Annotated in this window: 45 protein-coding genes and 1 tRNA gene; 15 read left to right on the top strand and 31 right to left on the bottom strand. The window is 44.1% G+C overall.

Going from position 1 to position 50,166, the window contains the following annotated elements; genetic code table 11:
• Nucleotides 1-133: 133 nt before the first annotated feature.
• Nucleotides 134-721: an outer membrane beta-barrel protein gene (locus tag R8O11_RS20750; protein WP_017820436.1), complete on the bottom strand. Its 588-nt coding sequence runs from the start codon at nt 719-721 to the stop codon at nt 134-136.
• Nucleotides 722-1,141: 420 nt separating this feature from the next.
• On the opposite strand from R8O11_RS20750, the gene ebgR reads away from it, so the two are divergent.
• Nucleotides 1,142-2,128 carry a transcriptional regulator EbgR gene (gene ebgR, locus R8O11_RS20745; RefSeq protein ID WP_025768213.1) on the top strand — a complete coding sequence of 329 codons (987 nt, stop codon included), beginning with the start codon at nt 1,142-1,144 and terminating at the stop codon, nt 2,126-2,128.
• 170 nt (nt 2,129-2,298) lie between these two features.
• Here the strand turns inward: ebgR and R8O11_RS20740 are convergent, their stop codons facing one another.
• A complete protein-coding gene (locus tag R8O11_RS20740) occupies nt 2,299-3,216 on the bottom strand; it encodes a LysR family transcriptional regulator (protein ID WP_375224442.1) in 918 nt (305 codons plus the stop codon).
• 112 nt (nt 3,217-3,328) lie between these two features.
• Between R8O11_RS20740 and chrA the strand changes: the two genes are divergently transcribed.
• Nucleotides 3,329-4,468: a chromate efflux transporter gene (chrA, locus tag R8O11_RS20735; RefSeq protein WP_005380170.1), complete on the top strand. Its 1,140-nt coding sequence runs from the start codon at nt 3,329-3,331 to the stop codon at nt 4,466-4,468.
• Nucleotides 4,469-4,591: 123 nt separating this feature from the next.
• On the opposite strand, the gene R8O11_RS20730 is transcribed toward chrA, so the two are convergent.
• On the bottom strand, nt 4,592-5,236 hold the full coding sequence (locus R8O11_RS20730) for a helix-turn-helix transcriptional regulator (RefSeq protein ID WP_005380169.1): 645 nt from the start codon (nt 5,234-5,236) through the stop codon (nt 4,592-4,594).
• A gap of 568 nt (nt 5,237-5,804) precedes the next feature.
• On the opposite strand from R8O11_RS20730, the gene R8O11_RS20725 reads away from it, so the two are divergent.
• Genes R8O11_RS20725 through R8O11_RS20710 form a run of 4 tightly spaced genes read left to right on the top strand, consistent with a single transcriptional unit; the run spans nt 5,805 to nt 8,382 of the window.
• Nucleotides 5,805-6,734: a hypothetical protein gene (locus R8O11_RS20725; RefSeq protein WP_005391691.1), complete on the top strand. Its 930-nt coding sequence runs from the start codon at nt 5,805-5,807 to the stop codon at nt 6,732-6,734.
• A gap of 20 nt (nt 6,735-6,754) precedes the next feature.
• The gene (locus R8O11_RS20720) at nt 6,755-7,078 is read left to right on the top strand and encodes a hypothetical protein (protein ID WP_005380167.1); all 324 of its coding nucleotides are present in this window, start codon (nt 6,755-6,757) and stop codon (nt 7,076-7,078) included.
• 5 nt (nt 7,079-7,083) lie between these two features.
• Nucleotides 7,084-7,761, top strand: a complete 678-nt coding sequence (locus R8O11_RS20715) for a C39 family peptidase (RefSeq protein WP_005380165.1) — start codon at nt 7,084-7,086, stop codon at nt 7,759-7,761.
• Nucleotides 7,762-7,815: 54 nt separating this feature from the next.
• A complete protein-coding gene (locus tag R8O11_RS20710; protein ID WP_005380163.1) occupies nt 7,816-8,382 on the top strand; it encodes a hypothetical protein in 567 nt (188 codons plus the stop codon).
• A 224-nt stretch (nt 8,383-8,606) separates the two neighbouring features.
• Here R8O11_RS20710 and R8O11_RS20705 read toward each other — a convergent pair whose 3' ends face one another.
• Nucleotides 8,607-9,602, bottom strand: a complete 996-nt coding sequence (locus R8O11_RS20705; protein WP_005380160.1) for a transporter — start codon at nt 9,600-9,602, stop codon at nt 8,607-8,609.
• 477 nt (nt 9,603-10,079) lie between these two features.
• Between R8O11_RS20705 and R8O11_RS20700 the strand changes: the two genes are divergently transcribed.
• Nucleotides 10,080-11,771 carry an AMP-binding protein gene (locus R8O11_RS20700; protein ID WP_031779037.1) on the top strand — a complete coding sequence of 564 codons (1,692 nt, stop codon included), beginning with the start codon at nt 10,080-10,082 and terminating at the stop codon, nt 11,769-11,771.
• Between the two features lie 68 nt (nt 11,772-11,839).
• Here the strand turns inward: R8O11_RS20700 and R8O11_RS20695 are convergent, their stop codons facing one another.
• Complete coding sequence (locus R8O11_RS20695; protein ID WP_224721253.1) at nt 11,840-12,040, bottom strand: DUF1127 domain-containing protein; 201 nt, start codon at nt 12,038-12,040, stop codon at nt 11,840-11,842.
• 106 nt (nt 12,041-12,146) lie between these two features.
• Between R8O11_RS20695 and R8O11_RS20690 the strand changes: the two genes are divergently transcribed.
• The gene (locus R8O11_RS20690) at nt 12,147-13,094 is read left to right on the top strand and encodes a LysR substrate-binding domain-containing protein (protein WP_017820432.1); all 948 of its coding nucleotides are present in this window, start codon (nt 12,147-12,149) and stop codon (nt 13,092-13,094) included.
• A 118-nt stretch (nt 13,095-13,212) separates the two neighbouring features.
• On the opposite strand, the gene fusA is transcribed toward R8O11_RS20690, so the two are convergent.
• Nucleotides 13,213-15,303 carry an elongation factor G gene (gene fusA / locus R8O11_RS20685; protein WP_005386444.1) on the bottom strand — a complete coding sequence of 697 codons (2,091 nt, stop codon included), beginning with the start codon at nt 15,301-15,303 and terminating at the stop codon, nt 13,213-13,215.
• 215 nt (nt 15,304-15,518) lie between these two features.
• Nucleotides 15,519-16,898, bottom strand: coding sequence for a DNA repair protein RadA (radA, locus tag R8O11_RS20680; protein ID WP_005386443.1), 1,380 nt, complete (start codon nt 16,896-16,898; stop codon nt 15,519-15,521).
• Between the two features lie 136 nt (nt 16,899-17,034).
• Between radA and R8O11_RS20675 the strand changes: the two genes are divergently transcribed.
• Entirely contained in the window at nt 17,035-19,383 is a 2,349-nt protein-coding gene (locus R8O11_RS20675) for a PilZ domain-containing protein (protein WP_005380143.1), read from the top strand.
• A 63-nt stretch (nt 19,384-19,446) separates the two neighbouring features.
• Here R8O11_RS20675 and serB read toward each other — a convergent pair whose 3' ends face one another.
• Nucleotides 19,447-20,427: a phosphoserine phosphatase gene (gene serB, locus R8O11_RS20670; protein WP_005380142.1), complete on the bottom strand. Its 981-nt coding sequence runs from the start codon at nt 20,425-20,427 to the stop codon at nt 19,447-19,449.
• A 91-nt stretch (nt 20,428-20,518) separates the two neighbouring features.
• Between serB and R8O11_RS20665 the strand changes: the two genes are divergently transcribed.
• Nucleotides 20,519-21,124: a YtjB family periplasmic protein gene (locus R8O11_RS20665; RefSeq protein WP_005391677.1), complete on the top strand. Its 606-nt coding sequence runs from the start codon at nt 20,519-20,521 to the stop codon at nt 21,122-21,124.
• A 95-nt stretch (nt 21,125-21,219) separates the two neighbouring features.
• Here the strand turns inward: R8O11_RS20665 and deoD are convergent, their stop codons facing one another.
• The 4 genes from deoD to deoC form a co-directional block, all read right to left on the bottom strand.
• A complete protein-coding gene (gene deoD, locus R8O11_RS20660) occupies nt 21,220-21,939 on the bottom strand; it encodes a purine-nucleoside phosphorylase (RefSeq protein WP_005380140.1) in 720 nt (239 codons plus the stop codon).
• A 143-nt stretch (nt 21,940-22,082) separates the two neighbouring features.
• Entirely contained in the window at nt 22,083-23,303 is a 1,221-nt protein-coding gene (locus R8O11_RS20655) for a phosphopentomutase (RefSeq protein WP_017820430.1), read from the bottom strand.
• A 68-nt stretch (nt 23,304-23,371) separates the two neighbouring features.
• Entirely contained in the window at nt 23,372-24,700 is a 1,329-nt protein-coding gene (gene deoA, locus R8O11_RS20650) for a thymidine phosphorylase (protein WP_005380134.1), read from the bottom strand.
• 97 nt (nt 24,701-24,797) lie between these two features.
• A complete protein-coding gene (gene deoC / locus R8O11_RS20645) occupies nt 24,798-25,574 on the bottom strand; it encodes a deoxyribose-phosphate aldolase (protein ID WP_005380133.1) in 777 nt (258 codons plus the stop codon).
• Between the two features lie 90 nt (nt 25,575-25,664).
• On the opposite strand from deoC, the gene R8O11_RS20640 reads away from it, so the two are divergent.
• Nucleotides 25,665-25,799, top strand: a complete 135-nt coding sequence (locus R8O11_RS20640; RefSeq protein WP_005391675.1) for a hypothetical protein — start codon at nt 25,665-25,667, stop codon at nt 25,797-25,799.
• A 358-nt stretch (nt 25,800-26,157) separates the two neighbouring features.
• On the opposite strand, the gene R8O11_RS20635 is transcribed toward R8O11_RS20640, so the two are convergent.
• The 6 genes from R8O11_RS20635 to R8O11_RS20610 all read right to left on the bottom strand — a co-directional run bounded on the left by R8O11_RS20635 (nt 26,158) and on the right by R8O11_RS20610 (nt 31,439).
• On the bottom strand, nt 26,158-27,441 hold the full coding sequence (locus R8O11_RS20635; RefSeq protein WP_005380131.1) for a NupC/NupG family nucleoside CNT transporter: 1,284 nt from the start codon (nt 27,439-27,441) through the stop codon (nt 26,158-26,160).
• 204 nt (nt 27,442-27,645) lie between these two features.
• Nucleotides 27,646-28,419 carry a TatD family hydrolase gene (locus tag R8O11_RS20630; RefSeq protein ID WP_005380129.1) on the bottom strand — a complete coding sequence of 258 codons (774 nt, stop codon included), beginning with the start codon at nt 28,417-28,419 and terminating at the stop codon, nt 27,646-27,648.
• On the bottom strand, nt 28,406-28,603 hold the full coding sequence (locus R8O11_RS20625; protein WP_064376469.1) for a DUF5363 family protein: 198 nt from the start codon (nt 28,601-28,603) through the stop codon (nt 28,406-28,408). Before R8O11_RS20625 ends, R8O11_RS20630 begins: the two co-directional genes overlap by 14 nt.
• A gap of 94 nt (nt 28,604-28,697) precedes the next feature.
• Entirely contained in the window at nt 28,698-30,287 is a 1,590-nt protein-coding gene (gene prfC, locus R8O11_RS20620) for a peptide chain release factor 3 (protein WP_005380123.1), read from the bottom strand.
• A 285-nt stretch (nt 30,288-30,572) separates the two neighbouring features.
• Nucleotides 30,573-31,028 carry a ribosomal protein S18-alanine N-acetyltransferase gene (gene rimI / locus R8O11_RS20615; protein WP_005380122.1) on the bottom strand — a complete coding sequence of 152 codons (456 nt, stop codon included), beginning with the start codon at nt 31,026-31,028 and terminating at the stop codon, nt 30,573-30,575.
• A 12-nt stretch (nt 31,029-31,040) separates the two neighbouring features.
• Nucleotides 31,041-31,439, bottom strand: a complete 399-nt coding sequence (locus R8O11_RS20610) for a DNA polymerase III subunit psi (protein WP_064376540.1) — start codon at nt 31,437-31,439, stop codon at nt 31,041-31,043.
• A 159-nt stretch (nt 31,440-31,598) separates the two neighbouring features.
• On the opposite strand from R8O11_RS20610, the gene R8O11_RS20605 reads away from it, so the two are divergent.
• Nucleotides 31,599-32,045 (top strand): hypothetical protein, encoded by a 447-nt coding sequence (locus R8O11_RS20605; RefSeq protein WP_064376539.1) that lies wholly within the window; start codon nt 31,599-31,601, stop codon nt 32,043-32,045.
• Nucleotides 32,046-32,107: 62 nt separating this feature from the next.
• Here R8O11_RS20605 and R8O11_RS20600 read toward each other — a convergent pair whose 3' ends face one another.
• Complete coding sequence (locus R8O11_RS20600) at nt 32,108-32,611, bottom strand: GNAT family N-acetyltransferase (protein WP_005380119.1); 504 nt, start codon at nt 32,609-32,611, stop codon at nt 32,108-32,110.
• A complete protein-coding gene (ubiT, locus tag R8O11_RS20595; protein WP_005394645.1) occupies nt 32,595-33,122 on the bottom strand; it encodes a ubiquinone anaerobic biosynthesis accessory factor UbiT in 528 nt (175 codons plus the stop codon). The genes R8O11_RS20600 and ubiT overlap by 17 nt, the downstream gene beginning before the upstream one ends.
• Before the next feature lie 363 nt (nt 33,123-33,485).
• Between ubiT and R8O11_RS20590 the strand changes: the two genes are divergently transcribed.
• The 3 genes from R8O11_RS20590 (at nt 33,486) to R8O11_RS20580 (ending at nt 37,571) form a co-directional block, all read left to right on the top strand.
• Entirely contained in the window at nt 33,486-35,525 is a 2,040-nt protein-coding gene (locus R8O11_RS20590) for a bifunctional diguanylate cyclase/phosphodiesterase (protein WP_248393840.1), read from the top strand.
• 133 nt (nt 35,526-35,658) lie between these two features.
• The gene (gene ubiU / locus R8O11_RS20585) at nt 35,659-36,672 is read left to right on the top strand and encodes a ubiquinone anaerobic biosynthesis protein UbiU (RefSeq protein ID WP_005380110.1); all 1,014 of its coding nucleotides are present in this window, start codon (nt 35,659-35,661) and stop codon (nt 36,670-36,672) included.
• 20 nt (nt 36,673-36,692) lie between these two features.
• Nucleotides 36,693-37,571, top strand: coding sequence for a U32 family peptidase (locus tag R8O11_RS20580; RefSeq protein ID WP_005380107.1), 879 nt, complete (start codon nt 36,693-36,695; stop codon nt 37,569-37,571).
• Between the two features lie 53 nt (nt 37,572-37,624).
• On the opposite strand, the gene R8O11_RS20575 is transcribed toward R8O11_RS20580, so the two are convergent.
• The 11 genes from R8O11_RS20575 to R8O11_RS20525 all read right to left on the bottom strand — a co-directional run bounded on the left by R8O11_RS20575 (nt 37,625) and on the right by R8O11_RS20525 (nt 50,034).
• Entirely contained in the window at nt 37,625-38,971 is a 1,347-nt protein-coding gene (locus R8O11_RS20575) for an MATE family efflux transporter (protein ID WP_318194400.1), read from the bottom strand.
• Between the two features lie 124 nt (nt 38,972-39,095).
• A complete protein-coding gene (locus tag R8O11_RS20570; RefSeq protein ID WP_005380103.1) occupies nt 39,096-39,518 on the bottom strand; it encodes a MarR family winged helix-turn-helix transcriptional regulator in 423 nt (140 codons plus the stop codon).
• 99 nt (nt 39,519-39,617) lie between these two features.
• Nucleotides 39,618-40,538, bottom strand: a complete 921-nt coding sequence (gene nlpI / locus R8O11_RS20565) for a lipoprotein NlpI (protein ID WP_005380101.1) — start codon at nt 40,536-40,538, stop codon at nt 39,618-39,620.
• 178 nt (nt 40,539-40,716) lie between these two features.
• Entirely contained in the window at nt 40,717-42,852 is a 2,136-nt protein-coding gene (gene pnp, locus R8O11_RS20560; protein ID WP_005380098.1) for a polyribonucleotide nucleotidyltransferase, read from the bottom strand.
• Nucleotides 42,853-43,144: 292 nt separating this feature from the next.
• The gene (gene rpsO, locus R8O11_RS20555) at nt 43,145-43,414 is read right to left on the bottom strand and encodes a 30S ribosomal protein S15 (protein ID WP_005380094.1); all 270 of its coding nucleotides are present in this window, start codon (nt 43,412-43,414) and stop codon (nt 43,145-43,147) included.
• A 141-nt stretch (nt 43,415-43,555) separates the two neighbouring features.
• Complete coding sequence (truB, locus tag R8O11_RS20550) at nt 43,556-44,509, bottom strand: tRNA pseudouridine(55) synthase TruB (RefSeq protein ID WP_017820421.1); 954 nt, start codon at nt 44,507-44,509, stop codon at nt 43,556-43,558.
• Nucleotides 44,509-44,904, bottom strand: a complete 396-nt coding sequence (gene rbfA / locus R8O11_RS20545; RefSeq protein WP_005380087.1) for a 30S ribosome-binding factor RbfA — start codon at nt 44,902-44,904, stop codon at nt 44,509-44,511. Before rbfA ends, truB begins: the two co-directional genes overlap by 1 nt.
• Before the next feature lie 114 nt (nt 44,905-45,018).
• The gene (infB, locus tag R8O11_RS20540; protein ID WP_005380086.1) at nt 45,019-47,730 is read right to left on the bottom strand and encodes a translation initiation factor IF-2; all 2,712 of its coding nucleotides are present in this window, start codon (nt 47,728-47,730) and stop codon (nt 45,019-45,021) included.
• A 22-nt stretch (nt 47,731-47,752) separates the two neighbouring features.
• Complete coding sequence (gene nusA / locus R8O11_RS20535) at nt 47,753-49,240, bottom strand: transcription termination factor NusA (RefSeq protein WP_005380084.1); 1,488 nt, start codon at nt 49,238-49,240, stop codon at nt 47,753-47,755.
• A 36-nt stretch (nt 49,241-49,276) separates the two neighbouring features.
• Nucleotides 49,277-49,732 carry a ribosome maturation factor RimP gene (gene rimP, locus R8O11_RS20530; RefSeq protein ID WP_005386424.1) on the bottom strand — a complete coding sequence of 152 codons (456 nt, stop codon included), beginning with the start codon at nt 49,730-49,732 and terminating at the stop codon, nt 49,277-49,279.
• A gap of 225 nt (nt 49,733-49,957) precedes the next feature.
• Nucleotides 49,958-50,034: transfer RNA gene (locus tag R8O11_RS20525), tRNA-Met, on the bottom strand.
• Nucleotides 50,035-50,166: the final 132 nt, after the last annotated feature.

Here is a 50,166-nt window from a genome sequence, read left to right as displayed (position 1 = left end):
TTAGCATGAGTAGTTTTACAGGCAAAGCCGAAACGGATGATAACCACCTACTGAAGTAGGTGGTTTAGGGCTGAAAAATAAAAAAAGGAGCCTAACGGCTCCTTTTTAGTATCTATGTTTTGCTTACGCGAGCTTAAAACTTGTAATCAACACCAACGTACAGGCTGTCAAAATCAAAATCTTCGCTGCCACCGTTTTCGGCATCAATACTTACCGAAGAAGCACGGTAGCCACCAGATACAACCAAACCTGAAGCGAACTCATAACCAGCCTCAACACCGTAGTTAAAGCCTACATCACGACCATCATCGGTAACAGTGCTAGATGATTTCACTTCATAAGAAACACTCATTACACCAAGGCCAGCAATCGCACCAACATAGAAGCCTGTACCTGCAAATTGGTATTTAGGCTTCGCATTGAAATTGAACGCAGAAGCATCAACACTAAATTTAACCGGCCACCCCATGTAAGAAAATGTTTCTTCAAAGTCGCCAAAGTATATGTACTCACCTTCAAAAGCTAGTTTGAAGTTTTCTGAATATTGAAGCTCTTTACCTACAGCAAGGCTAAGACCTGTCGCAGAAAGATCTTTTGACAAGCTTTTAACTTTAAGATCTGAATTTACCAAATCAGCACCAACATACCAGTTACCTTTTGCTTGAACTGATGCTGAAGCAACCACTGCACCTAAAGCCAATAATGGCAATACTTTTTTCATTATAATTTCCTAATTTTTCATACTGTTAGACAGCTTTTAAAAGCGCGGAGATTATAAATAGAGTTGAATACTTTCCTATTGATTTGTTTATAAAATGAGACACAAAACATAAACATGAACAATAAAACGTTTGCTTGATTAAACTCTAAACAGCTCGAGTCCTATTAAGTACTAGAGTTACCACAAGTAGCAAGTTTCCAAACCAGTCGCGTTTTTCAGTATTTTTACAGCAATATAATCCTTACGTTTACGGCTTTATTTATTACTCAATAGAGTCTATTTCATGAAAACAATTTGGCTTGATATGATGATTTAAAGTGTTTAGGACTGTCTTACTAAAGGTTTGTGCATATCTAAGTAGCTGTTTAAAATAGTCAGATTATTGAGCTCACACTTGGGCAGTGCCAACGGGAAATTTACATGGCAAAGCTAAAAGATATCGCCATTGAAGCAGGCGTCTCACTTGCAACCGTATCGCGGGTTTTGAACAACGACCCAACGTTGAGCGTTAAAGAAGAAACCAAATACCGCATTTTGGAAATTGCAGAAAAACTGGAGTACCGCACCAGTAGCTCGAAGAAAGGCATCAAAGAAGCTAAGCAAAAACATCACTTTTTAGCCTTATATAACTACAAACAAGAAACAGAGGTGAATGACCCTTACTACTTATCAATTCGTCATGGGATTGAAACGCAATGCGACAAATTAGGTATTACGCTAACCAATTGCTATAACAGTGAAATTGATGTTGAAACGAAAAAGATAACAGGTGTCCTTTTAGTCGGAAATGTCGACCAAAAGGTAGTAGATAAATTACCTAAACGTCTAGCCGATAGCATTTGCTACATAAACTTTTCAGATCCAACCTGCCCTTATGATTGCGTTGATGTCGACCTTATTCGAATCAGTAGGCAAGTAGTTGATTTCTTTGTACAACGAGGCCACCGCCGCATCGGTTATATTGGCGGTCAAGACAAGCACGACGCAGCTGACACTCGTGAAAATGTGTTTTTGGACTATGGCTATCTAAAAGGCGTGGTCGCAGAACATGATATACACTATTGTGCCTGCTCTAGTTTGTCCGGTTATAACTTAGCGAAAGAGATGCTAGCCAAAGGTGACTTCCCGAAAGCAGTATTCATTGATTCAGACTCCATCGCGATTGGCATAGTACGTGCAATCCATGAATTTGGCTTAAAGATACCAGAGGATATTACGCTGATTAGTATGAATGATATTCCTACTGCTCGCTTTACCTTTCCGCCGTTGTCTACAATTCGTATTCACTCTGAGTTGATGGGAACTCAGGGAGTGAACTTACTAGTGGAAAAATACCGAGATGGACGCTTACTCCCTCTTCATGTATACGTTCAAACAGAGCTTAAACTACGTGGTACAACTCAATGATACCTTTTCCATTAATCTCTTTTATGAATTAAATCTGGAACATCCCCCCCTAACCCAAGATATTCATTTTGCACAATCAGTACTGTTTCGGCGTAACGCCGATAACTCAGCGGGTAGTAAGAAGTTCAACAACAAATCACTCTAAGCACCATGAGTGCCCCAAATGTTTATCATTTAGAGGTGATGGTCGAAGAAACCAACTCGCGTAGCCAAATGCCTTTGTCTTCATTGTTTCGGCTGGAATGCCACAGCATGGCAATATCAAAATCCGCAACGGCGATCGGCGGCTTAACAGTAATGAGATCGTCCGAAAAGCCCTCCGCCAACGCCATTTTTTCTGGCACGATGGCAATGAGATCGCGCTTTTTCAATAGATGCCGAATAGTGAGAAAGTTGCGCGACGCCACGGTGACTTTGCGGCTCAAGCCATGTTCTGCGAGCTTTTGGTCTACTTGTGTCTTTAAGCTCCCATCGGGACTTACCAGAGCTTGCTCGATGTTCGCGAACGCTTCCAGAGACAGCTGTGTTTCCCCTTTCAACACCTGTTTATCACACATGCACACGTGTTTTTCGGTGTACAAGTACAAGCTCTCAAAGTTGTCATCCAACACCGGCATGCTGCCAATAATGACATCGAGCTTTTCGTGCTCAGTTAATGCCACGTAGTTGCTACGATTGACGTTAATAAAACTGATCTGCGCCTCTGGGGCGCGCTGGCGTATTTCGTCATAAAGCCGAGGAGCAAAGATAAACTCGGCATAATCCGTTAACCCGATGCGACATACACCCGCGTAATTTTCAGGTTGGAAGGCAGACTTAGTGAGCAAGTCTTTGGCGATAGAATCCAACAAGTGATGCACAGTTGGCGCGATGTGGTGAGCGTGCTCGGTGGGCTCCATCTTGTGCCCTTTTCGCTCAAAAAGCGGGTCGTCAAACAACAACCTTAAACGAGACAAACTATGACTCATCGCCGACTGGCTAACGTAACTTTTCTCTGCCGCGACGCTAACGCTTCGATAGCGATACAAGTAGGAAAACGTCACCAATAAGTTCAAGTCAATGTTGCGCCACTGAACGTCCTCTTTCACTCCAACATCCTCATCCCATTTCATTCATAGATGAAATTAAAATCATCAATTTGAGTCATTTTAGAGCATTCGATAAATTAGCAACAATGCTTTTTAGATAAACAGGCTCGACATGTTCACCATATTCAAAACTTTTTTCTGGCTGGGTTGGTTCAGCTTCGGCGGCCCGGCGGCTCATATTGGTTATTTTCGCCAAACCTTTGTTGAGAAACTGAAATGGCTTGATGACAGCGAGTACGCGCAAATTGTCGCGCTCAGTCAGTTTTTGCCGGGACCGGGCTCAAGCCAAGTTGGCTTTGCTTTAGGCTATAAACGTGGCGGTTTAGGTGGCGCATGCGCAGCATTTGTCGGATTCACGCTTCCTTCAGTGGTCATCATGTTGGCGCTGGCGATGGTGAGCAGCCAAATCACCGACACCGCAGTGTTCCAAAACATCGTTCACGGCCTAAAACTGCTCGCAGTCGTCGTCGTGGCGGATGCGACTTGGGGCATGTACAAAAACTTCTGCCAAAGTAAACTGACCGCGGGTTTGTGCGTCGCGACTGCGATTGCGTTGCTGGTGGCACCAAGCATCATGACGCAAATGTTCGTGTTGATCGCAGCAGGTTTTGTCGGAATGCGATATCTGAAGAAAGACTCCGCGCCATCAGCCGAGTCGTTTAAACCGTCTATCGCGCCATTAGCTCTATTTGCGATGCTTTTACTCGGCTTACCGTTAGTGGCTCATACGTTACCTTTGCTTGGGCTGTTTAGTGATTTTTTCCAAGCTGGTAGCTTAGTGTTTGGTGGCGGTCATGTGGTTCTGCCGCTTCTGCAAAACATTGTTGGCGACCAGCTCAGCCAAGATGCATTTTTAACAGGCTACGCCGCTGCACAAGCTGTACCGGGGCCAATGTTCACCTTTGCTACTTTTATCGGTTATGAGCTTTCGGATACGCCAATTTTAGGCGCTCTGATCGCAACGCTTGGCGTATTCCTCCCTGGGTTTCTTTTACTACTTGGCGTTCTTAAGAACTGGCAAGCACTGGCAGGCAAACCGCTGGTCTCCGGCGCCATCAACGGTGTAAATGCCTCGGTAGTAGGGTTACTACTCGCGGCACTTTACCAGCCAGTATTTAGCAGCGCAGTTGTTGCTCCCATCGACATGGCGTTAGTGATTGCGGGTTTCTATCTACACAAAAAGCTCAACCTTTCGGTACTATGGATGATCGTGTTTTTTGTGGCAGCAGGCCTTGTCACGGGCATGATGTAGCCTGCTGATACGCCAACTATTGAATCTAGATAAACCACGGGCACTCAAATACGAGTGCCCTTGCTTAGATTAGATAGTGAAAACGGAACAGACCCCGATAAAAAGAGCATCACAAATTATGACTTAACTTCTCTCGGTTAAGCCATTGTTCATTCTTACCAACTTAACTGCATCATGACGAGAATGGACATCGAGTTTTTTGTACAACTTGTATATATGGCTTTTCACTGTACTTTCAGATAAAAAAAGTCTTGAAGCAATTTGTTGATTTGAAATGCCGTACACAAGTAGCTCTAGAATCTGTTTTTCTCTGCATGTTAACTCATCATGCTGCTGTTCTTCGGACAAATTTGCATGCCGATAATTGAGGACTAACTTCTCTAGGTACATTCTTGGTAGCCACAACCCACCTTTCAGTACGTATTCCGCGCCATCACATATATGTGTCACTGATGCACTTCGGAGCAAAATTCCTTTTAACAACTTCCAATGCAGTAAGTCCGTTTGTACTTTTTCACAAGGGACGTTGTGAAGCATAAAGGACCACCCAAATAGATCAAAATCTGGTAACTTTCCTTGTACTTCAAGCTGACGCATAAAATCGTAATCAATAAACATCAAATCGATACTGAGTGAGTGACTTCTGAACACCACTTCATCTGGTTGCATTATCTTTACATCGACATCATGAATGGAAGACAGCTGTTTTTTTATTAAGTTACTTTGTAAATTACTCTCAGCTAGCAGTATCAAGTGCTTCTTTTCCATAGTCCCACCACATTAACTTACCTGTTTCACCAACCCCCGTTAGAAAATTAATTGGAGGCAGCAAAGAGAATTTATCTTCATTTTAAGTAGAAAATATAGCACTTCAGAATGATATCGCATTGCTTTTCAGCACCGAAAAAGACTTAAAAAGTATGAACCTGTTGTGTTTTTATCCATACTTTTCAACCTGTGTTAGCATAAGGATATGATTTATAATATTAAATAATAAAGATAATAATTGGATAAAATGCCATTTATAAAAAATGGATGACTGCTCCGCTCAGTGCAATAGAACAAATTACTTCTTTATATTGGCTTCATTTCATACTTGATGAGTACTTAAAGTAAATACAAAAAATAACATTATGATTATGTTATTTTTTTCTTTAATACTTTAAATAGACGTACCTAAATACTCCCTTCCAGCCTGAATCATTCTCAATAATGAGAACAGCTTTCACTGATCCTTTCTTATAATTTCATCGCTTCCCACAACATTTGAAGGAAGCAGCAAGAAGTTAAGTGCAGTCATTTTTAATCAGGAATAACAGGAAATGGAGTAATCGTTATGACTCTAAACAAAACAGGGCTTGCTTTAGCAATGTCAGCAATTTTATTTAGTGGCTCTCTAATCGCGAATGAGATCGATGATGGAGACGACAACATGCAATGGACTGACAGCGCTAATACCGATATCGGTTTATCTGGCAGCTTCAATGATAACAGTGACAATAGCGCATCTCTCGGTGTTGGTGATAGCTTCAACGACAACAGCGATAATAGTGCGTCACTAGGTATTGGTCATAGCTTCAACGACAACAGCGACACTGACAACAGTGCAACTCTTGGTGTTGATGACAGCTTTAATAACAACAGCGACAACTCAAACTCGAGCACTAACACAGCTCAAAGCCACAACGACAATAGTACGTCTAACGCTAACGACAACAGTACCAGTGCTGATCTTGATGTGAGCCTAAATAGTGATAGTAGTGACTCAAGTACTAACACAAATAGAAGCCACAACGACAACAGCGACTCTAGTACTACTGTAAGACGTAGCAACAACGACAACAGTGACTCTAGTATCAACAGTAGCTTTAACGATAACAGCGATAATCGTAATCAAAGCGACAACCGTAACCAGAGTGATAACCGTAGCTACGCTGATTCAAGCACAACAAACTCGAACAGCTTTAACGACAATAGTAACTATCAAAGTGACTCGAGCTCAACAAATGTTGATAGCTTCAATCAAGTCCATATGGATACAGATATGGTTGTTGCGAGCTCAAGCCTAATGGGTGGTGTTACAGGTGCATCAGTTATTTATGCAACTAACGCGGATGATACTCGAGTTCGAGTTGAAAACATGAACACCCTTGGTGGTCTTGGTGGTGCAGCTGGTATTACTACCGTTGGTCAGAATGCTGGTTCAAATTCACTTGTACAACAATCTGTTACAACTAATGCAAGTGTGTTTACTGGGGGTGAGTAACCGACTAGTAGGAGAAAGCGATGCGTTTGGCAATCTGTACTTTGAGTATGATAGTTGCCTGCACTGCACTCGCTGATGACATTGCATTATCTGGCGGAGAAGTTAGCTTGGATATCATGAATGAATCAAGAGGTGGACAAAATGTTGAACTCGACTTGGTTTATGCAGAATCAGATATCAATGGTATTTCGTCAGATAATGTCGCGTCAAACACCGTGAGTGGTAACAATATACTATCAAGTGGAGCGTTCGCAGACAGTTCGGGTATATCCAACGTAATTCAGAACAGCGGAAACAACGTTTTAATCCAGAACTCTACCGTCGTTAACCTGACACTCAAGTAAACAATATGAAAGTATTAAATAACTTAATTTGGCTGATGCTCGTTTATTCAGCATCAGCCATTTCATTAGAACTGCTACCTTACCGAGCACATTACTCTGTTCCTGTTAAAAGCTACAAAGAAATAGTGTTCGGTGATGTTTTTCGCCAACAGTATGACTTCAGCTGTGGCTCTGCCGCCCTGGCTTCTCTTCTCACTTTTCATTATGCAACAGAGTCATCTGAACAAGATATCTTCAAAAGCATGTTTGAAAAAGGTGATAAAGAAAAAATCAAAGAGAAAGGTTTTTCTTTGTTGGATATGAAGTTTTACTTGGATTCCATAGGGTTACGTTCTGACGGCTTTCAAGTAGGACTGGAGAAAATTAAAGAAGTCGGCGTCCCTGGGATTACTCTCGTTAATTTCGACGGGTATATGCATTTTGTTGTCATCAGAGGTATAAACAATCACTCAGTTATTCTAGGAGACCCTTCTAGAGGAACCATGATAATGAAACTGGATGAGTTTGAAAAATATTACCAAGGAATTGTGTTACTGGTCCGTAACGAAGCGGAAATGGGAAGGTCTAGCTTTATAACCAATGATAATTTCACCGTATATCAAAGATCACCATTAAAAACAGGAGTGTCTAGAGATTCCTTAGGGGTATTTAGCATTACTCTCCCAGTTTCCGGTGAAAATTAATATAACATTGTTTTAAATAACTTTAAGAGCTAAACAACCTGAAAGGCCTGCATTATGAACTACAATAAATTTTTGTTAGTGCTTTGTATGCTAATACCTCATTTTAATGTGAATGCTAAAGATGTTGGCCTGCAAGAACTTACTCCTCTTTCAAATTTATCTTTAGAAGAATATCGAGGTGGCTTCCAAATTACGGACGAGTATATTATTAATATTGGATTAAGCATTACTACGACTATAAATGGCGATGATATTTTGAACACAAACATTGCCAACTTAGTAATTGAAAATGGTAATTTAAAAAACATTAGCGCAAATAGTGAAAATCAAAGTGGAGATATTTTCAACCAGGGTATTGTTAACATCATACAATTTGGTGAAGGAAATATTATTGGAGATGATTCTATAGATTCACCCAAAATGCCTTCGTCTCAAAATCCTAATATAATAAGTTCAGACTTTATAAATTCAAGTATTATCAATATTATTCAAAACACGAAAGATAACAGTATTATTGGACTTAGCACGCTCGTAGACATTGATGCTCAAGTAAATGGGGTAATACGGGAAATCAAAGCAAACCAACAATTAGAAGACGCCTTATTGAACCACCTTCAATGAGCATTTCCATTTTTATCTGAAAAATTGTCACGTTAAGCTTCTTTGATATTAGAAACGACTGATATCTATGATTACATACCAAAAGAAAGGTAGATATATCAATAGGCCACCATCATTTTAAGAATATATACCTACTTTATCCAATATAATCCAATCAATTTATAATGCGAACACTAGGCGCTAACGATAAATTAGGCCCAATACTCAAGGGCCTAATATCCATTTTACAAATTAAAAGGTACTCGTACTGTTAATTGAAAGTCGGGAGTATCTTCTGTAAGACCAGCTTGAGCACTAACATTGATAGATGAGCGTTCACTAAAGGCATAGTTTATACCAAAAGTTAATGCATCTAATTGAAGCAACTTAGCATCATCTGCCGATCTGCCATTTACTTTGCTTTTTAAAATAGTTTTATGGCTAAGTCCTAAAGAGAATGAAAGATCAGGATTCACCGCAAACCCCATTCCTCCTGAAAGAGAAATAGTGTCTCCAAGTTCAACATCAGCTTTTGTGTCGCCAACTGTAACAGTATCCTCTAAGTTATAAATATAACTTAGACTAGCGAACAAGACCGCAGGATCAACAGGGTGAATAAGAGATAAATTAGGCTCAAAACTCCAAAAACCCGAACCTGTAGGGACATCACTAAATGAGTTGCTTCCATCTTCAATAGAAACATCATAAGGCGATCGTCCTGTATCCGACTTTACTCTAAGACCACCTACCCAGTATGGCGCAGACTCAAAGTTAAACTGGTGCCTCAATGCGAACTCTACATCACCAAGCCCTCCGCCATCCACCGTTGTGTTTACTACTTCACTGTTTGAACCATCTTGAATGGGGCGCGTAGAAACTTGGTCATTACGATACACATACGGCACTCTAACTTCTAACTCTGTGGCGTTTGTTAAACCGTACCGAGCAGTTAATCCAACGGTTACTGTAGTCCTATCCGAATCACTCACTTCAATTCGCCCAACAATCAGAGTTGGTAAGACTGTATACCCAACAACAGATACTTTGTTTGAAGAGTTTTGTGTATAGCTTAAAGACGAATCAAATGACCATTTACCTTTAGGTGTGAGAACGCCTGGGCGCTCAATAACATCACCAACCGTTTGGGCGCGCTGAGGAATATCATCTCCTTCAGCACCATATGCATTCCCCGCAATGAATAAACTACAAAGATAGGTACCCAGTAAAGTCTTCCGTAACATCACATCTTTCCTTTTGCTGATGATCGTACCCAAGTAATCTCAGGCAATAGCTTGAGGTGAAGCTCCTAACTTTCCAAAGTAAGATTAGTATAGCTACTTCAAAACCACGACATACCTTTAAGTTTGGCGCTTTGAAGAAATTAGGAGACATTTATACTTATCTTCAACACTAAGCCACTAGTTAATAAATAATTAGGATAGATTCTATGTTTTCGCAATATTATTAATAAAATAAATTGCTTACCTGTGCTCTTAGTATGAAGTCGATATGACATAACAGCTGAAAAGCCTGTTCTCTTTTGCGTAGCATCAATCACATTGCTTTTTTAGATCGAGTCGCTCCGACTTCAACCATAACTAACGCTATCTTCCCCACATATTTCATCAAAATGCATTCCCGTGTCGCGATTTAACATGCTAAAGTTAACAATGCGTTAACAATTATAAATACAATGAGAAGACATGGAGTCACTTAAAATGAATCAGCCGAATCTAAATAGCGCTGCTGGTTGCGCTCTCCCACCACCAAATGAAATGATCCTCAAATGGGCTCAAGAGCGTCCAAATGAGGTCTACCTAAAACAAATTATTAACCGACAATTTGTTGAGTACACATTCTCTGATGTTGCAGATCAAGCCTTAAAACTTGTCAGCGCACTACGCTCGCTTGGTGTAAAGCCTGGCGACAAAGTCGCGTTAGTATCTAAAAACTGTGCAGAATGGTTTATTTGCGATCTTGCTATGATGCTTGGTGACTATGTCAGTGTGCCAATCTTTCCTACCGCCGGTGCAGACACCATCGAATACTGTGTGACTCATAGTGAAAGTAAAGCGATCATTGGCGGAAAACTCGATGATCCCAAAGCAACTCAGCAAGTCATTGATGCTATGCCTGAACTCATTAGCATCGCTCTACCTTATGACACGGCACCTAAGTGTAAGCACGAATACCAAGCGCTCATTGCTGATGCAGTGCCAAGTGAAGAGCGTCCACAGCATTACGATGACAAGCTAATGTCGTTGGTGTATACCTCAGGCACATCAGGGTTACCGAAAGGCGCGATGCTAACTTACGGCGCATTCAGTTGGTCTGTTCAGCAACTGATCAATCATATTGGTATCCAAGAAAACGACCGATTGTTCTCTTATTTACCGCTCGCTCATATTACAGAGCGTGTTTATATCTTCGGTTCATCGATTATGGGTGGCGTGCCAACAGCATTTCCAGAGTCACTGGACACTTTTATCGAAGATGTGAAGATGCACCGACCAACTCTGTTTATTTCCGTCCCACGATTATGGACGCTATTCCAGCAACGTATTCAAGACAAACTTCCACAGAAGAAGCTCAATATTCTGTTGAAAATCCCATTCGTCAATTCTTTGATCAAGAAAAAGCTAGCAGATGGTCTCGGTTTAGATCAGGCTCGAGTATTAGGCTGTGGCTCTGCACCTGTCTCGCCAGCGCTGTTGGAATGGTACCACTCAGTGGGCCTTGATATCACAGAGGCTTGGGGGATGACGGAATCATTTGCCTACAGCACGCTCAACTACCCATTTAGAGCTGACAAAATTGGTAGTGTCGGTAATGCAGGGCCAGGCATTGAGTTAAAAATCGCAGCCGATGATGAAATCATGGTGCGTGGCAAAGGGCTATTTTCTGGCTACTACAAAAATGATATTGCCACCCAAGAGTCTTTTGATTCAGAGGGCTGGCTACACACAGGCGATATCGGCGCTATCGACTCAGATGGTTATCTAACGATTCAAGGCCGTAAAAAAGATAACTTCAAAACCGCCAAAGGTAAATTTGTCTCTCCGGTTCCTATCGAGAAAAAGCTTTTCGAGTACAGTCGCGTAGAGATGATGTGTCTCATCGGTTTAGGGCTACCCGCTCCGATTCTTTTGGTTGTGCCACATGACTTCCCTAACTTTGATCGAGAGCGATACGCACGTACCACACGTAAAGTTATTGCCAGGATGAATCAAGAACTCGCCTCTCATGAGCAAATCAAAGGTGTGTTAATGATTAAAGAACCTTGGAGTATAGAAAATGGCGTACTGACGCCAACGCTTAAAATTAAACGTCATGTGCTCGAACAAAAGTATCATGAGATAGGCCACAATTGGCCAAAAGATGAATTGGTCGTGTGGGAAGAAGACTTGTAATTTTGCTTGCACTCCTCAACACCATTGGGGAGTGCAACTTAACTTTGAGCTTGAATCAAACTCATAGACTACTCTCTCCAGAATGGCTTACTCACTTCACAACTAATCTCCCTTTCACCTAATCCAATATCGTCCCAAAGGTGCTTTGGTAACTCTCTCAAGTGACGACGTGTCTTATAGTTCCTTCTCCAAGCCGCCAGTTTAGAATAAATTAACTGTAACCCGCTCTGATGGGCAGTAGGTATAGTACGCTCACAAGTGTGTGTCATGTTTTCCATTTCAAAGATCCGTATACAATGTTGACCACTTAATAATCAGCGACTACGCTGATATCCTCAAACGATAGAATCTGCCATAGAGTTAAGGAAAACTAATGTGAAAGATCGAATGCCTCCCTTACAGGGCTTGTATTACTTTTTCGTTGCAGCAAAGGAAGGAAGCTTTAAAACGGCAGCAAAAGAACTGTTTGTTACGCCAGCGGCCATTAGTCAGCAAATTCGTCATTTAGAAGAGTTCTTAGGCACGGACCTATTTGTTCGTCAGCACAGAAAAATCGTGCTCACACCAGAGGGAGAGCTACTGTTTAGTCAGGCAGAAAGAGGGTTTGCTCATTTGCAGCAAGGGGTTAGATTAGTCAATCAAGATCCAAACCCGAACCACCTTTCGATATCAACACTCCCCTCTTTCGCTCATCATTGGTTAGTCCCGAAAATTACGGCTTTTCGCCAGCGTCACCCTGATATCGCCTTGCTATTAGAACCAACCAATGATTTGGTGTCTTTTCAAGATAGTCAGATAGATTTATGTGTTCGTTACGGTTTAGGAAAATATCCCAATTTAGAATCACAATGGCTGATGGACGAAGCTTTTTATCCTGCTTGTCATCCGGTGTACCAGAAAGAGCACGGGATCTATAACATCGAGGATTTAAGCAAAGCTGAGCTGATTGAAGATGTTTGGCCTGATCTTGATTGGAATATGTGGTTAGCAACCTTGGGTCACTGCGCAGCAAAGCCTACCTTAAAATACAGTGGATCACATCTCGTGCTTGAGGCTGCACTATCACTTCAAGGCGTGGCATTAGTAAAACACAGTTTAGCTCATCAATATTTTCGTTCTGGCAAATTGGTCCGAATTGGAGATATCGCTATCAAGCCCAACTTTGCGTATTACTTGTGTGCGCCAAAAGGCTACTTAAAAAGACCTAAAGCTCAATTGTTTGCGCAATGGTTGAAGGAAGAAATAGAAATATTTGAAAAGTCAGTGGTACCAGACTTTAAGACCATTGACCTAAAAGGCAACAGCACTAGAACGGCATCATAACAATCGTCAAAACAAACGCTAAATAGGAATAAAACAAAAACGCTCTGCGTATAAGACTGCTAGATACAAAAAGCCCCGCACTAAGCGGGGCTTTCAAGTTATAGAGTTAACTTAAGAATTACTTCTTAGCGTTACGCTCTTTAACGTCAGCAATTACTTGCTCTGCAACGTTTGTTGGACATGGTGCGTAGTGTGAGAACTCCATAGAGAACTGACCACGACCAGAAGTCATAGTACGTAGAGTACCGATGTAACCAAACATTTCTGATAGAGGTACATCACCCTTGATACGTACGCCAGTAGACGCTGCTTGTTGGTCTTTGATCATACCACGACGACGGTTAAGGTCACCGATTACGTCACCAACGTGATCTTCTGGAGTGAACACGTCAACTTTCATGATTGGCTCAAGAAGTTGCGCGCCAGCTTTAGGCATAGACTGACGGAATGCACCTTTCGCTGCGATTTCGTAAGCGATAGCTGAAGAGTCAACTGCGTGGAAACCACCGTCGAATAGTTCAACTTCAACGTCTAGAGTAGGGAAGCCAGCTAGAACACCGTGCTCCATCATTGACGCAAAGCCTTTCTCAACTGCAGGCCAGAATTCTTTAGGTACGTTACCACCAACAACTGTTGATTTGAACGTGAAGCCAGAGTTTGGCTCACCTGGTTTGATGCGGTAATCGATCTTACCGAACTGACCAGAACCACCAGACTGTTTCTTGTGCGTGTAGCTATCTTCGATTGCTTGAGTGATAGTTTCACGGTAAGCAACCTGTGGAGCACCAACTTCTAGCTCAACGCCGTAAGTACGCTTAAGGATATCTACCTTGATGTCTAGGTGAAGTTCACCCATACCTTTCAGGATAGTTTCGCCTGAATCTTCATCAGTCTCAACTTGGAATGATGGATCTTCTGCAACCATTTTACCGATCGCGATGCCCATCTTCTCAGAACCGCCTTTATCTTTAGGCTTAACTGCGATAGAGATTACTGGATCTGGGAAGATCATTGGCTCAAGAGTACATTCGTGCTTAGGATCACATAGAGTGTGACCAGTTTGAACGTTCTTCATACCAACTACAGCGATGATGTCACCGGCTTGTGCTGAATCGATCTCGTTACGCTCGTCCGCGTGCATCTCAACCATACGGCCGATACGCTCTGTTTTACCAGTTGCAGAGTTAAGGATTGTGTCACCTTTCTTCATCTTACCAGAGTAGATGCGGATAAAGGTTAGAGCACCGAAGCGGTCATCCATAATCTTAAATGCAAGAGCACGTAGTGGCTCGTCTGCAGATACAGTCGCAACTTCACCAGTTGGCTCACCAGTCTCTGAATCAGTTAGAGGCTGTGGATCAACTTCTGTTGGAGATGGTAGGTAATCAATTACCGCGTCAAGAATAAGTTGGATACCTTTGTTCTTGTACGCTGAACCACAGTAAGTTGGGAAGAATGCTAGATCACGAGTACCTTTACGGATACAACGTTTGATGTCTTCTAGAGATGGCTCTTCACCTTCTTCTAGGTAAGCCATCATTAGATCTTCGTCTTGCTCTAGAGCAGTTTCGATTAGCATTTCACGGTATTCAGCAGCTTTTTCTACCATGTCTGCTGGAATATCTTGAACTTCGTAGTTCTCTGGTTGGCCAGACTCATCCCATACGTAAGCTTGTTGGCTTAGTACGTCTACAACACCTACGAAATCTTCTTCGATACCGATAGGTAGAGTCATAACTAGAGGTGTAGCACCTAGTACGTTCTGTACTTGATCTACAACTTTGTAGAAATCTGCGCCCATACGGTCTAGTTTGTTAACGAAGATCAGACGTGATACGTGTGATTCGTCAGCGTAACGCCAGTTAGTTTCTGACTGAGGCTCAACACCACCAGAACCACAGAATACACCGATACCACCGTCAAGTACTTTTAGAGAACGGTAAACTTCGATAGTGAAGTCAACGTGTCCAGGAGTATCGATGATGTTTAGACGGTGATCGTTCCAGAAACAAGTTGTTGCTGCAGACTGGATTGTGATACCACGCTCAGCTTCCTGCTCCATGAAGTCAGTAGTAGTTGAACCGTCGTGAGTGTCACCGATCTTATGGATCTTACCAGTTAGCTTTAGGATACGCTCTGTAGAGGTAGTTTTACCCGCGTCTACGTGAGCAAAAATACCAATGTTTCTGTATTTTGATAAATCAGTCATTGTCTTACTCTGTTAATAAGGTATAAAGTGCGCGCAGAGTATATCACATTCTGTCAATACTGATACCCTTGCGTGCGGATGGAAGAAAAAAAATTTTAACGTGAAATTTCCGTCCCCAAAGCATAGTCAAACACAGCAATTTATGTACTTTATTCGCATTTTATTGAGGACGGATAGAACAGTTTGTGATTGCACAAATACCATTCTTATGAGCATTACAGCTCGTCAAAAGCCTCTATAGCTTCCGACAATTTCTTAACGCCGTGAATTTGCATGCCAGGGATGCCACCTTTCGGCATGTTGGCTGCTGGCACGATGGCTTTCTTGAAACCATGTTTGAACGCTTCATTCAAACGCTCTTGCCCACTTGGCACTGGACGGATTTCGCCCGCAAGCCCTACCTCACCAAAAATCACCACATCTTTAGGGAGTGGACGGTCACGAAAACTCGATAAAAGCGCCATAACTAAAGCAAGATCAGCGCTTGTCTCCGTCACCTTAACACCGCCAACCACATTAACAAAGACATCTTGGTCTGCCATTTGTAAGCCACCATGCTTATGCAACACAGCGAGCAAAAGTGATAGGCGGTTCTGCTCCAAGCCGACCGCAACACGACGAGGGTTGGCTAACTGCGAGTAATCCACCAGCGCTTGAATCTCTACTAGTAGAGGGCGCGTGCCTTCCCAAACCACCATGACTGAAGAGCCTGATGTTTCTTCTTCACCACGAGAAAGGAAGATTGCTGATGGGTTACTCACTTCCTTCAACCCTTGGCCTGTCATTGCAAAGACACCAAGCTCATTCACAGCGCCAAAACGGTTTTTATGACTACGCAAAGTGCGGAATCGGCTATCCGTTCCACCATCGAGTAGTACCGAACAGTCGATAATGTGTTCAAGAACTTTGGGGCCCGCAAGGGTACCATCTTTTGTTACATGACCAACAATAAATACCGCAACATTATTCTGTTTTGCGTATCGTGTCAGAGCCGTCGCAGATTCACGTACCTGAGCAACACTGCCAGGCGACGATTGAACATCAGAAACGTGCATCACCTGAATCGAGTCTATTACCATTATACGAGGCTGCTCTTTTTCGGCGATTTGGCAAATTTTGTCGACGTTCGTTTCCGATAGCATTTTTAAATGATCTTTCGGCAAGCCTAATCGGGAAGCACGCATTGCCACCTGCTGTAACGACTCTTCACCGGTTACGTAAAGCGTTGGCATTTGCGCAGATAAACTACACATGGTTTGCAACAGAAGGGTTGATTTACCAGCGCCAGGGTTACCACCAATCAAAATTGCGGCACCTGGCACAACACCACCACCCAATACGCGGTCAAGCTCTTTAAACCCACTGGTGAAGCGAGGTACTTCTTGCAGATCAATTTCGGATAGCGTTTGAACCGTTGCTTCTGTTGCGGAACCAGCGTAGCCACTTAAGCGTTCGTTGCGAGCAACGGTTGGCGATGCAGCGATACGTACTTCTGTTATCGTATTCCATGCACCACATGCGTTACACTGCCCCTGCCAACGGGGAAAGTCCGCGCCACAATCATTACAAACATACGCTCGTTTTGCTTTCGCCATGATGCCTCAATTTTTTCTACAAATGTGACTAAGCACAGCCAAGTCAGACCTGAACTGAAATGAACTATTGATATACTTAAGTATTACTTCGCTTAGCCGATACAATTTAAAGTAACGACATACTCTAACAGAAATAATGCAGCAATCTGAAATTCTCTCGCTCGCAGAACGACTCATTCCCGTTTACGGTACGAATGACTTTGACTTTGTCCTTGGCCAACTGACCGAGGAAGAGCCGCCTTCGGCCAAAATTTTGGTTAAAATGGAACTTAACCGCTTAATGGCTCCATGCAAAAAAAGTATTGATTTGCGAGGTCGCGTTCAAGGCGAATGTCGCGAGTATATTTTGGATGGTATTCCACATTGGTTGGATGATGTTGCTTTCAACGCTTACCATAAAAACATCAAAAAGTTTGGCTGCTACACGGAAGGAATGTGGGAAGCATTGGTCAACACGCGAAATAACTTTCGCGTAATGAGCAAGCGCCTTACTCAGCAAAAAACGCAATCGTTAACGGATCCTAAAAGCCCGTTCTTAGCAGAACCCGTTCACCTAGGCTACGATTTAAAGCGCCAAGAAAAACGCTTGAAAGTCCAATCTCAAGTTGAAATTTGCCGTTCTAAAGGACAGCTTCTTCATGGATTAAGTATTGATTTATCTAGCTCTGGCGCAAAGTTCAAAGTCCCTAGCGCATTTAAATATAACCTTGGGGAAATTATTCAGGTCACGTTTACTGAATTTGCCAGCAAATCTAACGTTGCAGGTATAGAGAAACCGCTTGCATACCGCATACTCGCGGTTGATGACTGTTACGAAAATGACTCAGTTCGATACCTCAGAACTATACGCTTAACTGATACCAATGTCGTCACCAGAGTGATAGATGAAGCGCTCAACAGTGCTGCTAAAAGGGCTCGTCACGACAATCAAGACAAGATTATTCGAGCTCGAACTCGCGGTTATGAGCACATCGCACTAAAGCACACCAGCAGCTTGCCTCTATTCTTTGATGGTAGTGACCTAAAATTAGCAATGTTAACGCCAAACAATCAAAAGCTTTGGCAATACTGGCACGATGAGAGAAACCAGCAAATGTTTGGTTCCTTATTCAACGAGCAACGCATCGCGTCACTCATTAAGCCTGGTGTGAAAGGAACAACCAATGTCCTTTATTCATTTACTCACGAGCACGAGAATCGAACCTATTTCTATTCGATGTTTCGCCCTGAAGCAACTCGCGAACAGCGCCAGCTATTTTGGCATTTAGGTGGCAAACGAGAGAGTTGGCGCGCCTTTAGAATTTCAATCTTTGAACTATCAGAGCAAGAACAGGAAGACCTAGCAGCATTCTCTCCAGAGTTGGCAGAAACGTCTCAATCACTGACTCATATTGGTATTTTGCAAGAAATTGCTGACGAAAAGTCAGGGCAGGATTACCTGCTAACTGAAAAGCCGCGCTTACCCGCTAATACGTTAAACGCGTTTCGCCATCCGAGAAGAGTTATTGGCAATCCAAAGGGCATTTATTTTGATGCAAAGTCTCGTCGTAAAGAGCCTCGTTATCGTTTTAAAACACCTTTAGAGTTGTACTCAGGACAAACTAAAACAGGCGGCTGTACTGTTGACCTTTCCAAACGAGGACTCGGAATTAGGCTAAGTGAGCCCACGATGTTACGTTCTGGGCAAGAGGTAAGAATCAACTTTCGAGAATTACAACTCTACGATAAAAAATTGCCGTTAATGTCGGTACCATACCGAGTAATTCGTGTAAGCCCAGATGGTTGTAGCGTGCAGTTAGTTATTGATGAAAGCAGCCAAACCATGAAGGTAATCGCTTTTTTCAACAGCATTATCGAGCACAATCAAGACAAGCTAATCCCGCAAAAAGAGACGCTACCAAGTAATGCTCTACTTGAAAGGCTGCACTGCATGTTGCTCTCGCGTACGCTGAGCACGCCCATTTTTATCAGTAAGAGTACGTCATCTTCAATAAAAACCCCCGTTATCGGGGTGAACTTGCCGCTACCTAAACACATTGAACTTTTTGCCCGTCTTGGGCATGACCAACTGTTGTCACTTGAACCTATCTTTAAAGGCCGGACAAGCACATTAATCGCAGAGCCAATAAAACGTGTAGAAGGTGCTCAAGCCAGACATCAGGATATCTACATAAGCGCCGCAAAAGTAGGCAATAAAATTACAGGCATTGAGTCAAAGCTTCATCAAGAGTTCAACAGCGTAAAAGAGCGGATTCAATTTATAAAGAAAGCGCGAATGATGGGTGACTTTTACGTGATTCGCCTTTCTACTGCGCCAATTTTCGATCCGATGACATCATTACTGCAACAAGATTTAAGTGACTTAACCCAATTTGGTGTACATCAAGCAAGCAAGTTAGAAAAAGAGTTGACGGCGCTCGTTGGTTACAGTGAATTTGAAGACATTACTGAAGAGGTAGTAATTAGATTGGAGTTAACCGAGTAAATTCAAAGTCATACCAAATTGAAAAAAAACACCGCCTTTCTGGCGGTGTTTTTGAATGGATGGTTAAGGTTTAGCTTTCCAGCTGACCTTTTGCTGCTTCACCAATGCGCCAGATAAAATACAGAGCACACCGCCCAACCCTGCAAAGCGAATCGCTGATTGCGCTTGAGCTTCCACTTTTGGTTTTGCGTGATACGCAATCCCTAATCCTGCCACCGACATCATCACAAGATCATTAGCGCCATCACCGACAGCAACCGTGTTGTGCTGCTCAATTTCATATTCATCCGCCAGTTCCACTAGAATGTCAGACTTCATCTGCGCCGTTACCACATCGCCAAGTACTTTACCCGTGAGTTTGCCGTCAATAATTTCTAATTGATTGGAGCGAGCAAAGTCTAAGTCGACTTTATCTTTGATGTAATCAGAGAAGTAAGTAAAACCACCGGAGGCAATCGCTGTTTTCCAGCCCAAGGCTTTCAACGTCGCAATTAGCGCTTCAAAGTCCGGCATGAATGGTAACTGGGAACGAACTTGTTCAAGAATTGATTCATCGGCACCTTTGAGCTTACCAACTCGCTGACGTAAACTTTGCTCAAAATCCAGCTCACCTTGCATGGCACGTTCAGTGACTTCAGCGACCTCATCCCCTACTCCTGCCAGTTTCGCGATTTCATCAATACACTCTATCTGGATCGCCGTTGAATCCATATCAAATACAATCAACCCTTGGGTTGATAGATCGGGCACTTCATTAAGCGAGGCGTAATCTAGGTTGAGACTTTGTAAGATCGTTTCATGTTGAGGAGTCAACTCTCCGGCCATCAAGGCTACTTCATATTGGCCAACTTTCCACGTTTCTAGTATCGGGTTGTAAAAGCCGGTGAAGAAATCAATGTCTTCGAAGTGACTTGGCGAAAGGTACTCAGCAAATACGATCCAGTTTGCTTTTGCTTTATCTAATTGGGAGGCAAATCGAGTCTCGGGTAATCGTTTTAAAAGTGTCGTATGTTTTCTGATAGGCAAGCTTTTTGACGCGTCCATGTATATAATCCCTTATGACTTTGCTAAAACGTTACCTCAACAAACTAAAAAGGCAAGTCTTTGTTTTATTTTAAATGGATGAGTAAAGAGCATGAGTGAATCTTTGTTCTCAGTAAGGAATGCCCTAAGAATTCTGGCACTAATCCTACTGTGTGTGATGTTGTTTATCACAATAAAAAACAGTGTTGTGATCAGTAAGGGTAATGAGAAAATTCAAGCACAACAGCTTGAAACACTCACCAAAGTTTTGATTTCACAGGCGTCTCTTTCTGCCAGTGAGATGATTTTAACTAAAGATCAAGAACGATTACTTCAGCTAACAAACCAGCTAGCACAAGACCGTTTAGTGTTTGATGCAACAATCTACGATGCACAGGGTGTACGTTTAGCGTCTAGTGAAGAGGCATTATCGGTACGCGAAGTTCTTGGCCTGGATACGCCTTTGGCAACAGCTTCCATTGGTCGCCAGCAGTTGGTTGAACCAGTTTTTGCAGATGGTGCGCTTATCGGTTTTGTTCGCGTGACCTTTGAGACGGGCCGGGTGACGGCAATTTCAGACCACCACTATCGCAAGAGCGATCGTTATATGTACATGATGGTCTTAATGAGCTTTGTCTGTGGTATGTTGTTCATCTTGATTTTACGTCGACAACCGATACGTCGTAAAAAAGCGCCAAACCTGCTGCTAACCAAGTAACTAGGTAGCGCTAACAACTCATATAAAAACAGCCCGCAATGTGCGGGCTGTTTTTTTAGCTCTTGAGAGCGAAAAATAGAATGACTCTTCGTCGCTTACTCTTCGTCACCAAGCAATACTGAATCTAGTGCGATTAGCATCATGTCGTTGAATGTCGTTTGACGCTCGTCAGATGTAGTCTGTTCGCCAGTCTTGATATGATCAGAAACCGTACAGATTGTCAGAGCTTTTGCACCGTATTCTGCCGCAACACCGTAAATACCAGCCGCTTCCATTTCAACACCAACAATGCCGTACTTGTCCATTACATCGAACATTTCTGGATCTGGCGTGTAGAAAAGCTCTGCTGAGAATAGGTTACCAACTTTAACGTCAATACCGCGAGCTTTTGCAGCGTCTTCTGCCGCACGAACCATGTTGTAGTCTGCGATTGCCGCGAAGTCATGACCTTTAAAGCGGATACGGTTCACTTTAGAGTCAGTACATGCACCCATGCCGATCACAACATCACGCACTTTGATGTCTTCATTCACTGCGCCACAGCTGCCAACACGGATGATTTTCTTCACGCCGAAGTCTTTGATTAGTTCAGTCGCGTAAATCGAGCATGATGGGATACCCATACCGTGGCCCATTACCGAGATCTTACGGCCTTTGTATGTGCCTGTGTAACCAAACATATTACGAACGTCACACACTTGAACGACATCTTCAAGGAAAGTCTCTGCGATGTATTTTGCACGTAGTGGATCACCAGGCATCAGTACGACGTCTGCAAATGCACCCATTTCAGCATTGATATGTGGAGTTGCCATTTTCTTTTCCTTAACCTTTCTCTAGCGCTCCGCGCTTAAGGCGATATAAGCCAGAGTATTCTCATTTCCGACAAGCAGCATTTACATACTGCAAACATAAAACTAGGAGCAATCGAGCTCCTAGTTTTCAAAAACCTAACTAATTATAGGAAGTTCTTACCGTAATCCATTGGAGAAGTACCGAAGTAACTTGCCAATGTTTGACCGATATCTGCGAATGTTTCGCGGCGGCCAAGAGAACCAGCTGGTACTTTTTGACCATAAACCAATACTGGGATGTGCTCACGAGTATGGTCAGTGCCTGGCCATGTTGGGTCACAGCCGTGGTCTGCCGTTAGGATAAGCACATCGTCTTCTTCCATAATCTCTAGCACTTCGTTGATACGACCATCGAAGTACTCAAGTGCCGCTGCGTAACCCGCTACGTCACGACGGTGACCGTAAGCTGAGTCGAAGTCTACAAAGTTAGTGAATACGATCGTGTTGTCGCCCGCTTCTTTGATTTGCTCTAGCGTTGCTTCGAACAATGCAGGGATACCTGTCGCTTTCACTTTCTTAGTGATGCCGCAGTTTGCGTAGATATCAGCAATCTTACCAATAGAAACCACGTTGCCTTGCTTCTCATCAACGAGCTTCTGAAGAACCGTTGCTGATGGTGGCTCTACAGAAAGATCACGACGATTACCTGTACGCTCAAATTGACCTTTACCAGCACCAACGAATGGGCGCGCGATAACACGACCAATGTTGTAATCTTCTAGCTCTTCACGTGCGATTTGGCAAAGCTCTAGTAGACGGTCTAGACCGAAAGTCTCTTCGTGACATGCGATTTGGAATACAGAGTCAGCAGACGTGTAGAAGATTGGTTTGCCAGTCTTCATGTGCTCTTCACCAAGATCGTCAAGAACTTGAGTACCAGACGCGTGACAGTTACCTAGGAAACCGTCAAGCCCCGCACGCTCAAGAATGCGGTCAGTCAATTCTTTCGGGAAGCTGTTTGCTTTGTCAGTGAAGTAACCCCAGTCAAACAGAACAGGAACACCTGCGATTTCCCAGTGACCAGACGGCGTGTCTTTACCTGAAGAAAGCTCTGCTGCATGACCGTATGCACCAATGATTTCAGCGTCTGCGTCTAGTCCAGGTGCGAAGCGACCTGTCGATTCTTTATGCGCCATTGCCAAACCAAGTTTCGATAGATTTGGAAGGCGAAGTGCACCTTGGCGATTGTCGTTATCTGCTAAGCCTTTTTCACATTGGTCAGCGATGTGACCTAGTGTGTCTGAACCTACATCACCAAATTCTTTAGCGTCGGCAGTTGCACCGATACCGAATGAGTCTAGTACTAAAATAAATGCTCTTTTCATTGCTCGTTCCTTAGGCCCACTCGGCTTTTTATTATGGTTGAGTAGGCCTTGTGTAATTACTTGTTCTATTAGATATCTTCTGCACGAATTTGGCGGTAAACCTCTGGAGTTGGTGTGTATTCACCACCTACTTTGATTGCACTGCGCAGTGCTTTTGCCGCTTCTTCCCATTGCTCTTCAGTGCGAGCGTGGATGACCGCAAGAGGTTTATCACTGTCTGCGACCTCACCTAGGCGGATGAACTCGTCGAAACCAACTGCGTAGTCGATTTCATCAGTAGCGACTCGACGACCACCACCCATAGCAACCACAGCCATGCCGATAGCACGTGTATCCATTGCAGAGACAATGCCCGTTTCTGTTGCGTAAACTGGCTTGATGATTTCTGCTTTTTCTAAGTAGTTGTCGTAGTTTTCTACGAAGTCCGCAGGGCCGCCTAAGCCAGCAACCATCTTGCCGAAGCACTCAGCTGCTTTGCCGTTATCCAGCACTTCCATCAGTTTTGCGCGTGCGTCTTCTGTGTTCTCAGCAAGCTTGCCAAGTACTAACATTTCAGCACATGAAGCCATGGTCACTTCAAGTAGACGAGGGTTACGGTATTCACCTGTTAAGAAACGAACCGCTTCACGAACTTCTACCGCGTTACCCGCTGAAGACGCCAATACTTGATTCATGTCCGTAAGAATTGCCGTAGTCTTAGTGCCAGCACCGTTTGCTACCGCAACGATTGATTTTGCTAGCTCTTCAGACGCTTCGTAAGTTGGCATAAATGCACCTGAACCCACTTTTACGTCCATCACTAGCGATTCCAGACCCGCCGCCAGTTTCTTAGAAAGGATCGACGCCGTAATCAGGGAGATATTGTCTACCGTTGCGGTAATATCACGAGTCGCGTAAACACGCTTATCCGCAGGAGCAAGGTCACCAGTTTGACCGATGATCGCCACACCAGCGTCTTTGGTTACTTGACCAAAAACATCGTTGCTCGGCGTAATGTTGTAACCAGGGATAGATTCAAGTTTATCCAGCGTACCGCCTGTATGACCAAGACCGCGGCCAGAGATCATAGGTACGAAACCGCCACACGCTGCCACCATTGGGCCAAGCATTAAAGAAGTTACGTCACCCACACCACCGGTTGAGTGTTTGTCGACAATTGGACCACCGAAGTTCATGTGGCTCCAGTCGATAACCATGCCCGAATCACGCATTGCACACGTTAAGGCGATGCGCTCATCCATGGTCATTTCATTAAAGAAAATCGTCATAGCAAACGCCGCAATCTGACCTTCAGATACCGTGTTGTTCGCTACGCCTTGAATAAAGAAGTTGATTTCGTCTGCGGTAAGTACTTCACCGTCACGTTTTTTACGAATGATTTCTTGTGGTAAATACATTAGTGCCTCCCAAGCTCTTTTGAGCCATGGTTGTAGTAGGATAGAAGAGGTTTGGTAGCACCCGTTTAGGTGCTACCGTTCAGACGTATTATTGGAATTAGTACGCTGTTGGATCAGCGACGTCGTCCGATACTTCTAATGTATTTAGTAGGTTGGTTAGCAGGCTAGACGCACCAAAACGGTAGTGACGAGCATCAACCCAGTTGTCACCTAGGATTTCGTCAGCCATTGCTAGGTATGCTGCTGCGTCTTCAGCAGTGCGCACACCACCTGCTGGTTTGAAACCAACAGTTTCTGCAACACCCATGTCGCGAATAACTTCAAGCATCATGCGAGCGTATTCTGGTGTTGCGTTTACTGGCACTTTACCAGTTGAAGTTTTAATGAAGTCAGCACCTGCTTCAATACAGATTTGAGATGCTTTCTTGATTAGTGCTTCTTCTTTTAGTTCACCTGTTTCGATGATCACTTTAAGAAGAATGTCACCACAAGCTTCTTTACATTGCTTAACTAGTTCGAAGCCTACTTTCTCATCACCCGCCATTAGCGCGCGGTAAGGAAAAACTACGTCAACTTCGTCTGCACCGTAAGCAACCGCCGCTTTTGTTTCAGCAACTGCGATTTCAATGTCGTCGTTACCATGTGGGAAGTTCGTTACTGTTGCAATACGAACCTCTGGCGTACCTTGCTCACGAAGTGTCTTCTTAGCAATAGGAATAAAGCGAGGGTAAATACAAATTGCAGCTGTGTTGCCTACTGCTGTTTTCGCGTCATGACATAGTGAGATCACTTTTGCATCAGTGTCATCGTCATTCAACGTAGTTAGGTCCATAAGTTTAAGTGCACGTAGCGCTGCTGCTTTTAAATCGCTCATTTCTATCTCCGATCAATATTCAAAAAATTCACTACTCAGCCTTACATCACGTCTTTAACTATAATCAACAAGTCGAGACAATGTGAGTAAATGGCTAAACAGTCTATTAATGAACGGACTTGGTTCCCTGAAGACTCGGCATATACAGCGAAAATTTATCATATGCCAATTGCTATCCTTGTCACCGCACAGTACCAGTTTGGCCTATGGCACAACAATCTATGATTGCGGTGTCTTTAATATCACATCACAAAGCAAAACGCCTATTAGATCTGATATTGCAGGGCAATTCATTTGCCCATCGATTATGTAATATTCATTACGTGATTAAGAATCAAGCTTAACCACTATCCTGTGATTAATACATTATAGAGTTTCACCGCAAAACTGTAGCACCAAATAGAGCGCAAACGGTTTGTATCTCAAAATTTCCTAGCCCCTATTCCATTGACTGCGTAATACCTCGACTAAGGCAAACACCCGATGAAATTTTGGAGCCCGAAAAACGAAAAATGCCCCGCAGCAATCTCTTGCTACAGGGCATGATGTAAAACGGCGTCTATATATTAAGAACCGATTCTAATTATAGTGCTGCAAGGCTTAAGCAGAAGCCTGCAATTGTCGCTGCCATAAGGTTAGACAACGTACCTGCAAGAACTGCTTTAACACCCATGCGAGCGATGTCACTACGACGGTTTGGTGCAAGGCTACCTAGACCACCAAGTAGAATCGCGATAGAAGAAAGGTTCGCGAAACCACATAGTGCGAATGAGATGATAGCTGTTGTCTTCTCAGACATTACTTCACCAGTTGCCGCGATTACTTGAGCGTTTTCACCTAGATATGGTGTGAAGTTCAAGTAAGCAACGAATTCGTTCACTACGATTTTCTGACCGATGAATGAACCAGCTGTTACAGCTTCTGCCCATGGAACACCGATTAGGAATGCTAGTGGAGAGAACGCGTAACCTAGGATTAGCTCTAGTGTTAGTTCTGGCATGCCGAACCAACCACCGATGCCACCTAGCATACCGTTGATTAGCGCGATTAGACCAACGAATGCGATTAGCATTGCACCTACGTTAAGCGCAAGTTGTAGACCAGAAGCCGCACCGCCCGCAGCTGCGTCGATTACGTTAACTGGTTTGTCGTCACCGCCGTCCATCGCTTCTTCGATACTTTCGTGAGGCTGGTCAGTCTCTGGGTGAAGGATTTTAGCGAACAGTAGACCACCTGGTGCTGCCATGAATGATGCCGCAACTAGGTACTCTAGTGGAACACCCATAGATGCGTAACCTGCTAGTACACCACCAGCAACAGAAGCTAGACCACCACACATTACCGCGAATAGCTCTGATTGAGTCATTTTTGGAACGAATGGGCGAACAACTAGAGGTGCCTCAGTTTGACCTACGAAAATGTTAGCTGCAGCTGACATTGATTCCGCACGAGAAGTGCCTAGCGCTTTTTGTAGTGCGCCACCAAGAATCTTGATAACCCATTGCATAACGCCAATGTAGTAAAGAACTGAAATCAGTGCAGAGAAGAAGATCAGTGTAGGAAGAACACGGAATGCGAAGATGAAACCGCCGCCGCCGAATACTTCGAACATCTTGTCAGAAACAAGACCACCGAACAGGAATGATGAACCATCGTTACCGTAGTTGATAACGTTAGAAACACCTGAAGAGAAACCGTTTAGTAGATCACGGCCCCAAGGTACATACAGAACAAATGCACCTAATGCGAATTGGATAGCGAATGCGCCACCCACAGTTCTAAAGTTGATAGCTTTTCGGTTGTTAGAAAATGCCACTGCAATCGCAAGAAGCACTACCATACCGATTAGGCTCATAAACAGGCTCATAGTTTATGACTTCCTTATAAGTTATTTATTGGCGTGTTACAAAATGGAGCTATAAAGCGGGGGCAATTATACTCATGCAGAATCAATTAAAGTAATGCCAGCCTCACACTTTCCTATAAGATTCATGATTGATTCAACCAGCTTTGTGAGTTAATTCACAATAAGCAGGAAAACGTTTTCGATTTCAAACCACATCTTTAGATTTTATTCACATATCGAGAAAGCAAAATTGCTATTTTTCCACAGTTGAGAGGCAATCGATTGCTTTCGGCCGTTATGCAACTCTACGAGCTCATTAAAGACGTGAATGAGTTTGGCTGGGTGATTTGACTCCCCTTGATATCCAAGTATAGGCATATCTGGTGCGTCTGTTTCGATTACTAGGTTTTCGAGTGGTAATTTTTGAATTGCGTCGCGTGTTTTCTTGGCTCTTGGGTAGGTAATCGTTCCTCCTACACCGATAAAAAAACCTAATTTGACCCACTCCATGGCTTGCTGATAACTCCCAGAAAAAGCGTGTAGCACACCACCTCTAGGGAGATTCGCCGCTTTCACCATTTGAATGAGGCGATTGTGCGCTTTTCGGCTATGTAAAATAACTGGGAGTTCGAAGCGTCTAGCCAGCTCAAATTGAACTTCAAGTATCTTTTCTTGCAACTGTGGATCAACATCAATGGCAAAATCTAAACCACACTCTCCTATTGCCACGCACTGCTGCCCTTTTTGATTTAGATAGCCTTCTAGCTCTGTAAGGTGCTGCTCAACGTTATCTTCAAGAAAATACGGATGAAAGCCGAGAGCATAATACAAATTGGCATGTTGCTCTGCCAAAGTTTGAATACGAGCCCAATTTTGCGGACCGACGGAAGGAATCAAAATTCTTGCGACGCCTTGCGTTTGAGCAAGCTCAAGTTGATGCGCAAAGTCATCTTGAAACACATCAAAATCAAAGTGGCAGTGCGTATCAAAGAGCTTCATCTTGACGCTTTTTATCTGTATCTGCGGGCAGAAAATCAGAGGATGGTTGGGCTTCACTCTTCTCTTTAGTTTGATGGGCAGGGTCTTTTCGATATGGGACGCAACTGCGTTTCTGGTCGGGGGTTAACCCCATTTCTTTACACCAATTGTCGTAACGCTTTAGCCCACGTTTAAACCAGTTCATATCTTATCCTTATATAAAAACGCCCTTGGCTAAGTTTATAGCCAAGGGCGTTTTAAAATCTAGTTTGCGTTAAGGCTTACCCTAACCGCACAAATTAGTGCTCGCGCGTCGCACGGAAATCAACGTCAGGGAAACGCTCTTTCGCTAAGTTTAAGTTAACCATTGTTGGAGCGATATACGTTAGGTTATCACCCCCATCCAATGCTAAGTTCGCTTGATTCTTGCGTTGGAACTCATCCAGTTTCTTCGCATCACCACACTCAACCCAACGCGCAGTTGCAACGTTAATGCCTTCATAAATCGCTTCAACGTTATACTCAGACTTCAAACGAGCCACAACAACATCAAACTGAAGTACACCAACGGCACCAACGATCAGATCGTTGTTCTGTAGAGGACGGAATACCTGTACCGCACCTTCTTCTGATAGCTGAACCAAACCTTTGAGAAGCTGCTTCTGCTTTAGTGGATCTTTCAGGCGAATACGACGGAATAGTTCCGGAGCGAAGTTCGGAATACCAGAGAACTTCAGTGATTCACCTTGCGTAAAGGTATCACCAATCTGAATAGTGCCGTGGTTGTGTAGACCAATGATGTCTCCGGCGTAAGCGTGTTCTGCACGTGCACGGTCACCAGCCATAAAGGTTACTGCATCAGAGATACTCACTTGCTTGCCAAGACGAACGTGGTTCATCTTCATACCTTGCGTGTAAGTGCCAGATACAATACGCATGAATGCGATACGGTCGCGGTGTTTTGGGTCCATGTTCGCTTGGATCTTAAATACGAAACCAGAGAACTTCTCTTCAGTCGCTTCAACTTCACGTTCAACCGCTTGACGAGTTTTCGGCGCTGGAGCCCATTCAGTTAGACCGTCTAGCATATGATCCACACCAAAGTTACCTAATGCAGTACCGAAGTAAACTGGCGTAAGATCACCTGTTAGGAACATTTCCAAATCAAACTCAGGGCAAGCACCCATAACAAGCTCAAGCTCTTCTCGAACACTTTCCGCAAGGCCTGCACCAACTTTTTCATCAAGCTCTGGGTTATCGAGACCTTTGATGATTCGAACTTCTTGAATCTCATGACCGTGACCTGATTCGTATAAAATCGTTTCATCACGGTGAATGTGGTACACACCTTTAAATTCTTTACCACAGCCGATTGGCCATGTAATTGGCGCACACATCATGCCCAACTCGTTTTCTACCTCGTCCAATACTTCCATTGGATCACGAACGTCACGGTCAAGTTTGTTCATGAAGGTTACGATTGGCGTGTCACGCAGACGCGTTACTTCCATCAGCTTACGTGTACGATCCTCGACACCTTTCGCCGCATCGATAACCATCAAACACGAGTCTACTGCCGTTAACGTACGGTATGTATCTTCCGAGAAGTCTTCGTGTCCAGGCGTATCAAGTAGGTTTACCAGACAGTCATTGTAAGGGAACTGCATTACAGAAGTGGTTACCGAGATACCACGTTCTTTTTCCATTTCCATCCAGTCTGATTTTGCGTGCTGTGCGTTACCACGACCTTTAACCGTACCTGCTTTTTGGATCGCGTTTCCGAATAAAAGGACTTTTTCAGTAATGGTGGTTTTACCCGCATCCGGGTGAGAAATAATAGCGAACGTTCTGCGCTTAGACACTTCGCCTAAAAAAAGGGGATTTGACATTAGTTAATCTTCTAAATTACTTTCATGCTCACAAAATAGGCAAGCATATCTACTATTCGATATTGTGCGGTATTCTCGCTTATTATCGCTGTGCTAGCAAACTGGAAAGACATGAACTGAATTTACTCGGCTCACCAGCCTTTACCTGCAACTAACAAGGGAAAGCCAGCGCCACACAAAGAGATGTAAAAATTCAAAAAATTGTTATTACATATTCAAAAGCCTCGAATCCGGATACGCATTTAAAGCATAAGTGTTGATGAGGTAATTAGTAACGGCCTAAAACTAACTCAAAAATAAGTAACTCATGATAATGGCGTCTTCCTTACCATTTCCCGATTTAGCTGGGTAATAGTTGTAACGACGGTCCACTTCATTAAAACCTGCTTGCTCATAAATATGGATAGCTGGGTGATTACTTTCACGCACTTCTAACCAAGCACTCTCTGCTTTGGCTTGTTCACAGTATTCAATAAACGCGTCCAGCAATTTTTGCCCTAGCCCTCTGCCCTGTTGAGAAGGCGCTACTGCAATATTTAATAGTGTCACTTCTCCAACAATATTCTGTCCATAGAAGTAACCAACCACTTGAGAGCCTTCCAGCATCACATGATGGCAAGCACCGCGACTGGATAAGTCACGAACCAAAGATTCGGCCCAAGGGTGAGAATGTGCTTGCTGCTCGATTTGCCAAACTTGGTCGAGGTGCTCTGCACGCATCGGCGTAATTTCAATTGTCACGCATTAGCTCCGTTAAGAGTACGAACAGATTTGTTGCCACAATGCGCGGCGCTGTTCGTTATTACCATCAATATCTTGTAATAGTGGCGAGACCAGGTGCTTTGCCTTGATGCTTTGATCAGCCTCACAGCCTGCAAACCACACCCACTCTAGCTGATGTTCACCCAGCATGGATAAGCGCTCAGGCTCTAGGTGTAGCGCATCATCAAGCGTGAGCTTAATGCTTTTTAATACGCGCTCAAACATCAATGCCGTCTCGTTTTCTGGACATATTGGCGATACCAATAGGAGTTTACATGAACTTTGCAAATCCAATAATGGCGATTGATAGCCTTCCAGTCTTTCAGGGTGTACCAGCTCCCATGTGCTGATCCCCATTTCACGTAAATACTGTTTCTCGTTAATTGACATTTTCCGTCACCTATTTGAACGAGGGCAATCCTATCAAATTATCGCGATTATACCTAAAGGACTTCAAGGAACACCTGAACACAATGAGATGGTTTGGATATTCCTGAACATAGCGTTTTGCCAACGGCCACACATTGGGTATGACATATGAGGTACATTATGAAATTCTTAAATACGCTACTACTTTGCACACTGGTAGCCGCCACCAGCGTGAGTGTTTTTGCTAATAACAGCGATGAGTGGGAGCTGATTGCAACGAAAACCGTTAACTTTCATACAGAAACAGATACCGTGACACCAAATAGCCTATTCCGAAACCGAAGCTTCAGTAAAATAAAACTAAAATGTGTGCAAGGAACGGTAGACATTAATGGTTTAAAAGTCGTCATGACAGATGGTAGTGAGAAAAAGCTTTCCTCTATGGGCGTACTAACAAGCGGATTGTCGACTCGTGCCTGGAGCCTTCCAGGTACAAAAGAAGCCAAGCTAAAACGGATTGAAATGACTTACAGTAGCTGGGGAAGCACAAAACTTAGCCTGCTAGGGGTAAGTAAAAAAGCGAAAATAGAGGTCTGGGGCAAAAAGAAAAGTAACCAGTCATCCTAACCTCCCTATCTCAGTTTTCAGTGAATAAGAAAGAAGCCCACTTAGTCGTGGGCTTCTTTCATTTACAGTTCAGAGAACTCTGGCGCATAGTCTATGCGTCCGGAGCGTCCAGCACATTGACCTTCGACCAACTCTGCGACTCGAAATGCACCTTTAGGGACATCCCAAGCACATTCAAAGCCCATCTCGTCGCATGATTGAAAACCCTGGCGCGCGTAATAATCAGGATCGCCCAACACCACACACACTGGGTAGCCAAAATCACGCAGTGAATCAAAACCTTCTTTGATCAACTCTGCAGCGATGCCTTGGCGACGGTAATCTTCATGAACAGCTAATGGCGCTAGCCCTTGCCATGACAAATCTTCACCATTTAAGGTCACAGGGCTAAATAAAGCATGGCCTATCACCTCTCCCTCATCTGTACACGCGACTAAGGAAAGCGTGAATTTGCTGTTTTCGCGCAAACGCATCACAAGCTCAGCTTCAGCTTCCGTCGGGAAGGCGTGTTTCAATAAGCGGTCAATGGTAAGAATGTCCGCTGGGGCTTCAGTTCGAATAAGCATTCGCTACTCCGGTTGGTTGTGCAGGCGCTTGAACTCCTTTCTGAACAAAATCAGCCAATTGATTCAAAGCGACTTGCATTGCTTTCGGTAACTGCTCTAAGTCGACACTGTCCATTAAGTTTTTCACTTCTAAGCCAAGCTCAGTATCACCTTCAATTGAAAGGCGACGTTGGAAGAACAGTGTGTCAGGGTCTTCTTTACGACCAGCAATCAGTACTAGGTCGTTTAGATTACCACTAAAACTCACATCTTCCTGAACTGGTTTTTCAGCTACCACCAATTTTTCGTCTTGATAGCTGATGTACCATGCTAAGTTCAAGTCTTTAATCGCAACTTTTAACCACTTGTCTTCAAGGAACTCAAAGTCACCATCTTCCAAGGCTTCTTTAAACACCATTTTTAGCCCTTCCAGCAACGCTTTTTGCTGAATTGGCTGTGGTAATAACTGGACTGGAGAACGCAAAATATTAGCTGCGTTCTTTACTAGTTGACTGCGAATCTTGTTTAACACGTTCATTATCCGTTACTTTGTCATTAGGTTGCTTATATTAAGCAATCGTGGCGATGAGATTACTGTTATGTATCAATAAAGTGCTTATTTTAGATTGGTGGTTTATTGCTCACTAACGCTTCTTTTTTTGAACTTACGTGTATTATTGATGCGAACAGGTGGATAAACACTTTTACAACCGTATTTTCAAAGTTATAGTTATCTGAGCGTATCCATGTGATTGTCGACTGCACAGCTAAAACCGCGAGCCCTTTAATGGCAGGTAACACTTTAGCTTGGTGGTAGACCGCCGCAGGCTTATCAGGGTGTCGCTTTTTATACACGGACGAATAATCTGGCTCATTGGAGATCGGTAATACCCTAATGCCTTCCCAGCAATTAAAACATTGGTTTGCCACGCTAACCTCAAATAGCCCTTTCTTCTTTGCCATTCTTGATAAAAAACACAATTATCGAATGGTAAGTGACCGTTACTGCGATATCGCAGGTTTAAGTCATGAGGAAATCGTCGGCTTAAACGATTGCCAAGTGCTGGGTGAACAGTTTTATAAGAAGCTTGCACCATACTATCAGCGCGCGTTCAAAGGGACACATGTCGAAGCCGAAATCACGCTCGATGAAACCGACCTTGAAACCAGTCTTCACTTTAGTCTTTCGCCAGTTTTTGAAGGTAACGACATTCGCTTTGTTGTTTTTCACGCTGTCGATACTTCAGAAAAGCAGATACTCGTTCGCTCCTTAGAAGAGTCCGAAAGTAAGTTTGCGAAGTTAACACAACTGCTACCAGACGGCTTACTGCTTATCGAAGATGATATTGTCATCTCTGCGAACCCCGCATCAGCGCGCCTTCTCGGACTTAACTCTCCTCATGAATTGTTGGGCGAAGAGCTAAGTCGTTTATTCATCGATGAAAACAGTAAAAAGGTATTTAGTCATCGATTGAGTACATTAATTTCTGACAAACCTTTTGTCTGCTTAACCAGTGCAAGATGCGGCTTTGAACGGAAAGTTCAGCTACACGCGGATTCCACGGCGATATTAGGTAGCGAATCTCAAATTATCCTAATCCAAGATGCTGATGATGCGCCCAAAAACCTGTCTTCTGCATCGAATGAAGACATACACATTGACTCGCTCACCAAACTCTACAACCGCTTTGGCTTCACCAAACGTTTGGAACAGCTGATCAAAAAGCAAACACCGCTTCTGGTGTTCTATTTGGATATCGATAACTTCAAAAACATTAATGACTCACTTGGTCACCATATTGGCGATAAAGTGATTCAAGAGGTATCGGCCCGTCTTAAACGGTTACTACCAAACCAAGCGATTATTGGTCATTTGGGTGGCGATGAGTTTGGCGTCATTCTGCCGGAGCCAGAAAACACCCGCATGGCTGAAATTTTGTCCGATCGCATTATCTCGTTGATCAACCAACCTTTCGACTTGCACCACTTCAGTAAACGCCTTGCCTGTTCAATTGGTAGCGTTCGATACCCTGAAGACGGACAAGATGCGCGAATCCTACTACAAAATGCCGATACTGCGATGTATGAAGCCAAAGATCGTGGTAGAAATCGTCTGATCAAATTTAACGATCAAATGAACAAAGAAGCGCGTATGCGTTTGTGGCTTGAAATCGAACTGCAAAAAGCATTGCAGCAGAACGGTTTGGAAGTGTGGTATCAACCTAAGGTTAACGCGCGAGACTTCAGTATCAACGGCGCAGAAGCGCTCGTTCGTTGGAAGCATCCAGTCGAAGGGTACATTAGTCCTGGCTCATTCATTCCTGTCGCCGAGCGCGCTGGGTTAATCGAACACCTTGGACGTGTCGTGATGCGTGATGTTTTCAATACGGTAAAACGTTGGAAACAACAGGGCATACTGCCAGGCCGTGTCGCCATCAACCTCTCTCCCGAGCAATTTGGCAACCCACAGCTGATCGACTTTATGGAAAAGTTGCTTCGCACTACCGAGCTTGATCCAAGCTGCATTACCTTCGAGCTAACCGAAAGTGCCGTGATGAGTGATAGCGAACATACACTGCAAATGTTGAATGCGATTAAAAAGCTTGGCTTCGCTCTCTCTATCGATGACTTTGGTACCGGCTACTCTTCTCTTTCCTACTTAGCGCGTTTCCCTATTGACGAGCTAAAAATCGACCGCGCTTTTATTAATGATATAGACACACTACCGAAACAAGTCACTGTGATTGAAAACATCATTAATCTGGGTAAGTCGCTCGACTTAACTGTCGTTGCCGAGGGGGTGGAAACCCACCAGCAAGCTACTTTGCTCTCTAACCTTCAATGTAATGCGATTCAAGGATTCCATTTTTATCGCCCACAGCCAAAACACGAAATTGAAGAGCTGTTTGTACAGAATCGTCGTCACAAGAACTAACCCCGACCCGATACCCTTACTCGCAAGGGGTAAATATCGACTTTATTGAGCTAAACCTAACTTAGGTCAATTTCGCTATTCATAATTCTTCATAAAATGCGGACACCTTTTTATTCTCAATGATTGTGAGCATATGGAACTCTTGTGTCCCGCGGGTAACCTGCCTGCGTTAAAAACTGCGATTGATTGCGGTGCCGATGCCGTCTACATTGGTTTCAAAGATGATACCAACGCCCGTCACTTTGCTGGCCTCAACTTTAACGGCAAAAAGTTAGAAAAAGCGGTGCAATACGTTCATGACCGCAATAAAAAAATTCATGTCGCGTTGAATACCTTCGCTCATCCCAATGGCTTCGAGCGCTGGACGAACGCAGTAGACAATGCAGCGGCACTGGGTGTAGACGCGCTGATTGTTGCAGACATTGCAGTGCTGGAGTACGCGGCTCGCAAATATCCCGATCTGGAACTACACCTTTCAGTGCAAGCATCAGCGACCAACGTCGCAGCCATTGATTTTTACAAACAAAACTTCAACGTAAAACGGGTAGTGCTACCCCGCGTTTTATCGATTCATCAGGTCAAACAGCTCTCACGCAACATCACTAGCGATGTCGAGTTAGAAGTCTTTGCTTTTGGTAGCCTTTGCATCATGTCTGAAGGTCGCTGCTACCTATCGTCATACATGACAGGCGAGTCTCCAAACACTGTGGGAGCATGCTCTCCAGCTAAGTACGTTCGCTGGCAAGAAACAGAAAATGGTCTGGAATCCCGCCTTAACGACATTTTGATCGATCGCTACAGCACCGGTGAAAATGCGGGCTACCCTACCTTGTGTAAAGGCCGTTTCGAAGCAGAAATCGAAGGCGAGAAAAAACGCTACCACGCACTGGAAGAACCAACCAGTTTGAACACCCTCTCTATGCTGCCAGAACTATTTGCTGCAAATGTGGCGTCTGTAAAAATTGAAGGTCGCCAACGTAGCCCAGCTTACGTAGAACAAGTCACTCGAACATGGCGAGCCGCGATTGACCGTTACCAAGCAAACCCAGAAGCTTATCAAGTCGAAGCGGCTTGGGATGCCGCATTGGCAAACGTGTCTGAAGGTACGCAGACCACACTTGGTGCTTATCACCGCAAATGGCAGTAGAGGTTAAGATGGATAATTCAATGAAATACGCGCTTGGCCCGCTGTTGTACTTCTGGCCAAAACAAGACATCGAAGCGTTTTATGAACAAGCGAAATCAAGCTCCGCGGACATCATCTATCTTGGGGAAACCGTATGCTCAAAACGTCGAGAAATGAAGCCTTCGCATTGGCTTGAAATAGCAAAAGAGCTGTCTGCATCTGGCAAGCAAGTGGTGCTATCAACAATGGCACTACTAGAAGCTCCGAGTGAAGTAAACATAATGAAGAAGTACATCGACAACGGTGACTTCGCGATTGAAGCAAATGACGTATCTGCTGTTCAATTGGCATCAGAGCATAAAGTGCCTTTCGTCGTTGGCCCTGCAATCAATACTTATAACGCACACACGCTCAACTTATTTTTGAAGCAAGGTATGATGCGTTGGTGCATGCCTGTCGAGCTCTCTCGCGAATGGTTAAACGATACTTTGGTTCAGTGTGACGAGCTTGGTATTCGTAACAAGTTTGAAGTTGAGGTATTTAGCCACGGTTATTTGCCTTTAGCATATTCCGCTCGCTGTTTCACAGCCCGAGCTGAAAACCTAGCGAAAGACGATTGCGAAACCTGCTGTATCAAATACCCTACGGGTATCCAGGTCAGCAGCCAAGAAGGACAAGAAGTCTTTAACCTTAACGGCATTCAAACGCAATCAGGGTATTGTTATAACCTGATCAATGACTTACCAAGTATGCAAGGCCTAGTTGATGTGGTCCGATTAAGCCCTCTCGGTGTGAGTACACTTTCTGAGTTAGAGCATTTTCGCTCAAACGAGCACGGCGACAACCCTGAAAAACTTGAAAGCCGCCAATGCAATGGCTATTGGCATCAGCTAGCTGGCTTAGAAGTAAAAAACATTTAGCTCCCCAAAAAAGAAAAGCGAGGCCCAACCTCGCTTTTCTCTATCAGCCATTGTTAACAGGCTTGCACTGTTGGCTCAGCCGAAGTTTCATTAAGCAGCTTTTTCACATCTCGCCACAACATACTGATCACGACCAAACTCAATGCAATGTTAGACAATGGGAAAGCTAACCAAATGCCTGTCACGCTGAAAAGTTTCGGCATAATGAATAAGAATGGCAACTGGACCAGCATGTTGCCTAGTGTTACAAACATAGCTTTGCTGCCTTTGTTTACTGATTGATAGTACGCGGCCGCCACAACTAAAAAACCATCTAAGAACAACGCAAACATGTGTAAACGAATCCCGATCACAGTGCTATCAATCAACTGTTGGTCAGCATTATTAAACACCGCAACCAGTTCGTACGGGAAAAGGTTCATCAAAACAACGAACGCCACCCCACCAAGCACAGATGTCCCCATCGCGACCTTTAATAACTTTCTGATGTTCTCCTGATTACGTGCACCGTGGTTGAAGCTCACTAAAGGCTGCATACCATTCGCAATTCCTTCGGCTATCAGATAGTAAACCGTCACGATGTACCCCAAAATGGCGTACGCTCCGATCAACATTGCACTTCCGTATTGAGCAAATAACGCGTTGTGCAGTGCCACCATCACAGAGCCGTAGGCGTACATAAAGAAACTTGATGTACCTATCATGATAATCTTTGGTGCAGCATCAACCTGAACTTTGAAGTCGCGGATACGAAGGCGTAATGTTGCTTTTGAAGTAAAGAAGTAACCAATACCGAGCACAGTGACCACTAATTGTGCAAGTGCAGTGGCAATAGCGGCTCCGGTTAACTCCCACTCCAACCAAGCAATAAATACGTAGTCTAATACGATGTTAATAACGGCACCGATGACCATCAAAATCGTTGCTAAGTTCGGGCTGTCGTCATTGCGTAACAGAAACGGAACTGCGATAGAACCCAACGTGAATACGCACGCGACAATCAGAATATGCAAATATTGCAGCGCAAGTTCAAACACTCGCCCTTCCGCACCTTGCCAGCGAATAAATTCATCCGAAAACAAGAACAATATTGTAGCAACGACCGGCATCAATGCCGCTAACAACGTCAATCCGGTCGTTAGGATTCGCTTAGCGCCTTCATGATCGTTCTCTCCTTGCTTGATCGAAGTCAGCGCGCCAGTCCCCACCCCAATCATTATTCCTATACCGAGGATCGAACCGATAATAGGCCACGCAACATTGATCCCAGCTAATCCGTCAGCGCCAACATAACGGCCAATAAAAATGCCATCAACTATTTGATACAAACCGTTTACGAGCATTGCTGCGACGGTTGGAATCGTATATTTCCAAAACTGTCTATAAATTGAGTTTTGCATGACTGTCACCAGTAGTTAGCAAAGCTAACCATTTAATTAGCAAGACTAACTAAATGGTTAAATTAAATAAAAGAAAGATGAAACAACAAAAACTAAACCATACAGCTGAGGCCTTTGCTTTAGTTTAAAATGACTTATTACTCAATGCTTTATTCAATAAAGCTTGTAACTGTTCAGCTTCTTGCTGATTTAATTGTTGCATCATTTGGTCAGAGATATCTTTGTACACTACCTGCTCCAAAGACATTTTTTCTGCGACTTCTTCCGTAAGCAACACACGCTTAGCACGAGCATCCTCATTACATGCGATGCGTTTCACCAAACCCTTTTTTTCCAAACGCACAACCATTGTCGATGCGGAAGGCTTAGTCACTTGCAGCTCTTCTGCAAGATCGGTTATTCGCACACCCTCAGGGTAAACCTGAATCACACGTAAATAATCGAACTCATTAAAGCTTAGATGTGATAATGGATCTTCTTTGGCATAGACACGCCAAGCTTTGGCGCAAAAACGCTCTAAATCAATCAAGCTTTCTTCTAATGCCATAAAAGCCACCACCACTTAGTTAGCAAGACTAACTATTTTAAATGAGTCACTCATCAAGTTCAATCATAAAAAAAGCCGCTCTCATCGAGCGGCTCTAAATCATTCAATTTCCAGCTTCTTGGCAGCCTTTAACTTGGCCAATCTATCTTGCTGTAATTGATCGTAAATTTGCGCCAACTCCAAGAAAGAATAGCGATGCTCAACATAATCGTAAACGTTGAACGAAATCGCGAGCTTATAAAGTGAGATGGCACTTGCGATATCACCTTCAAGCTGATTACGCTTTCCAAGGTAGAAATACGTTTCCGTCAATCGTTCAGCTAGGCGATAGTTCTCTCTCGTTCCATCCATAATTGCTTTAAGCGCGTCTTCGTCCGAGACGTCTCGTAGCATGATGGCAACAAGAACCCATCCCCACTCTTCACTACGATCTCGTAAATAACGCTGTTGAAGATTGGCTTTTGCTTGCTCTGGATTTTGCTCAGCTTCGATGATGTACAGCCATAATGAACGAAAAGGATCCGTTGGCATTTCTTGATAATGCTTGGTCATATCTTCTAAAGCGAGATCGATTCTGCCACCATAATACAGTGCAATCGCACGGTTGCGCTCAGCATAGGTATTATCAGGAGCCAACTCTATGGTCGAGTCAAACGCTTCATATGCCGCATCAAACTCTCCTACTTGGGTAAAGTATACTCCCAAAAGATTGAAGATGTCCGGCTGAGCAGGATTCAACTGCAAAGACTGGTTAAAGTCCAAACGGGCAAGATCACGTAAACCAACGCTGTCGTAGTAGCTACCGCGCTCATAATGCATTTTAGCGCGCACTTCATCACTAAGGTCGGGACGTTGTAGCAACTGCGAGAGACGCGCGATTTGTACTTCTTGTTGAACACTAGGCTGAAGTGGCACCGCCATCGGTGGATATAACCACTTTTGTGCTGATTGTTGAGAAGTATTTGCACAACCGGTCAGCGCGATAGCAACACATAAAATTGCGGTTTGAAACCATTTCACTAATTGATACTCCTGTTTGGACCGCTCAAGATTTATTTCTCTTAATGCAATATAGGCGATAACCTCGTTTGAGGTTAATACATCGAAACAAACCAAAAAAGGGGAGCGAAAATGCTCCCCTTTTATAACATGCTTTCAGGCCCTTAATCTAATAAAAGGCTGAAAGTCTCATTTTGTCTTACTCGTCTTTAGCAGCTGGTGCTTCAGCAGCAGCTTCTTCAGCTGGCTTTTCTACCGCTTCTTTCATGCTTAGACGTACACGGCCTTGGCGGTCGATTTCAAGAACTTTAACTTGAACTTCTTGACCTTCAGCTAGGTAGTCAGACACTTTCTCTACGCGTTTTTCTGCGATTTGAGAAATGTGTACAAGACCATCTTTGCCTGGAAGAACCGTTACGAATGCACCGAAGTCTGCTAGACGTGCAACTTTACCTGTGTAGATACGGCCCACTTCAACTTCAGCAGTGATCTCTTCGATACGGCGGATAGCTTCTTTCGCAGCAGTGCCTTCAGTTGCCGCAATCTTGATAGTACCGTCGTCTTCGATTTCGATAGTTGTACCAGTCTCTTCAGTTAGAGCACGGATAACTGCACCACCTTTACCGATAACGTCTTTGATCTTCTCAGCGCTGATCTTCATCGTGTGAATACGCGGAGCAAATTCAGAGATGTCTTCACGAGCACCAGAGATTGCTTCATCCATTACAGATAGGATGTGCTTACGTGCGCCTTGAGCTTGGTTAAGCGCAATTTGCATGATTTCTTTAGTGATGCCTTCGATCTTGATGTCCATTTGAAGTGCAGTGATACCAGTGTTAGTACCTGCTACTTTAAAGTCCATGTCACCTAGGTGGTCTTCATCGCCAAGGATGTCAGAAAGTACAACGAAATCGTCACCTTCTTTAACAAGACCCATTGCGATACCAGCAACAGATGCTTTGATTGGCACACCTGCGTCCATAAGTGCAAGAGAAGTACCACATACTGAAGCCATTGAAGATGAACCGTTAGATTCAGTGATTTCCGATACAACACGTACTGTGTATGGGAACTCATCAACAGAAGGCATTACTGCAGCAATACCACGCTTCGCCAGTTTACCGTGGCCGATTTCACGACGCTTAGGAGAACCTACAAAACCAGTTTCACCTACACAGTATGGAGGGAAGTTGTAGTGCAGTAGGAAGTGATCTTTACGCTCACCAGTTAGCTCATCGATGATTTGAGCATCACGCTGAGTACCTAGCGTTGCAGTAACGATCGCCTGAGTTTCACCACGAGTGAATAGCGCGCTACCGTGAGTACGAGGAAGAACACCAGTACGTACATCTAGTGCACGAACCATGTCTTTTTCACGGCCATCGATACGAGGGTTACCTGCAATAATACGGCTACGTACTACTGTCTTCTCTAGATCATGGAAGATAGTGTGGATTTCTTTTGTGTCTGCTTCAGGATCTTCAGCAAGAAGAACTTCATTTACTTCCGCAGCGATCTCATGGATGCGGTCGTAACGAGCCATTTTCTCAGTAATTTGGTAAGCTTCAACAAGTTTAGCTTCTGCTAGATCAGCAATCTTATTTTTAAGCGCTGTGTTCTCTTCAGGAGCAACCCAATCCCAAGCAGGAGTTGCAACTTCTGCTTTGAATTCGTTGATAGCTTGAATAGCAACTTGTTGTTGGTCATGACCATAAACAACCGCCGCTAGCATTTCTTCTTCAGTTAGGTTGTCCGCTTCTGACTCAACCATCAGTACTGCTGACTCTGTACCTGCAACAACAAGGTCAAGCTTAGAAGTTTCTAGTTCAGTTTGGCTAGGGTTAAGTACAAGCTGACCATCGATATGACCAACACGCGCCGCACCGATAGGGCCGTTGAATGGAATGCCAGAGATAGCAAGAGCAGCAGAAGTACCGATCATTGTAACGATATCTGGCTGAACATCTGGGTTTACAGACATTACTGTCGCGATAACCTGAACTTCGTTTTTAAACGCGTCTGGGAATAGCGGACGGATTGGACGGTCGATTAGACGAGCTGTTAGCGTTTCGCCTTCAGAAGGACGACCTTCACGTTTGAAGAAGCCGCCTGGGATTTTACCCGCAGCGTAAGTACGCTCTTGGTAGTTAACCGTTAGTGGGAAGAAGTCTTGACCTGCAACGGCTTCTTTTTTACCTACAACAGATACGAATACAGACGTATCATCCATTGTGACCATAACTGCTGCTGTAGCTTGACGTGCAATAACGCCAGTTTCTAAAGTAACTGTGTGGTTACCGTACTGGAACGTTTTAACAACTGGTTTTTCGAACATTGTTATTCCTTGTTTCTAATCTTCCTTTAGTGCTTAAAGAAATCTTAGATGTGTTAATTGACACTCAAGGCATTACGAATCGCGACTAGTAAAAAGAAACTCGGAAATTCCTTTTGAATAGTCGCGACCTTTTGGTCGACGTGGTTGACTGTAATGCTATGAGCTTTTGAGAAAACCTCTTACAAGGTTTAGCCGCCAGTATTATAACGGCATAAGTCTAATTTGGCTAAATTTAGGCAACAAAAAAGGGGCATAAAGCCCCTTTTTAGACAAACTGCTATGCAGTCGCTGATTAGCGACGTAGGCCTAGACGTTTGATTAGGTCTTGGTAGCGAGCTAGGTTTTTACCTTTTAGGTAATCTAGAAGCTTACGACGACGAGAAACCATGCGTAGAAGACCACGACGGCTGTGGTGATCGCCTTTGTGCGCTTTGAAGTGACCTTGTAGGTGGTTGATAGAAGCTGTAAGTAGAGCTACTTGAACTTCTGGTGAACCAGTGTCGCCTTCGCCTTGTGCGTATTCTGCAACGATTGCTGCTTTAGTTTCTGCATTCAGAGACATAATTCTCTCCTAATAAGAGTAGGTTTAAAGTTGTAGCAGCCAATCTCTGATTCAGCCGCTACGCGAAGCGCGGATTATAGGGAAATTTCCTATCTCGTGCAATATAAAAATACCGACACTCAGGTCGGTATTTTCAATCATTTACTTGGATGCAACGTCATCTCGGAACACGACCAATCGCTTAGGAGCGATTTTGCCATCTTCGTTCATTTCGCCAACGCCAATAAATAAGCGTTCTTCACCCATAGTAAGGCGAAGTGAGCCCTCTGTCGGAGCACCAAATACTTGAACGGGCTGCCCATGTTGGACCATATCCGCCAGTTCAGGCACCAAGTTGACTTCTGGTAAGTCTTCTACCGCTGTATCCATTGGCAAAAGTAGCGGGTCCAGTAGTTCTCGAGGCGCTCGTTCCTCGCGGTGAGCTTGCTCTAGCAACTCATTTAGTTGCTCAAGTGTTACCATATTCTCGTAAGGGTATTTAGCCACACCAGTACGACGAAGCATAGTTACGTGCGCACCACAACCTAACATTTCGCCCAGATCATCAACGATAGTACGAATATAGGTACCTTTAGAGCAGTGCACTTCCATCTCTACTTCATCGCCTTCAAAACGGTGAAGAACAATCTCATATACCGTGATCTTACGAGATTCACGCGGAACTTCGATGCCTTTACGAGCGTATTCATACAAGGGTTTACCTTGATACTTCAACGCAGAGAACATGGAAGGCACTTGATCAGATTCACCACGGAACTGATCGATGCACGCTTCTAGCTTGTCTAACGTAACATCGACTGGACGCGTCTCTACAACTTCACCATCCGAGTCAGACGTATTGGTACGTTCACCCAGCTTTGCGATCACGCGGTAGCGTTTATCAGAATCAAGAAGAAACTGAGAAAATTTTGTCGCTTCACCCAAGCAAATTGGCAGCATGCCTGTCGCTAATGGGTCCAAGGCTCCAGTGTGGCCTGCTTTCTCGGCAAAGTAGATTCGCTTTACTTTTTGCAGTGCATCATTGGAAGAGATACCTGTTGGTTTGTCCAACAGTATAACGCCATTAATTGGACGACCTTTACGACGACGAGCCATTATTCTTCGTCCTCACGACCAGAATCTTTTTGCTTTTGTTTGTCTGAACTAACGACTTCAGACACTAGGTTAGACATACGCATACCTTCAACAAGCGTATTGTCATAGTGGAAGCGGATTTCTGGCGTTAAACGTAGACGAATACGCTTACCTAACATCATGCGAATGTGCACTTCGTGCTCACGTAGCGCTGCTAGACATGATTCAGGTGTTTGCTCACCCACACATAGGAAGGTCACAAATACTTTTGCGTAAGCTAGGTCACGAGAGACTTCTACGTCTGAGATCGTCACCATGCCAAGGCGAGAGTCACGAACTTCACGTTGAAGGATCATCGCTAGTTCTTTTTGCAGCTGCTGTGCAACGCGCTGCGTGCGGCTAAATTCTTTTGACATATCTTTACTCTTATATAGAAAGAATGGGGGGTTGGTCAAAGCCAGCCCCCCATGGTGTATTCAACAACCAATTACTACTTATCTTTCAAAGACAATATTAGTAATTTTAGTCAATTAGTCTAGAGTACGTTTAATTTCAACGATTTCGAAGACTTCGATTTGGTCACCAACGCGAACATCATTGTAGTTCTTAACGCCGATACCACATTCGTAGCCATTCTTAACTTCTTGAACGTCATCTTTGAAACGACGCAGTGACTCTAGTTCACCTTCGTAAATAACAACGTTATCACGTAGTACACGGATTGGGTTGTTACGCTTGATCACACCTTCTGTAACCATACAACCAGCGATAGCGCCCAGTTTCGGTGACTTAAACACGTCACGAACTTCAGCAAGACCAATGATCTCTTGCTTGAATTCTGGAGCAAGCATACCGCCCATTGCTTGTTTCACTTCGTCAATCAATTGGTAAATGATTGAGTAGTAACGTAAGTCAACAGCTGCGGCTTCAACAGCACGACGAGCAGAAGCATCTGCACGAACGTTAAAGCCAAGGATGATTGCGTTTGAAGCTTCCGCTAGTACTACGTCAGTTTCCGTAATACCACCAACACCAGAACCAACGATGTTCACTTTAACTTCGTCAGTAGATAGCTTAACTAGTGAGTCTGCGATTGCTTCTACAGAACCTTGAACGTCTGCTTTAAGTACAACGTTAAGTTCAGCAACTTCACCAGCAGTCATGTTAGAGAACATGTTCTCTAGTTTAGATTTCTGCTGACGAGCAAGTTTCACTTCACGGAACTTACCAGCACGGTAGTTAGCTACTTCACGCGCTTTACGCTCGTCACGAACTACTGTTGCTTCATCACCTGAAGATGGTACACCTGAAAGACCTAGGATCTCTACAGGGATAGATGGGCCAGCCGAAGTAATTTCTTTACCTAGCTCATCACGCATTGCACGAACACGGCCGTATTCTTGACCACAAAGAACGATGTCGCCTTTGTTTAGTGTACCTGATTGAACAAGTACTGTTGCAACTGGACCACGACCTTTATCTAGGCGAGATTCAACAACAACACCAGATGCCATGCCTTCAGCTACAGCTGTAAGTTCAAGAACTTCAGACTGAAGAAGGATTGCTTCTAGAAGACCATCGATGTTTGTACCCTGTTTAGCAGAGATGTGAACGAACATGTTCTCACCGCCCCACTCTTCAGGAATAACGTCGTATTGAGCAAGCTCGTTCTTAACGTTATCTGGGTTCGCGTCTTCTTTATCGATCTTGTTCACAGCAACAATTAGAGGAACGCCTGCCGCTTTCGCGTGCTGAATCGCTTCTACTGTTTGTGGCATTACGCCATCGTCTGCTGCAACTACAAGAACAACGATATCTGTCGCTTGAGCACCACGAGCACGCATTGCAGTAAACGCTGCGTGTCCAGGAGTATCAAGGAACGTGATCATGCCGTTGTCTGTTTCAACGTGGTACGCACCAATGTGCTGAGTAATACCACCCGCTTCGCCAGAAGCAACGTGTGTGCGACGGATGTAGTCAAGTGTTGACGTTTTACCGTGGTCAACGTGACCCATGATAGTAACAACTGGAGCACGTGGAACTGCTTCCGCGTTAGTGTCACGGTCAGATAGTACCGCTTCTTCCAGTTCGTTCTCTTTACGAAGAACTACTTTATGGCCCATTTCTTCAGCAACAAGTTGTGCTGTTTCTTGGTCGATCACTTGGTTGATAGTCGCCATAGCGCCCATCTTCATCATTACTTTGATAACTTCTGTCGCTTTAACCGACATCTTGTTAGCAAGTTCTGATAGAACGATCGTTTCGCCAATTACAACGTCTTGCTTAGCAACCGTTGCTGACTTATCAAACCCGTGCTGCATTGAAGTCGGCTTAGCAAGTTTGCCCTTACGACCTCTACCGCCACGTTGGTTGTTACGGCCACCGCGAGCTTGGTCGTCTTTACCCGAAGCTGCTTTTTTCTTCTTACGACGACCGCCTTCTACTTTGCGATCTGCTTCATCTTCGGCTTCACGTGCGTATTGTGAAGTCGTTACATGGTAATCTGTATCTTCCATATCACCCTTTTTCTCTTCTGCAGCAGACCAACGCTCTTTATTCTTTTCAGCCAATTCGCGAGCTTCTTCAAGCTTGCGCTGACTTTCCTCTTCAGCCTTACGCTTAGCTTCTTCTTCCTGACGACGTTTAAGCTCGTCGGCCTCTTTTCGCGCTGCTTCTTGCTTAATTTTCTCTTCAGCATCACGCTTTGCTTTTTCTTCAGCATTACGTTGTGCATTCGTATCTACGTCTCGCTTCGCTTTTTCTTCAGCTTCACGTTTCGCTTTTTCTTCCGCTTCACGTTTTGCAGCTTCTTCAGCTTCACGTTTCGCAGCTTCTTCAGCTTCACGTTTTGCAGCTTCTTCTGCTGCACGTTTTGCTGCTTCTTCTGCTTCACGTTGTGCTGCTTCTTCAGCTTCACGTTTCGCTTCATCTTCAATTGTGCTGCGCTTCACGTATGTACGTTTTTTGCGCACCTCAACCTGAACATTCTTACTCTTACCACCACCCGCGTTCACACTAAGTGTACTACGAGTTTTACGCTGAAGCGTAAGGCGAGTCGGCTCTGAATCACCTGATTTATCACCGTGTTCTTTCTTTAAATGAGAGAGAAGCTTCTGCTTCTCTTCATCAGTAACATTGTCAGAGCTCGCCTTTTTAATGCCAGCGTCAGCAAGTTGTTCAATCAAGCGGTCGACTGGCGTACCAATCTCATCACTCAGTGCTTTAACTGTTAATTGTGTCATGCCGCTTCCTCCTTGCCGAAAATTATGCTTCTTCGCCGAACCAACAGATGTTACGTGCGGCCATAATTAGCTCACCTGCACGTTCTTCGGTCAGGCCTTCGATACCTTCTAAATCGTCAATACCTTGGTCAGCAAGATCTTCCAGTGTCGCTACACCTTTCGCTGCCAATTTAAATGCCATCTCACGCTCAAGACCTTCAAGTGCAAGTAGGTCCTCAGCTGGTTCTAGACCTTCAAAAGACTCTTCTTGTGCTAGTGCGATCGTCGTTAGTGCATCTTTTGCACGTCCACGAAGCTCTTCGATTAGTTCTTCATTCAAACCATCGATTTCTAGTAGCTCGTTAACTGGCACGTATGCGATTTCTTCTAGCGTTGAGAAACCTTCTTCAACAAGAAGTTGAGCGAAGTCTTCTTCAATATCTAGGTACTTCATGAAGTTTTCAATAGATGCTTGTGATTCTTCAGCGTGTTTCTTCTGAAGATCAGCAACTGTCATAACATTCAGTTCCCAACCTGTTAGTTGAGATGCTAGACGCACGTTTTGACCGTTACGACCGATAGCTTGCGCTAGGTTGTCAGCTTCAACTGCGATGTCCATTGAGTGTGCATCCTCATCAACGATGATAGAAGCAACATCAGCTGGCGCCATTGCGTTGATAACGAATTGAGCTGGGTTATCATCCCAAAGCACAATATCGATACGCTCCCCACCAAGTTCGCCAGAAACAGCTTGTACACGTGCACCACGCATACCAACACACGCACCTACAGGGTCGATACGTTTGTCATTTGTTTTGACAGCGATCTTAGCGCGAGAACCAGGATCACGTGCCGCGCCTTTCAACTCGATAATATCTTCTGCGATTTCAGGCACTTCAACACGGAACAGTTCTGCCAACATTTCTGGCTTAGAACGAGTGATGAACAATTGGAAACCACGTGCTTCAGGCGCGACTTTGTAAAGAAGGCCACGTACACGGTCGCCTGGACGGAAGTTTTCACGAGGAAGTTGGTCATCACGCAGGATTACCGCTTCAGCGTTATTACCAAGATCAAGCACGATTGTGTCACGGTTTACTTTTTTCACGACACCAGTGATTAGATCACCTTCATTGTCGATGAACTGTTCAACGATTTGTGCGCGCTCAGCTTCACGAACTTTTTGTACGATAACTTGCTTAGCAGTTTGAGTCGTAATACGGTCAAACGTTACTGATTCGATTTCGTCTTCTACGTAGTCGCCAAGCTCGATTGAGTCATCTTCGTATTGCGCTGCTTCTAGTGAGATCTCTTTTGTAGGGTTCTCAACGTCATCAACAACTAACCAACGGCGGTAAGTTACAAACTCACCGGTTTTACGGTCAATGGCAACACGTACGTCGATTTCGATTTCGTATTTTTTCTTTGTAGAAGTTGCTAGAGCAATCTCAAGAGCCTCAAAGATACGCTCACGAGGTACCGCTTTTTCGTTCGATACCGCTTCTGCTACCGCTAAAATTTCTTTACTCATTGTATTTAGCCTCTAAGCTTAAACTTTTTTAGGGAACTAAAATTTAGGGATCAGGTTAGCTTTGGAAATGTTACTTAGAGCAAACTCTTCTTGCTGACCGTCTACAGTAATTGTCACTGTTTCGCCATCAACACCGTGGATAATACCTTTCCACTTACGACGGTTTGCTACAGCCATTTTCAATACGATGCTGACCTCGTGACCAATAAATTGCTCGTAATGTGCTGCTTTAAAAAGTGGTCTTTCTAAACCTGGAGAAGACACTTCTAGGCTGTAAGCAACAGAAATTGGATCTTCAACGTCTAAAACTGCACTAACTTGGTGGCTAACTTCTGCACAGTCGTCTACGTTAATACCATTTTCATGGTCAATGTAGATACGTAACGTTGAGTGCGCGCCTGCACGAATGAATTCTAATCCAACTAACTCATAACCTGATGCCGCTACTGGCGCGTCAAGCATTTCAGTAAGTTGTCTTTCTAAACCAGTCATTTAACCACTCCAGAAACAAAAAAAGGGCTCAGAGCCCAATCAAAAAACCAAGCAGTATCTGAGCTATTTCAAAAAGCTCAGATAACAAAAAACCCCGATAGTCGGGGTTTTATGCTGCTGGACCCTGATACGTTAAGAATAGCCAACAATTGCTTTTCTTAACTCGTAGTGTGGTTAGCACTACGCAAACTTGCCAATCTACGATTTCCTTTTAAAGAAAGAGATTGGTTGCGGGGGCCGGATTTGAACCGACGACCTTCGGGTTATGAGCCCGACGAGCTACCAAGCTGCTCCACCCCGCGTCCGACTTGCTGAGCATTATACTCGCAAACAAGTGATTTACAAGTTTGTAAATACATGGTGCCGAGAGAGGGACTCGAACCCTCACACCTAAGGCACTAGCACCTCATGCTAGCGTGTCTACCAATTTCACC

The organism is Vibrio sp. 1288, assembly GCF_033344475.1.
Note: the sequence above shows the minus strand (reverse complement) of the source record. Positions and strands in the feature narration are given on the sequence as shown.

Bases quoted from the DNA above. Each gene is read 5' to 3' on its own strand.
- R8O11_RS20750 (WP_017820436.1), bottom strand. From the start codon at position 721: ATGAAAAAAGTATTGCCATTATTGGCTTTAGGTGCAGTGGTTGCTTCA.
- ebgR (WP_025768213.1), top strand. From the start codon at position 1,142: ATGGCAAAGCTAAAAGATATCGCCATTGAAGCAGGCGTCTCACTTGCA.
- chrA (WP_005380170.1), top strand. From the start codon at position 3,329: ATGTTCACCATATTCAAAACTTTTTTCTGGCTGGGTTGGTTCAGCTTC.
- R8O11_RS20730 (WP_005380169.1), bottom strand. From the start codon at position 5,236: ATGGAAAAGAAGCACTTGATACTGCTAGCTGAGAGTAATTTACAAAGT.
- R8O11_RS20725 (WP_005391691.1), top strand. From the start codon at position 5,805: ATGACTCTAAACAAAACAGGGCTTGCTTTAGCAATGTCAGCAATTTTA.
- R8O11_RS20720 (WP_005380167.1), top strand. From the start codon at position 6,755: ATGCGTTTGGCAATCTGTACTTTGAGTATGATAGTTGCCTGCACTGCA.
- R8O11_RS20715 (WP_005380165.1), top strand. From the start codon at position 7,084: ATGAAAGTATTAAATAACTTAATTTGGCTGATGCTCGTTTATTCAGCA.
- R8O11_RS20710 (WP_005380163.1), top strand. From the start codon at position 7,816: ATGAACTACAATAAATTTTTGTTAGTGCTTTGTATGCTAATACCTCAT.
- R8O11_RS20705 (WP_005380160.1), bottom strand. From the start codon at position 9,602: ATGTTACGGAAGACTTTACTGGGTACCTATCTTTGTAGTTTATTCATT.
- R8O11_RS20700 (WP_031779037.1), top strand. From the start codon at position 10,080: ATGAATCAGCCGAATCTAAATAGCGCTGCTGGTTGCGCTCTCCCACCA.
- R8O11_RS20695 (WP_224721253.1), bottom strand. From the start codon at position 12,040: ATGACACACACTTGTGAGCGTACTATACCTACTGCCCATCAGAGCGGG.
- fusA (WP_005386444.1), bottom strand. From the start codon at position 15,303: ATGACTGATTTATCAAAATACAGAAACATTGGTATTTTTGCTCACGTA.
- radA (WP_005386443.1), bottom strand. From the start codon at position 16,898: ATGGCGAAAGCAAAACGAGCGTATGTTTGTAATGATTGTGGCGCGGAC.
- R8O11_RS20675 (WP_005380143.1), top strand. From the start codon at position 17,035: ATGCAGCAATCTGAAATTCTCTCGCTCGCAGAACGACTCATTCCCGTT.
- serB (WP_005380142.1), bottom strand. From the start codon at position 20,427: ATGGACGCGTCAAAAAGCTTGCCTATCAGAAAACATACGACACTTTTA.
- R8O11_RS20665 (WP_005391677.1), top strand. From the start codon at position 20,519: ATGAGTGAATCTTTGTTCTCAGTAAGGAATGCCCTAAGAATTCTGGCA.
- deoD (WP_005380140.1), bottom strand. From the start codon at position 21,939: ATGGCAACTCCACATATCAATGCTGAAATGGGTGCATTTGCAGACGTC.
- R8O11_RS20655 (WP_017820430.1), bottom strand. From the start codon at position 23,303: ATGAAAAGAGCATTTATTTTAGTACTAGACTCATTCGGTATCGGTGCA.
- deoA (WP_005380134.1), bottom strand. From the start codon at position 24,700: ATGTATTTACCACAAGAAATCATTCGTAAAAAACGTGACGGTGAAGTA.
- deoC (WP_005380133.1), bottom strand. From the start codon at position 25,574: ATGAGCGATTTAAAAGCAGCAGCGCTACGTGCACTTAAACTTATGGAC.
- R8O11_RS20640 (WP_005391675.1), top strand. From the start codon at position 25,665: ATGGCTAAACAGTCTATTAATGAACGGACTTGGTTCCCTGAAGACTCG.
- R8O11_RS20635 (WP_005380131.1), bottom strand. From the start codon at position 27,441: ATGAGCCTGTTTATGAGCCTAATCGGTATGGTAGTGCTTCTTGCGATT.
- R8O11_RS20630 (WP_005380129.1), bottom strand. From the start codon at position 28,419: ATGAAGCTCTTTGATACGCACTGCCACTTTGATTTTGATGTGTTTCAA.
- R8O11_RS20625 (WP_064376469.1), bottom strand. From the start codon at position 28,603: ATGAACTGGTTTAAACGTGGGCTAAAGCGTTACGACAATTGGTGTAAA.
- prfC (WP_005380123.1), bottom strand. From the start codon at position 30,287: ATGTCAAATCCCCTTTTTTTAGGCGAAGTGTCTAAGCGCAGAACGTTC.
- R8O11_RS20610 (WP_064376540.1), bottom strand. From the start codon at position 31,439: ATGTCAATTAACGAGAAACAGTATTTACGTGAAATGGGGATCAGCACA.
- R8O11_RS20605 (WP_064376539.1), top strand. From the start codon at position 31,599: ATGAAATTCTTAAATACGCTACTACTTTGCACACTGGTAGCCGCCACC.
- R8O11_RS20600 (WP_005380119.1), bottom strand. From the start codon at position 32,611: ATGCTTATTCGAACTGAAGCCCCAGCGGACATTCTTACCATTGACCGC.
- R8O11_RS20590 (WP_248393840.1), top strand. From the start codon at position 33,486: ATGCCTTCCCAGCAATTAAAACATTGGTTTGCCACGCTAACCTCAAAT.
- ubiU (WP_005380110.1), top strand. From the start codon at position 35,659: ATGGAACTCTTGTGTCCCGCGGGTAACCTGCCTGCGTTAAAAACTGCG.
- R8O11_RS20580 (WP_005380107.1), top strand. From the start codon at position 36,693: ATGAAATACGCGCTTGGCCCGCTGTTGTACTTCTGGCCAAAACAAGAC.
- R8O11_RS20575 (WP_318194400.1), bottom strand. From the start codon at position 38,971: ATGCAAAACTCAATTTATAGACAGTTTTGGAAATATACGATTCCAACC.
- R8O11_RS20570 (WP_005380103.1), bottom strand. From the start codon at position 39,518: ATGGCATTAGAAGAAAGCTTGATTGATTTAGAGCGTTTTTGCGCCAAA.
- pnp (WP_005380098.1), bottom strand. From the start codon at position 42,852: ATGTTCGAAAAACCAGTTGTTAAAACGTTCCAGTACGGTAACCACACA.
- rpsO (WP_005380094.1), bottom strand. From the start codon at position 43,414: ATGTCTCTGAATGCAGAAACTAAAGCAGCAATCGTTGCAGAATACGCA.
- truB (WP_017820421.1), bottom strand. From the start codon at position 44,509: ATGGCTCGTCGTCGTAAAGGTCGTCCAATTAATGGCGTTATACTGTTG.
- rbfA (WP_005380087.1), bottom strand. From the start codon at position 44,904: ATGTCAAAAGAATTTAGCCGCACGCAGCGCGTTGCACAGCAGCTGCAA.
- infB (WP_005380086.1), bottom strand. From the start codon at position 47,730: ATGACACAATTAACAGTTAAAGCACTGAGTGATGAGATTGGTACGCCA.
- nusA (WP_005380084.1), bottom strand. From the start codon at position 49,240: ATGAGTAAAGAAATTTTAGCGGTAGCAGAAGCGGTATCGAACGAAAAA.
- rimP (WP_005386424.1), bottom strand. From the start codon at position 49,732: ATGACTGGTTTAGAAAGACAACTTACTGAAATGCTTGACGCGCCAGTA.